Source organism: Streptomyces avicenniae, from assembly GCF_000719135.1.
Taxonomy (GTDB): Bacteria; Actinomycetota; Actinomycetes; order Streptomycetales; family Streptomycetaceae; genus Streptomyces; species Streptomyces avicenniae.
Genome location: NZ_JOEK01000001.1, coordinates 224532 through 282202, shown reverse-complemented (window position 1 = coordinate 282202; position 57671 = coordinate 224532). Strand labels below are relative to the sequence as shown.

Here is a 57671-nt window from a genome sequence, read left to right as displayed (position 1 = left end):
TATGCACGCCCGGCACGCCCTTGAGGAGTCGCTCATCACCCCTGAAGGGTTCGCAACACGGCCTCGGCCGCCTGGGCCTGCCGGTCGATGGGTCGCTCATCACCCCTGAAGGGTTCGCAACCCCGGCGTGACCAGGGTCAGCCAGGAGGAGACGCCCCGTCGCTCATCACCCCTTGAGGGTTCGCAACATGGTGGAGAGCAGGAAGTTCGCGTAGGTCTTCCAGGTCGTGTCGCTCGTCACCTCTTGAGGGTTCGCAACCTCCACGCGACATCTTCCGCGCGGACCAGCTCGGGGTCGCTCATCACCCCATGAGGGTTCGCAGCCGGGCCGGGAGATGTGACTTGCTGGGGGTGCTGGCCGCAGGGGGCTTGTCGGCGTGGGTGGGTTCGGGCTGGGGGTGATGAGGGGCGGCGTGGCGGTGGTGTGGGGCGTGGTCGGGGGTGGGTGCGGGGGTAGCTTTCCCGGCATGTATGCGATCTCGATTACCGAGCCAGGGGACGCCGACGTCCTGGTGTGGACGCAGGTGCCCGATCCCGAGGTGGGCGAGGGGGAGGTCCTGGTCGATGTGGTCTCGGCCGGGGTGAACCGTGCCGACGTGCTCCAGCGCCAGGGCCGGTACGCCCCGCCGCCCGGCACCTCGCCGTACCCGGGCCTTGAGTGCGCGGGCCGCGTGGCGGCGGTCGGGGCCGGGGTGAGCGGGTTCCACGTCGGCGACGAGGTGTGCGCGCTGCTGGGGGGCGGGGGCTACGCGGAGCTGGTCGCCGTGCCCGCCGGGCAGTTGCTGCCCGTCCCCGAGGGCATCGACCTCGTGACGGCCGGGGCGTTGCCCGAAGTGCTGTGCACGGTCTGGTCGAACGTGTTCGCGGGCGCCCGGCTCGCCGCCGGGCAGACGCTGCTCGTGCACGGCGGCGGCAGCGGCATCGGGACGGTCGCGATCCAGCTGGCCAAGGCGTTCGGCGCCCGCGTCGCCGTGACGGCCGGGAGCGCCGAGAAGCTGGCCCGCTGCGCCGAGCTGGGCGCCGACGTCCTCGTCAACTACCGCGAGCAGGACTTCGTCCAGGAGATCCAGGCGGCCACCGAGGGCCGGGGCGCCGACGTGATCCTCGACATCATCGGCGCGAAGTATCTGGCGCGTAACATCGAGGCCCTGGCCCCCAACGGCCGGATCTCCGTCATCGGGTTCCAGGGCGGCGTCACGGCGGAGCTGAACCTCCAGGCGCTCATGGCCAAGCGCGGCTCGATCACCTCGGCCTCGCTGCGGGCCCGCCCGGTGGCGGAGAAGTCGGCGATCGTCGCCGAGGTGCGCGAGCACGTGTGGCCGCTGCTGGCGGACGGGCGCGTGCGGCCGGTGGTGGACCGCACCCTGCCCATGGACGAGGCGGCGCAGGCGCATCGCGCGCTGGAGGGCGACCACACCGGGAAGATCATCCTGACGCGCTGACGCCCTCGCGCGCCCGGAGTGTTCCGGCGCCGGTACACGGCGGGCAACCCGGCTCCCCCCGTACGTCTGCCGCCGCCGTCGATCATGGCGGTCGCGCGGGTCGGGCGCGTGGCGTGCGAGGGGGTGACCGGGGGAGACGCGCCGCGCATCGATTGCCTGACATGCGGCTTTTCATCAGTTGTGTGACGCTGGTGACAGCATCGGATGGAGTGTGAAGGGGCGGGCCTGTGAGGGTGAGCGCGGGCAGCGCGACGGCCGTTTTCCTGGCCGCGCTGATGACGGTTCTGCTGGTGCCGATGGCCGCCTCGGCGGGCGCGGAGGAACGCGTGCCGGGCGAGGAACGGGAGTCCGCCGCGCCGGAGCGGCGCCACGCCGACCGGCCCGTCTCCCGCTGGGGGCAGCCGCTGTCACCCCCGGCCCTGCCGGGGCCCGTCCGTGAGGAACCGGCGGAGCCTTCCGGCGGCCAGGCCGTCGCGGCGCGCCAGGGCGGCGGCGAGATGCCGCCCGTCCTCCCGCTGGGCACGGGGCTCGCCTGTCTGGGGCTCGGGCTCGGCATCCTGGGTCTGCGGCTGCGCCAGGAGTGACGGAACGGGACGCACGCTCCGTCTGCCACTCAGAGGCGAACGCCTCTTGTGGCCAAAGCCGCTCGGTGGCGGCTACCTGTCGGTAGGCTTTTCCCATGCCCGTTTCACCGGAGAACGCGTTACCTCTGCGCGAACGCAAGAAACGCCGCACCCGCCGCGAGTTGGCCGACACGGCCCTTCGGCTCTTCCTCGACCAGGGCTTCGAGGCCACCACGCTCGACGACCTGGTGGACACGGTCGAGATCTCGAAGCGGACCTTCTTCCGCACCTACCCGTCCAAGGAGGCCGTCGCCCTGGCGGCCGAGACCGATCTGTGGGACGCCTACCTCGAACGCGTCGCCGCCCTGCGTCCGCGTGGCGAGGTCCTCGCCACGCTGCGCGAGGCGCTCACGGACACCCTCGCCGGGATGGGTCCCGAGTGGACCGGCCGGTTCCTCGCCACCCGTGGTCTCGCCGCCCGCACGCCCACCCTGCGCGACCACAGCGACCTGGCCTCCATCACCGTGCAGCGCCGTCTCGTCGAACTGCTGGAGGACCGGCTCGGGATCGACAGCCGGGGTGACGTCCGCCTGCGACTGCTCGGCGAGATGGCGCTCGCGGCCTGGCGCTGCGCCGCGAAGAACTGGGTCCGCAGCGGTCCTGGAGGGCGCGACGACGACGTCCGGCTGGCCACGCTGATCGTCGCGGTGGACGAGGCGTTCGCCGCGCTGCCCGCCGCCGTCACCCTCGGCGCCGACTGACTCCCGCCCAGGTCCGGCCGCTTCAGGCCCCCGCGCTCCCGCCCCCACTCCCGTCGCCCACCGCCAGCCACGCCCACCCCGGCCACCCGCCGCCACCGTCCACCGCCCCCCGACCCCCACAGCCGACGTGCCGCGCCGGAGCCCTTCTCCCCGCCCATGGGACGGAGGGCTCCCCACCCCCAACCGCCCGACGCGTGCTCACCTTTCCGGGCGCCCCCATCCCTTTCGAACACGCCGTGGCCTGCCGTGCGGCCGGACGTGAATTGCGGAACCCGCAACATACCCGGTATACATACGCGGTATGTCGATCCGCTACGGGCTACTCGCCCTGCTGGACCACGGCCCGCGCTACGGTTCCCAGCTCCGCACCGAGTTCGAGGCCAGAACCGGTGCCACCTGGCCCCTCAACATCGGGCAGGTCTACACGACCCTCGGCCGCCTCGAACGCGACGGCCTGATCGCCCCCGAGCCGGGCGGTGACGCCAAGCAGCAGCTCTACGCCATCACCGAGACCGGGCGCCGCGAACTCGTGGAGTGGTACGAGCGCCCCGTGGACCGCACCCAGCCCGCCCGCGACGAACTGGCCATCAAGCTCGCCATGGCCATCAGCACCCCTGGCGTGGACATCCGCACCGTCATCCAGAACCAGCGCCGCCACTCCCTGGCCGCGCTCCAGGACTACACGCGCCTCAAGAGCCGGGCCCTGTCCGGGGGCCCCGACAACAGCGACGACATCGCCTGGCTCCTCGTCCTCGAACAGCTCATCTTCGCCGCCGAGGCCGAGACCCGCTGGCTGGACCACTGCGAGGCGCGCCTCGTACGCCTCGCCCACGCGCTCGCCGAGCGCCCCCCGTCAGCCCCCGCCCCGCCCCCCGACGACGCCGACACCCCGGACCGCGCGGGCCGCGCCGCCCGCCAGGAGATCTCATGACCACCGCACCCCGCCCGCCCGTCCTGCGCCTGCGGGAGCTGACCCGCGTCCACGGCACGGGCGCCGCCACCGTCCACGCGCTGCGCGGCATCGACCTGACCGTGGACGCGGGCGAGTTCGTCGCCGTCATGGGCCCCTCCGGCTCCGGCAAGTCCACCCTGCTGACGCTCGCCGGGGGCCTGGACACCGCCAGCTCGGGCGAGGTGCTGGTCGAGGGCGTCTCCCTCGGCGAGCTGAAGCGCCCCGCCCTGGCCAAGGTCCGCCGCACGAGCATCGGGTACGTCTTCCAGGACTACAACCTCGTCCCCGCCCTCACCGCCGCCGAGAACATCGCGCTGCCCCGCGAACTCGACGGCGTCCGCAGCCGCGCCGCCCGCCGCGAGGCGCTCGCCGCGCTGGAGGAGATAGGTCTCGCCGAGGTCGCCGACCGCTTCCCCGACGAGATGTCGGGCGGCCAGCAGCAGCGCGTCGCGATCGCCCGCGCCCTCATCGGCGAACGCCGCCTGCTCCTGGCCGACGAGCCCACCGGCGCCCTCGACTCCGAGACCGGCGAGAGCGTCCTCGTCCTCCTGCGCAAGCGCTGCGACCAGGGCGCCGCGACCGTCATGGTCACGCACGAGCCCCGCTACGCCGCCTGGGCCGACCGCGTCGTCTTCCTGCGGGACGGCACGGTCGTGGACGAGACGACCGCCGGTACCGCCGATTCGCTGCTCGTCGGCGGCGGTGAGCGGTGAGCGCCCTGTCCACCTGGCGGCTCGCCCTGCGCATCGCCCGCCGTGACGCCCTCCGCGCCAAGGGCCGCAGCGCCCTGGTCGTCGCCATGATCGCCCTGCCCATCCTCGGCGTCTCCGCCGCCGACGTGGTCTTCCGCTCCGGCGAGCTGTCCCCGCGGGAGGAGCTGACCCGCTCCATGGGCGCGGCGGACGCCCGCTACCGCCTGGAGAGCGACGGCCAGGTCGAGCAGTCGTTCGACGGCGAGAGCGTGAGCTGGACGGACCCGGAGGGCGACGTCCCGCCGCCACCGGACCTCGACGGGCGCCCCCCGGTGTCCCTCACCCCCCTGCTGCCCGACGACGCCACGGTCCTGAGCGATCTCAGCACCTACCTGCGCATCGATGTCGGCGACGGGATCGTCCGCGCGGCCCTGCGCGAGATCGACATCTCCGACCCGCTGACCGAAGGGATGCTCACCCCGCTCGACGGCCGCCTCCCCGAGGGGCCGGGCGAGGTCGTCGTCACCGAGAACTTCCTCGACAGGTCGGGACTGTCCCTCGGCGACGACCTCACCCTCGCGGGCACGGACGTGTCCGCCGAGGTCGTCGGCACCTACGAGATCCCCTCCGAACTCAACACGGACGAGATCATCGCCCGCCCCGGCGCCCTCATCGCCCGCCTCGCCGGCACGGACGCGGAGGACTCGCTCACCGCCTCCTACCTGGTCGCCGTCCCCGGCGACGTGGACTGGTCCGCCGTCAAGGAGGCGAACGCGGAGGGCTACACGGTCGTCTCCCGCGCCGTCCGCCTCGACCCGCCGCCCGCCGAGGAGGGCTACGGCCTCGACTGGGGCTCCAGCGCCGACCTCACCGCGGAGGCGTTCGTCGGCGTCGGCACCGTCGTCTCCCTCGTCGTCCTGGAGATCTGCCTGCTGGCCGGGCCCGCGTTCGCCGTCGGCGTGCGCCGCTCGCGCCGTCAGCTCGGTCTGATCGGCGCCAACGGCGGCGACCGCCGCCACCTGCGGGCCATCACCCTGGCCAGCGGCATCGTGCTCGGCGCCGTGGCCGCCGTGGTCGGCGTCGTCCTCGGCATCCTCGGCACGATGGCCGCCAGGCCGTTCATCGAGGAGGCCGTCGGCCAGCGCTTCGGCGCCTGGGACCTGCGCGTCCTGGAACTGGGCGCCATCGCGGCACTCGCCGTCCTCGTCGGCACGTGCGCCGCGCTCGTCCCGGCCGTCACCGCCTCGCGCGGCGACGTGCTGGAGTCCCTCACGGGGCGCCGCGGCGTGCGGCGCGGGAGCCGTGTCCTGCCGGTCGTCGGGGGTGTCGCCCTGGTGCTCGGCGCGGTCGTCGCCCTGGCGGGCGCGGTCATGATGGACGACGCGACCTTCGTGGCCGCCGGGGCGATCGTCGCCGAACTCGGCGTCGTCGCCCTCACCCCCGCGCTGGTCGGCGCCTTCGGCCGCCTCGGCAGGAGGCTGCCGCTGTCCGGCCGGCTCGCCCTGCGGGACGCGGCGCGCAACCGGGGCCGCAGCGCCCCCGCCGTGGCCGCGATCCTCGCGGCGGTCGCCGGGCTCGTCACCGTCAGCACCGTCCTGGTCAGCGAGGACGCGCGGAACCGGGCCGACTACGCCGCGGCCGTGCCCGAGGGCACCGTCTCCATGAACCTGTGGGAGTACGACGACTCGTCCGCCTCCGCTCTCGCCAGGAGCCGCCAGGCGGCCGAACGGGAACTCCCGGTCGCCGAACGCGCGGACGTCTCCGCCGTCGTCCTCGACGAGGACGAGTGCGACTCCTCGGGGACCTGCTCCTACCAGGCGATCGCCGTGCCCGAGGCCAACCGCTGCCCGATGTCCGGCGGGGACGACGCCCAGCGGCTGACCCACGAGGAACGCCTGCGCCTCGCCGACGACCCGCGCTGCCTCAACAGCGTCAGCAACGGCAGCATGGCCATGATTTCGGTCGCCGTGGCCGGTCCTGAACTGCTGCGCGTGCTCGGCGTGGACACCCCGGAGACCCTGCGGACGCTGGACGAGGGCGGCGCGGTCGTCTTCAACGACCTCTACCGTTCGGCGGAGGGCGAGACCACCTTCGAGTACTGGGAGAGCCCGGGCGAGGACGAGTGGGACGAGAACGGCAACCTGGTCGCCGCCCCTGACAGCTCCTGGACGTTCCCCTCCGTCACCGCCCCGGGCGACGGGCCCGTGGACATGCTGATCTCCCCGGAGACCGCCGAGGCCGCCGGGCTGCGTGCCGTGGACACCGCGAGCTTCTGGTCCACCTCGGCCGCCCCCGACGACGCGGAGCGCCGGGCGTTCGACGGGGCCATGGACGGGTTCGGCGACGCGATGTCCTGGGACGTCGAGCGCGGCTACGAGAGCTCCACGTCGCTGCCGCTGCTCGTCCTCACGCTGGTCGCCCTCGTCCTCACCATCGGCGCGGCGGGCATCGCGACCGGCCTCGCCCAGGCCGACTCCGCCGCCGACCTCGCGACGCTCGCCGCCGTGGGCGCCGCACCCCGCGTGCGGCGCACCCTCTCCGGACTCCAGTGCGGCGTCATCGCCCTGATGGGTGTGGTGCTGGGCGCCGTGTCGGGCCTCGTCCCCGGCATCGCCATGGTGCTGGCCGACCACCGGACGCAGAACCGGTGGTGGGAGGAGAGCCTCGAAAGCGGCTGGGTGGACGGCGGGCGCCCCGAGCTGTTCCTCGAACTGCCCTGGGCGACGTTCGGCGAGCTGCTGATCGGCGTGCCGCTGGTCGCGTGCCTGCTCGCGGCGCTGCTCACGCGCTCGCGGATCACCCTCGCGCGGCGGGCGGGGTGAGCGCCGTTGCATGATGGACCCATGACTCAGCCGAGGAACGAACCACCGCAGGAGAACGCCCAGATCCTGGTCGTGGGTCCGGACGGGATGGCGCTGAGCGGCGCTCCCGGCCGGGGCGACGGCGACGAGGGCCGCACCGAGACCCCCGTGACCGAGATGGTGGAACAGCCGGCGAAGGTCATGCGGATCGGCAGCATGATCAAGCAGTTGCTGGAAGAGGTGAAGGCGGCGCCGCTCGACGAGGCCAGCCGCGCCCGCCTGGCGGAGATCCACGCCAGCTCCGTCAAGGAACTGGAGGAAGGGCTCGCGCCCGAGCTGGTGCAGGAGCTGAGCCGCCTGTCCCTGCCCTTCGGGGAGGACAGCGTGCCGACGGAGGCCGAGCTGCGCATCGCGCAGGCCCAGCTCGTCGGCTGGCTCGAAGGGCTCTTCCACGGCATCCAGACGGCGCTGTTCGCGCAGCAGATGGCGGCGCGGGCGCAGCTGGAGCAGATGCGGCGGGCCCTGCCGCCCGGCTCGCTCCCGGACGACCTGGGCGAGGCCGGGCACGGCACGACCGGCTCCGGGCCGTACCTCTGAGGGAACGGGGGCCGGGGCCGACCCCGGCGCGGCGACGGCCCGGGAGCGCGTGTGGCGCTCCCGGGCCGTCGGTGTTCCGCGGTCAGCCCCAGGTCAGGAGCTTGCGGGGGTGTTCGAGGACCGCCGCCACGTCGGCGAGGACGCGTGAGCCCAGCTCGCCGTCCACCAACCGGTGGTCGAACGAGAGGGCGAGCGTCGTCACGTGGCGCGGCTTGACCTTCCCCTTGTGCACCCACGGCTTCTCCCGCACCGCGCCGAGCGCGAGGATCGCGGACTCGCCCGGGTTCAGGATCGGCGTGCCGGTGTCGATGCCGAAGACGCCGATGTTGGTGATCGTCACCGTCCCGCCGCGCATGTCGGCGGGCTGGGTGCGCCCCTCCTTGGCCGTCGCGACCAGGTCGCCGAGGGCGCGGGCCAGCTCCGGCAGGGTCTTGCCGCCCGCGTCCTTGATGTTCGGCACCATCAGGCCGCGCGGGGTGGCGGCGGCGATGCCCAGGTTGACGTAGTCCTTGTGGACGATCTCCTGGTTGGCCTCGTCCCACGCGGCGTTCACCTCGGGGTGGCGGCGGATCGCGAGCAGGAGCGCACGGGCCGTGATCAACAAGAAGTTCACCCGCAGCCCGGCCAGGTCCTCGTCCCGCCGCAGCCGTTCGACCAGCCGGACCGTGCGCGTCACGTCCACCGTCACGAACTCGCTGACATGCGGCGCGGTGAACGCGCTGTTCACCATGGCCTGTGCTGTCGCCCGCCGTACGCCCTTCACCGGCACGCGGCGCTCGCGCGCGGCGTCGGACACCGTCGCCGGGAGGGTGTCGGCAGCCGTGGGCTGCGCCGGTACGGCCGGGGCCGCCGCCGCGTGCACGTCCGCGCGGGTGACGACGCCGTCGGGGCCCGTCGGCGTCACCGTCGCCAGATCGACGCCGAGGTCCTTCGCCAGCTTGCGCACCGGCGGTTTGGCCAGCGGCCTGGCCGCGAGCGGTTCGGGCGCGGGAGGCTCCGGCGCGACGGGCTCGGGCGCGGCCGGTTCCGTCGCGACAGGTTCAGGCGGCGCCTGCTCCCCGGCGCCGGCCCCCGCCGTCTTCCGCGGTCTGCGCTTCGTCGCGCCGGGCGCGACGCCGTACCCGACGAGCACGGGCTGCCGCCCACCGGCGGCGCCACCGCCCTCGTCCGTCTCCTCGCCGTCACCCGCCGACGGATCGGTGTCCACGGTGATGATCGGCGTGCCGACATCCACCGTCGCACCCTCGGCGAAGTGCACCTCGCGCACCCGCCCGTCATAGGGGATCGGCAGCTCCACCGCCGCCTTGGCGGTCTCCACCTCGACCACGACCTGGCCGTCGCTCACCGTGTCACCCGGCTGGACGAGCCACTTCAGGATCTCGGCCTCCGTCAGCCCCTCGCCCACGTCGGGCATCCGGAACTCCCGGAAGCGCTGTGCCGCAGCAGCCATCGTCACGACTCTCCTCAGCTCTTTCCTCAGTACGCCAAGGCGCGGTCAACGCCGTCCAGCACCCGGTCGAGCCCGGGGAGGTAGTCCTCCTCTATCCGGGCCGGGGGATAGGGCGAGTGGAAACCGCCCACCCGCAGCACGGGGGCCTCAAGATGGTAGAAGCAGCGTTCGGTGATGCGCGCCGCGATCTCGGCGCCCGCGCCGAAGAACACCGGCGCCTCGTGCGCGACGACCAGGCGGCCCGTCTTCTCCACCGACCGCTGGATCGTGTCGAAGTCGATCGGCGACACCGACCGCATGTCCACGACTTCGAGCGACGTGCCCTCCTCGGCCGCCGCGTCCGCCGCCTGGAGCGCCGTGCGGACCGTCGGCCCGTACGCCAGCAGCGTCAGGTCGGTGCCCTCGCGGACGACGCGCGCCGCGTGCAGCGGCCCCGGGATGCCGGACGGGTCCACGTCCGCCTTGTCCCAGTAGCGTGCCTTCGGCTCGAAGAAGATCACCGGGTCGTCGCACTCGATGGCCTGCCGCAGCATCCAGTAGGCGTCCGACGCGTTCGAGGGCGTGACGATCTTCAGGCCCGCGACGTGCGCGAACAGCGCCTCGGGCGACTCGCTGTGGTGCTCCACCGCGCCGATGCCGCCGCCGAAGGGGATGCGGATCACGACCGGCAGCTTGATCGTGCCGAGCGCGCGGGCGTGCATCTTCGCGAGCTGCGTGACGATCTGGTCGTACGCGGGGAAGACGAAGCCGTCGAACTGGATCTCCGCCACCGGCCGGTAGCCGCGCAGCGCGAGGCCGATGGCCGTGCCGATGATCCCCGACTCGGCGAGCGGCGTGTCGATGACGCGGTCCTCGCCGAAGTCCTTCTGGAGCCCGTCCGTGACGCGGAAGACGCCGCCGAGCTTGCCGACGTCCTCGCCCATCACCAGGACCTTCGGGTCGGCGTCGAGCGCGGTGCGCAGCGCGGCGTTGACCGCCTTGGCGAGGGGGAGCCGCACGGGCGACGCGGGAGACGTACCGGCGGCCATGTCAGTTCTCCTCACGGTCGGCGAAGGACGCGACGTAGGCCGCGTACTGGGCGCGCTCCTCGTCCACCAGGCTGTGCCCGTCGGCGTACACGTGCTCGAACGCGGACATCGGGTCGGGGTCGGGCATCGTCCTGATGGCCTCCCTGACGCGCCGCGCGAGCGTGTCGCTCTCCTCGTCCAGCGCGGCGAAGTACGCCTCGTCCGCCGCGTCGAGCCGCTCCAGGTGGCGCCGCAGCCGCAGCAGCGGGTCCTTCGCCTCCCAGGACACCAGCTCGTCGTCGCTGCGGTAGCGCGTCGGGTCGTCCGAGGTGGTGTGCGCGCCCATGCGGTACGTGAACGCCTCGACCAGCGTCGGGCCCTGACCCGAACGGGCCTGCTCGGCCGCCGCGCGCGTCACGGCGAGCACGGCCAGCACGTCGTTGCCGTCCACCCGTACGCCGGGGAAGCCGTAACCGGCCGCGCGCTGGTAGAGCGGCACGCGGGTCTGCCGCTCGGTGGGCTCGGAGATGGCCCACTGGTTGTTCTGGCAGAAGAAGACGACGGGCGCGTTGTAGACGGCCGCGAACGTGAACGCCTCGGCGACGTCGCCCTGGCTGGACGCGCCGTCGCCGAAGTAGGCGAGGACGGCGGCGTCGGCACCGTCCTTGGCCACCCCCATCGCGTAGCCCGTCGCGTGCAGCACCTGCGAGCCGATGACGATGGTGTACAGGTGGAAGTTGTTGGTGTTCGGGTCCCAGCCGCCGTGGTTGACGCCGCGGAACATGCCCAGCAGCTTCGTCGGATCGACGCCGCGGCACCACGCGACGCCGTGCTCACGGTAGGTGGGGAAGACGTAGTCCTGCGGGCGCAGCGCCCGGCCGGAACCGATCTGCGCGGCCTCCTGGCCGAGCAGCGAGGGCCACAGGCCCAGTTCACCCTGACGCTGGAGCGCGGTCGCCTCCGCGTCGAACCGCCGGGTCAGCGCCATGTCGCGGTACAGGCCCCGCAGCGTGTCGGCGTCGATGTCGAGCGCGTAGTCCGGGTGTTCGACCCGCTCGCCCTCGGGGGTCAGCAGCTGCACCATCCCGTCGCGCGGCTGACGGGGTTTGCGCCGGGTCGTCGTCGTGCTCCGGTTCGTGCTCCGGCGCGGCTTGCCGCGCGCGGCTGTGCTCTCCACGGTCACTCGTGCTCCTCCGTCGGTCCGGCCCCCGGGATCCGCCGGGCGGCCAGTGCGGCTCGCCCGGTCCCGCACGGCGCACGGGGGTGGGTGCGGCGTCCGGAACCGAGCGGGTTCCTGTTGTCCCGTCTCCGTCCCGTCCGACCGCCTCATAAGAGCACGGTATCCATCCGGTCCACAAGCCACGAAAACGGCCCTGACCTGCGGATTTACTGTGATGTCCAAGTACTTTCCCGCCGGTCGCGGCGGTGTGTGGACAGGCGTGCGGATCGGGTCGGGGATCGGCACTGGTCCAAGGCTCGCAGCGCCGCGGGACCCTTGCACGTTAACCCGGCCGACCGTGTCCCGGGAAGGTTCCCGGCACGGTCGCGCGACGCGTACGGCGGGCGTGCCAGGGGGCGCGTCGGGCGAATTGTGTGACACTGGCCACGTGCCGGAAGACGGAAAAATCAGGGTATTCCTCCTGGACGACCATGAGGTCGTCCGGCGCGGTGTGCGGGAGCTGCTGGCGATGGAGGAGGACATCGACGTCGTCGGCGAGGCCGGGACGGCCGCCGAGGCGCTGGCCCGCGTCCCCGCCGCGCGGCCCGACGTCGCGGTCCTCGACGTGCGGCTGCCGGACGGCACGGGCGTCGAGGTCTGCCGCGACATCCGCTCGCGCGACGAGACGATCCGCTGCCTGATGCTCACCTCGTACGCCGACGACGAGGCGCTGTTCGACGCCATCATGGCGGGCGCCTCCGGGTACGTCCTCAAGGCCATCAGGGGCAGCGAGCTGCTGTCGGCGGTCCGCGACGTCGCGGCGGGCAAGTCGCTCCTCGACCCGGACGCCACCCGCCGCGTCCTCGAACGCCTGCGCGGCGGCCAGGGTGTCCCCGGCGCGGCGGGCGGTGACGACCGGCTGGCCCGGCTGACCGAGCAGGAGCGCCGCATCCTCGACCTGATCGGCGACGGGCTCACCAACCGGGCGATCGGCCAGGAGCTACACCTCGCCGAGAAGACGATCAAGAACTACGTCTCCAGCGTCCTCGCGAAACTGGGCATGGAACGCCGCTCCCAGGCCGCCGCCTACGTCGCGCGCCTCCAGGCGGAACGCAAGGACTGACGCCGCGGCCCGCCGCCTACACTTGCCGCCTCGGTGTGCGGGAGGTCGGCGGGGTGGCCATGATGACGGGCGAGGACGTGCGGGAGATCCTGCGCGTGCTGCGGGCCGCGGGCGCGGACGTCTGGATCGGCGGCGGCTGGGGCATCGACGCGCTCGTGGGGAAACGTTCCCGCCCGCACCGCGACCTGGACCTCATGCACCGCGCCGACCAGGAGCCCGCCGTCCTCGCGGCGCTCGCCGCGGCCGGTTTCGCCGAGACGCTGGACCAGCGCCCCGTGCGCTTCGTCGTCGCCGACGGGGCGGGCCGTGAGATCGACCTGCATCCGCTGGTGTTCGCTCCGGACGGAGGCGCCACACAAGCGTCGTTCGATCCCGGGCGCCCGTTTCCGTACCCTCCGGACTGTTTCGTGACGGGCACCCTCGACGGCGACACGGTGCCCTGCCTGTCCGCCGGGCAGCAGGTCTTCTTCCACCAGGGTTACGAGCCCACCGACCGCGACCGCCACGACATGGCGCTGCTCCGCGAGACGTTCGGCATCGCCACCCACTTCTGAGCGGGGCGGCGGGTCAGGAACCGGCGGGCTCGCCGGTCGCCGTGTCGTACCACTCGGTGCCGCCGATCATGTAGGCCCACTCGGTCTGGTCGGTGACGGCGCTCGTGCGGAACGGCTGCCCGCCGTCGTCCACGCGGAGGGTGCCCGTCTCCTCGCCGCTCGACCAGTCGAGCTCCAGGTACCAGCTGACGGCCTGGTCGTCGGTGCGCGCATCGACGTAGAAGACCAGGGGCTCGGTCGCGTCCACCCACAGCGGCAGGTCGTCCTGCCCGTTCGCCGCCGTCAGCCGGGGTGCGTCGGCGTCGAGATCGACGTCGAACGCCGAGGTCCGCACGGGCCCGCCGCCGCAGGCCGCGTAGCCGCTGTAGAGGTGCCACGGCAGCGGGTCGCTGGTCTCCGTGACGCGGACGCGCAGGTCGTGCAGGACGACGGTGGCGGCCTCGTCGGCCGCCTGGACGGTGAGCTCCATCGCCTGCTCCTCCGCGGGCACGGCCCCCAGGGCGCGGGCCCAGTCGGCGGCCTCCGCCTCCATCGGCGGGGGCGGGACCTGGGTCGGCGGCAGGTCGATGAGGTAGCTGCCCGAGCAGGGTTCGAACGTGCGCGAGCTGAGGGCGACGTCGAGCAGTTCCGCGCCGGTGTCGTCGGCCGCCGTGTCCTCGCCGCCGTCCCCGTCGCCGCTGGTCAGGAGGCCGACGAGCAGGGCGGTCGCCACGACGGCGGCGAGGGCCCCCACCGCGGCGAGGGCGAACCGCGGCCGTCCCGGACGGCGGGGGGCGGGCCCGCCCGGCGGCGCGGCGACGGGCGGCGGGGGCCCGAACACGCCCGGCTCCGGGGCGACCTGTGCCTGCGCGACGGGTGCCTGCGCGGCTGGAGCCTGTGCGACGGGTGCCTGTGCGACGGGTTCGGGCGCGGCCGGTGCCGCCCTGGGGCCCTTCCGCTCACGCTCCCGGGCCGTGTCCGCGGAGATCCACCGCCTGTGCAGCTCGGCGCGCTCCTCGGGCGTGGCCTTGCACAGCCGCGCGAACCGTTCCACCGTCGCGAACTCGGGCGGCAGCGCCTCGCCCCGGCAGTACCGGTGCAGCGTGGACGCGCTCATGTGGAGCCTCTTCGCGAGGACCCCGTAGCTCAGACCGGAACGGTCCTTCAGCTCGATGAGCAGCGCGGCGAGGTCCGCCGTCTCCGCACCAGGTCCCACCGTTCCCCCGATCCCGCGTCCCGTCCCGGCATTCGACGCGGGGAACATCCTCGCAGCTCACGCTCGGTGGAACCGTCCCACCCCCCCGAACCGGCCGCCTCCGCTGGCCGGTGGGACGGCGGCGGGCACAGGCTTCGGTCGTCGGGCCACCCGGTCCGGCGGATCAGCCGATCCGATCAGAACCAGCAGAGAGCAGCCCCACGATGAACACCCACGCACCGCACCGCCGCACCCGTCTCCGCGCCGCCGTCGCCGTCCTCGGCGCGACGCTCGCCCTGACGCTCACCGCCTGCCAGGAGGACGAACTGTCCGGCGCGGCCCCGTCGGAGTCGCCCACCGTCGAGTCGCCCCAGGAGGAGGACGGCGGCGGCGACGCCGACACGGCGGGGGACGCGGGCGGTACCGGTGACACCGGGGACACCGGTCAGGACGGCGGCACCGGGCAGGGCGACGACGCCGAGGAGGACACCGGCGTGGACCCGGGCCAGGGCACGCTCGAAGGCGGTGCGGGGGAGTCCGAGGAGGACACCGTGCCGTGCACGGACACCACGACCGAGCTGGTCGCCACACCGGTCGAGCGCCCCATCAACCACATGCTGCTCACGGTGACCAACACCGGTTCCGAGACCTGCTTCGCCTGGTACAGCCCGTTCCTGCGCTTCGACGGCGCCCAAGCGCCCGTGGCCCGGATCGAGTCCAGCGCGCCGCAGTCCGTCGTCGGCCTGGCCCCCGGCGAGACCGCGTACGCCGCGATCATCACCTCGGACGCCTCCGGGGAGGCCCAGGGCGGCTACACCGCGACCGGCCTCGACGTGCAGTTCGCCGGTGCAGACGGCGACGGCGTCGGCGCCCCGGTGGCCGTCGAACTGCCCGGCGGCGAGGTCTACATCGACTCGGCGGCGCAGGTCACGTACTGGCAGACGACCCTGGACCAGGCGCTCCACGGCTGACGCGGGGCCGCCCCGGCGGGACGGCGCCGTCCGGTACGGTCGCCGCATGGCCGACCACCTCGTCGTGTACACGACGACCGACAGCAGGGAAGCCGCCGAGGCGCTGGCCCGCTCCGCCGTGGAGGCGCGGGCCGCCGCCTGCGCGCAGATCGATGGGCCGATCACCAGCGCGTACTGGTGGAACGGCGAACTGCACACCGACCCCGAGTGGCGGGTGACGTACAAGACCCCCGCCGCCAGGTTCGCCGACCTCGAAGCCGTCATCAAGGCGCTCCACGCCTACGACGTCCCCGAGATCGTCGCCACCGACATCACCCACGGCAGCGCCGCGTACCTCGCCTGGCTTGACGAGGAGACCGCGCCCCGCCAGCCGTGACGCGGTCTGGCGCCGGGGCACCGCCCGCGGGTTGAGTGGTCACGGCGTACCGGACGCGCGAGGAGGCGGGCATGGGATATCGCGGGCTGATCCTGGACTTCGTCGGGGTGATGACGCAGGAGGTGCGGGACCCGATCGGGCAGTGGTGCGTCGCGGAGGGGCTCGCGCCCCACGCGTGGCACGAGGCGCTGACCGTGGACCCGAGGGGGCGCGAGCACTATCTCGCCCTGGAGGCGGGCCGGTTGACGCAGGCCGAGTGGAACCGCCGCACGGCCCTGCAACTCGGCCTTGCCGAGTCGGAGAACCTGATGGGCCGCGCCTGGGCGCAGGTGCGGCGCGCCGAGGACATGGTCGCCCTGGCGGTCGCGGCCCGCGAGGCGGGCATGACGGTGGCGATGCTCTCCAACAGCTTCGGCCTCGACCCCTACGACCCGTACGAACACGTCGGTGTCTGGGACCTGTTCGACGTCACGGTGCTCTCGGAACGCGAGGGCGTCGCCAAGCCGGACCCGGCGATCTACCGGCTGACGCTGGACCGGATGGGGCTGCGCGGCGAGGAGTGCGTGTTCGTGGACGACCAGGAGGTCAACCTCCCGCCCGCCGCGGCGCTCGGCATCACCACCGTCCACGCGGACGGCGACCCCGGCTACGTCGGCCGCCTCGCGTCGCTGCTCGGCCTCGCCCCGGCGCCCGGCACGTCGCGCGTCGTGTAGTAGGCGCGCAGCGCGGCCTCCGTGCCCGAGCCGACCGCCGTCATGATCCGCTGGTAGCGGGCGCCGCGCAGGTCCCCGGCGACGAGGACGCGCGGGTGCTGGAGCCCCGGCGGGCAGTAGCCGTCGGGGCCGAGCACCGCCCCGACGGGCGCGGCCGGGGCGCTGCCGATGTTGGCGAACGCGGCGTCGGCGCGCAGCCCGCCGGGCTCGGCGGTGAGCGGGCCGGTCAGGGTCAGGCGCGGCGTGGGGAGCAGCGTGACGCGCGGATCGGCGGCGATCTCCTCCGTCTTGTACGCGTCGGCGGGCGGATGGGGGACCAACAGCCGTACGTCGAGCGCCGGATGGGCCCGCAGGAACGTGCCGAGCGGCCGGTCCGCGCCGACGACGAGCCACGTCCTGCCCTCGGCCCCGGCCGGGTCGGCCTCCCACAGCGGGGTCAGGTGGAGGTCGCCCGGGGCGTCGATCCAGTCGGCGTCGGCAGGGGCGACGGGCCCGACGCCGGTGGCGAGCACGGCGTACGGGGCGCGGACGCGGCTGCCGTCGTCCAGCGTGACGGTCACCGCGTCCTCGGCCGGGGCGAGCGCCGTCACGCCGACGCCCGTGCGGATCTCGCACAGGCCGGTCGCGGCGAGGTCGGCGGCGACGGCGTCGGCGAAGCCGGGGCCCGTGCGGAAGCCGAGGACGTTGTTCAACGCCGGGATGCCGCGCGGCTTCCGGCACAGCGCCGCCTCGCGTTCGACCAGGACGGAGCGCAGGCCGACGCCCGCCGCGCTCAGGGCGGCGGCGCACCCGGCCGGGCCACCCCCGACGATCACCAGGTCAGCGGACATGCGGTGTTCTCCCAACAGGCTGTGGTCGGCTCCCCATTGTCGCCACGCGCCCCGGCGGTACACTCCCCTCGTCCGGCCGCAGGGGCCGGACGACGAGCGAAGCGGACGGAGGGAACGCCGGTGACCGCGACCTCCACCGGGCGCACCTCCGCGCGCCCCCAGTGAGCAACCCCTTCGCCCCGCCTGCCGGTTGACCGGTCACGTCCGCGTGCCCGGCAGGCGCGCCCCGTTCAGGAGACCCCTGCCGTGCGTGACCCCGCCACACCCCTGCCCCCCTCCCCCGCCGACGAACGCTCGACCGTACGTTCCCTCCTGCGCCTGCGTCCTTACGTGCGGCCCGTGCGCCTGCGCCTCCTCCTCGCCACCCTCCTGGCGACCGCCGCCTCGTGCCTCGGGCTCGTCATGCCCCTGGTCCTCAAGTGGATGGCCGACGGCCCGCTCACGGGCGGCGATCCGTCCGGCGTGTGGTGGGGCGGCCTGGCCCTGCTGCTCCTCGGGGCCGCCGAGGCGGCCGTGTTCGGCCTGCGGCGGCGCCTGGTCGCGCGACCGCTGGCCGAGGTCGAGGCGACGATGCGGGAGGCGCTGCACCACCACGTGCAGCGGCTGCCGCTCGCCTTCCACGACCGATGGCCGTCCGGTCAACTCCTCTCCCGCGCCACCTCCGACGTCGGCCTGATCCACGTCTTCCTGGCGCTGCCCCTGACGTTCCTCGTGGTCAACACCGTGACGCTCTTGGTGGGTTGCGTCGTCCTGCTCTCCCAGCAGTGGACGCTCGGCCTGCTGACGCTCGCCCCGGCCGTGCCGCTGCTGGTGGTCGGCTCGCGCTTCGAGGCCCGTTACGCGCTCGCCTCGCGCCGGGCCCAGGACCGGGGCGGCGACCTGACGACGGTCGTCGAGGAGTCGGTCCTCGGCATCCGCGTCCTCAAGGGCCTCGGCCGCCACGAGGCGCGGGAGCGCGTGGTCCTTGAGGCGGCCCGCCGGGTCCGCGCCGCCGAGTTGGGCAAGGCGCGTCTGCTGGCCGGTGCGTCGGCGCTGTTCGTGGCGCTGCCGGAGTCCGCGGTCGGGCTGACGCTCGTGGCGGGGGCGTACCAGGTGGCGGACGGGTCGCTGTCGCCCGGCACGCTGCTCGCGTTCCTGGCGACGGCCCTGGTCCTGCGGCCCGTGGTGGAGTCGATGGGCTCGTCGCTCGCGCTGAGCCACGAGGCGGCGACCGCCGTGGACCGCTACCTCGACGTCATGGCGCTCCCGGTCCCGCAGGACCGCGCGCCCGTGCCCGCGCCCACCCGGCGGGCGGCGAGCGAGGCGGGGCCCGTCGAACTCGCCTTCGAGAACGTCGAGTTCCAGTACCCGGACGCCCCGCCCGACGCGCCCGCCGTCCTGCGCGGCGTCACCCTGTGCCTCGCCCCGGGGGAGACCCTGGCCCTGGTCGGCGCGACCGGCAGCGGCAAGACGACCCTCACCGCCCTCGTGCCGCGGCTCTACGAGCCGACCGCAGGACGCCTCACGATGGACGGCCGGGACATCGCCGCCATGACGCGCGCCGACCTGCGCGGCCGGGTCGCCGTCGCCTTCGAGGACCCGGCGCTCTTCTCCGCGACGGTCACCGAGAACGTGGCCATGGGCGCGCGGAACGCCACCGACGCGGACATCGCGCGGGCCCTCCGGGTGGCGCGGGCCGACGAGTTCGTCCGCCACCTCCCCGACGGGACCGCCACGACGCTCGGCGAGCGGGGGCTGACGCTCTCCGGCGGCCAGCGCCAGCGCCTCGCCCTGGCCCGCGCCGTCGTCGGACGGCCGCGCCTGCTCGTCCTGGACGACCCCCTGTCCGCCCTCGACCTCCACACCGAGGCCGCGGTCGAGGCCGCGCTGCGCGAGGTGCTCGGCACGACGACGGCGCTGCTCGTCGCCCATCGCCCCTCGACCGTGCTCCTCGCCGACCGGGTCGCGCTGCTGTCGCAGGGCCGGATCGCCGCCGTCGGCACGCACCGCGAACTGCTGCGGACGAACGCCGAGTACGCCCGGCTCATGTCCGCGCCCGCACCCCTCACCGTGCCGACGGGCGAGCGCGCGGACGGCGGGCGGACGTCATGACCCCCTCCACGACCGCCGCCGCCGGGGCGTCCGTTGCGGGCGACGCCTTCGCGCAGGACGCGCTGCCCGCGCCCCCCGGCGCCTCACGGGCCCTGCTCGCGTCCCTCCTGCGCCCGCACCGGCGCCGCCTCACCGCGACCTGCCTCGTGCTGACGCTCCAACGGGCGCTCTCGCAGGTCGGCCCGCTGCTCGTCGCGTACACGATCGACCGGGCGGTCCCGGCCCTGCGGGACGGGGACCACGGCCCGCTGCTGGGCGTCTGCCTCGTCTACGCGCTGGTCGTGGCGGGCTCGGCGGCGTCGCAGTACGGATACGTCCGCCTCTCGGCACGCGCCGGGCAGGACGTGCTCCTCGACCTCCTCACGCGCGTCTTCCGCCACTCGCAGGCGCTGGGCCTCGACTTCCACGAGCGGTACGGCTCCGGGCGGCTCACCGCCAGGGCCACCGGCGACATCGGGGCGCTCCGCGGCCTGCTCGCCAAGGGGCTTGAGGACATCGTCGGCGCCGCGCTGACCACCGTCTGCATCACCGGCCTCCTGCTCCACCTGGACCGTCAACTCGGCCTCGCCGCCGTGACCGTGGGCGCGCCGCTGTACCTGACCGTGCGGTCGTTCCGGCGCCGCGCCACGCGCGTCCACCGCGACCGGTCGAGCGCGGCGGCGGCGGTCACCGGCGCGCTCGCCGAGACCCTGCACCACATCCGTGTGGTGCAGGCTTTCCGGCTGGAGGCGGCGGGCGACGCGTCCTTCCGGGAGATCGACCGCCGTCACGCGCGCCTGAGCGGCGACGCGACCTTGGAGATGGGCCGGTACGTGACCTCGTCCCGGCTCGTCGCCAACACCGGTATCGCCGTCCTCGCCCTGTGGGGCGCCCACCGCGTCGCCTCCGGCAGCCTGGAACTCGGCGCCTTCACCGCCGCCGTCCTCTACCTGCGCCGCCTGTACGACGACCCGCTCAAGCTCGGCGGCGTCCTGGACGCCTACCAGTCGGCCGTCGCGTCCCTGGAGAAGATCGCGGCGCTCCTGGCCCAGCGTCCCTCCGTCTCCGAACCCGCCGCCCCGGCGCGGCTACCGGCCAACTCGCCTGCCGGGCGCGGCCGTCGGGCCGTGCTCGACGGCGTGACCTTCGCGTACGGCACCGGTGGCGAGGTCCTGCCGCGTCTCGACCTGTCCCTCGCCGCCGGGGAGACCGTGGCCGTCGTCGGGGCGACCGGCGCCGGGAAATCGACGCTGGCCGGGCTGCTCGCCCGGTTCCACGACCCGACGCACGGCCGCGTCCTCCTCGACGGTGTGGACCTCCGTCACCTGGCCACGGCCGAACTGCGGCGCGCCGTGGTGATGGTGACGCAGGACGCCTTCGTCTTCTCGGGGACGGTCGCCGAGAACATCGCCGTCGGCCGCCCGGGTGCCGACCGCGCGGACATCGAACGGGTGGCCAGGGCGGTCGGCGCGCACGCCTTCGTCAGCGCGCTGCCGGAGGAGTACGACACGGACGTCCGCGCCCGTGGCACCCGCATCTCCGCCGGGCAGCGGCAACTCCTCGCGCTCGCTCGGGCCTTGCTCGCCGATCCCGACGTGGTGATTCTTGACGAGGCCACGTCGTCGCTGGACATCCCGGGTGAGCGGCTCGTCCAGCGGGCCATGAGGACGGTGCTCGAAGGGCGCACGGCTCTGGTCGTCGCCCATCGCCTCTCGACGCTCCGGATCGCCGACCGAGTCGTGGTGATGGACGGCGGGCGCGTCGTCGAGGACGGCACTCCCGCCGAACTCATCGAGCGGCGAGGCAGGTTCGCCGACCTGCACACCGCGTGGCGGAACAGCCTGACGTGAATACCCGCGACGGCGCGCGGCCACCGTGGAACGCTGGGGGCCGCGCGCCGCGCGCTGTTCGCCGGGGAGGACGATCGATGGGTTTCGTGCTGGAGGGGCCTGAGTTGGCGGGCTCGCTCGTACGCCTTGAGCCGCTGGGCCACCACCACGCGGCGGACCTGGCCGTGGCGGCGGAGGCGGACCGTGCCTCCTACCGCTTCACCTGGGTGCCGACCGCCGACGAGGTCGAGAGCTACATCGACGCCCAACTCGCCCGCGCCGCGAGCGGGAAGCTCGCCCCGTACGCGCAGGTGGACCGCGCGACGGGCCGCGCGGTCGGTGCCACGGCGTACTGGGAACCGCGACTGTGGCCCGACGAGGAAAGGCTGTGCGCGATCGAGGTCGGCTTCACCTGGCTCGCGGGATCGGCGCAGGGCACCGGCGTGAACACGGAGGCCAAGTACCTCCTGTTCAGGCACGCGTTCGAGAACTGGGGCGTCGCACGCCTGGACCTGAAGACGGACGCGCGCAACGCCCGTTCGCGGGCGGCGATCGAGGGGGTGGGCGCGCGGTTCGAGGGCGTGCTGCGGAACTGGTCGCGCTCCTGGGCACCGGGCGAGGACGGCATGCTCCGCGACTCCGCCGTCTTCTCGATCACGGCCGACGAGTGGCCGGACCGCAGGACCCACCTGGAACACCGCCTGGCCCGGCGGCGACGGCGACGGCCTTCCCCTGTCCGGTGAGCACCTTCGGCACGGCGGCTCGCCGGAGGGGTACCGGAGTACCGTTTCGAGCGTCGGGATCGAGACGAAGGTGGATTCTCCATGCCGCACCGCACTGATGAGCACACCGGCGCACGCGTCCGGCGTGCGAGGAAGGCCCGCCGACTGACGCGGCGGGAACTCGCCGATCGTGCTCCGGTCAGCTACTCGACCCTCACCAAGATCGAACAAGGTGCCTTGTCCGCGTCCCCCGCAGTGATCGGCGCCCTGGCCCGCACCCTGTCGGTGCCGGTGTCCGAGCTGACCGGGCAGCCCTACGTCCATGACCTCCGCCGCGACCAACTGGACGGTCTCATCCAGCCGATCCGCGACGCGCTCGACGTGTACGACCTCGGGGACGACCCCGAGATCACCCCCCGCTCGGCGGAGGAACTGGAGGCACACGCGGAGAAGTTGTGTCACCTGGTGCAGGAGACCCGACTCCAGCAGGTGGCGGCCGAGTTGCCCGGTCTCGTCGTCGAGGTGACGACGGCTGCCCACCGGTCTCCGTCGTCGCCTCTGTGGTCCACGCTGGCCAGCACCTACCGGACCGCCTACGACGTGACGACCAAGCTCGGCTTCCACGACCTCTGCATGGTCGCGCTGGACCGCATGGACTGGGCCGCGCACCGGGCCTCGTCCCCCGAGATCAGCTCCATCCGCCAGTACATGCGTGCCCTGGTGTACCTGCGTTCGGCTCAGTACCGCACAGGTCAGCGGCTTCTCGCATCGGGCCTCTCCACGCTCGACCAGGCCGATCCCGGGCGTGAACGCGACGTCGTGCGGGGCCAGCTCCACCTGGGCGCCGCCGTGCTGCGGGCCCGTGCCCAGGACGGCGAGGAGGCCGACGACCACCTCGCCGAGGCCGACCGGCTGGCGCGCGCGACCGGCCCGGCCGAACGCGTGCACTGGCTGGCGTTCGGCCCGACGAACGTCCAGGTCCACCGCGTCGCGACGCTGGCCGAGCGGAACCTCTACGACGACGCGGCCCGGGCGGCGCAGGACCTCGTGATCCCGGACAGCTGGCCGCAGTCGCGCACAGCCCACCACCACGCCGAGGTCGCGCACGCCCACCTGTGGTGCGGTCGGCTGGACAAGGCGTTCACGAGCCTCCAGGCGGCGCGGAAAGCCGGGCCTCAGCAGACGAAGTACCACCCCCTGGTCCGCGAGACCTACGCCGGACTTGACGCGGCCAAGCGCCGTCTCCCCGAGACGTTCGCCAGTTTCGGCAGCTGGCTCGGCGTGTAGCCGACGACCGATCAGGTCACGGCCCCGACTGTCAGTCCTCACTGATAGTTGGGGCTCGATCACGGGCGTTGTATGTGACAGTCACCCCACTGTCACATGGAGCGAACCATGAGGACGTCTCTCCTTCCCGCTTGGCTTCCGTTCGACGGACGGGTGCGTATCCGGCCGTTGGGCGAGGAGTTCGACGCTGTGCGTGTGCCCTTGTCCCAGGGGCTGTACGTGCTCAACCGTCTTCGCCTGACCGGGCTTTCCGGGCCGGTGATCGAGGATCAGGCGCACGGTGTCCTGTACTGGCTGGTGCCGCCCGGGTCGGCGAACGATCGGGGGTGGCCGCCGGGGGTCGTGCCGCTGGGGCGGGGTTACTCGCTGGCCGTCCCGGCCGCCGACCGTGTGGGCGGTCCGTGGGTCGGCGACGGTGAGGTGCGGTGGCTGTCGCTCCGGCCGACCGGGCACTGCCTGACCGATCCGGTGGTCCTGCACGGCGCGCTGGCGCGGGTGTTCGGGGGGCGCTGTGGCTGAGCCGCACGGCCCCCGGTATCTGACTCCGGCGCCGGTGCGGGAGGAGAACCCGCACATCACCGTCATCACCGGCCTCGAAGGACCGCTCCCCCCACGGCCGGAACCGGCGGCCGGGACGGACACGGACGAGGCCGTGGACGGCGGTGAGGACGAGTGAGCCTCGTCCCACGCTGCGCGTACTGCGACACGACCGTCGGCGACCTGATCGCCGTCGCGCTCGTCGCGTCCGGGTCCGGGCCCGGCTGGACGTACCTCGCCTGCCGCCCCTGCCGCATCGACGAACGGCTCGTCCCCCTGGCCGCGCAACCGTCCGCCTCACTGGGCGGCGTGCACCGCTGGCCCGAGGCCGTCCCCCACGAGCTGGTGGCCCGCCTCGCCGACCTCGGCCACGCCCCGCACCTGCGGCCCGTCACCGACCGGCTCTTCCCCGCCACCGCCGCCACGACCGGGCGCCTCACCCCCGACCACCGGCGGGAGTTGGCGAGGACGGTCGTCGCGGCGGCGGTCGCCGACCTGCGGGCCGCCGCCGGGTCCGGACGGGGGGAGGTGACGTGACTCCGCACGCGTCCCGTCTCTTCCCCGGCGGCGGCGGGCGGGACGACACCGTGGCGGCGGGGGAGTGGGCCGGTCTTGAACTGGAGCGGTGGGGGCGGCAGGCCGCCCTGCCCGTCGTGCACGCCCTGATCGCGGCCGCCCGCACCCGCCGCCCGTGGTGGCTCGGCCTCACCGCCCATCCCGACGTCCTGCACGCCCAGATCCTGCGCGCGAAGGCGGCCACGACACCCCGCCTGCCCGACCCGCTGCCCGGCGCCGCGCATCTCACCTGGACCTACGGCACCGCCCCCACCCTCGACGGCGTGTGCATGTGGACCGCCATCACGCCCCGGGGCATCCCGGGCGTGTGACGGGACGCCTGGTGATCCTTGACGAGGCGACGTCGTTGCTGGACTTCCCCAGGCGAGAGGCTCGTCCAGCGGGCCATGAGGACGGCACTCCCGCCGAACTCAGCCAGAGGCGAGGGACGTTCGCCGACCTACACGCCGCGTGGCGGAACAGCCTGACTCGCGCACCGTTCGCCGTTCGCCGGGGAGATCGGGGGCTACATCGACGCCCAACTCGTCTGCGTTGAGCGGTGATCGAGGCGGTGGGCGCGCGTGCTGCGGAACTGGTCGCGCACCCCACCGCGCGGCCGACAGGGAAGCCCCACCTCCCCGGACCGCGCCGAGCCCCGGGCCCCTACTCAACCACGCGCTTGTTCGGCGCAGTTGCCGCACAGCAAGATGGCTCCACCAGACGCTGTCTACCTGCCTGGAGTGGGGATCGTATGACCGAGCTGTTGCGGGTCCCGATCGGTGACGACGACGAGGGGTCCCTCGTCGTCGAGACCACACCGGATCCGCGTGACGTCCAACAGGTCTCGCGGGTCGGGGACCGGGTCATCCAGGCGACGCAGTCCCTGGAGGAGGCCCTGCAACCGATCTCCCGAGCGGCTTCCAAGGCCCTGCAGGCTCTCCGGGCGACCGACTCGACAAGCGTGCAGGTGGAGTTCGGGGTGCGGATTCACGCCAAGACGGGTGTGGTGCTCACGGAGGCGGGAGCCGAGGGGCATCTCAAGGTGACGATCACCTGGGATCGGGCGTCCGCCGAGCCGATGTCGCATGGGTCGAGGAGCGGGAACGCCGAGTGAGCGACCTCGCATCGTGGTCGGTGCGGATCTCCGACAGGCACGGCGCCATCTACGGCGCCGGTATGCATCTCGGCGACGGACGCATCCTCACCTGCGCCCACGTGGTGAGGGATGCCGTCCACGCGACCGACGTCACGGTGCGTCCCACCGATCCCGTCCTCGTTGACTTCCCCGGCCTCTCCGCCGAAGCGTCGGCGGCCGTGGTGGAGCCGGACGGTTGGTGGCCCTACGACGACGCCCTGCGCGGGGACGCCGCCGTGCTCCGGCTGTCCGTTCCGCCCCCACCGGGCGCGGCAGCCGCGCCGCTGACGTCCGCGTGCCCCGAAGGCGCCCTCGTCCGGGCGTTCGGTTATCCCCTGGAACGGAACTTCGGGGTCCACGCGCAGGCGGAGATCATGGGGGAGACCCTTTCGCAGGGCTGGTACCAACTGGACGACAGTCGGCTCAGAGGAGAACAGATCCGGCCCGGCTTCAGCGGGGCGGCCGTCGTCCTCGCCGACACCGGCCAGGTGACCGGCATGGTCTCGCTCGCCACCGTCGATTCCGGCAGCGGGTCGCCGCGCGTCTCCTGGATGCTGCCTGTCCGGCTGCTCGCCGAGCGTCTGCCTCCGATCGCCCGCGCCCTGCGGGCCTCCGCCGCCACGCGGTTGGCGTCCGAGCCGGCGGCCGACGGCCTGGGCAGGTCCTGTCCTCTCCCGTCCGACATCCGCGACTTCACCGGACGCGACGACGAGTTGGTGGACGCCGATGCCGAGATCGAGGCCGCGGACGGCTTTCCCGTGGTCCATGCCGTCTACGGCATGGGGGGCGTCGGCAAGACCACCCTGGCGATACGCCTCGCCCACCGCCACGGGGCCCGCTACCCGGACGGCCAGTACTTCCTCGACCTCCAGGCGCACACCGTTGACGCGGAGCCGCTCACCACGGAGGAAGCGCTCCGCGCCCTGCTGCAGGCCACGCTCGGCCAGCCGCCGAAGGACGGCGTCAGCCTCCGGGAGCTCACCGCCGTGTGGCAGGACGTCGCGCGGCTGCGGCGGATGGTCGTCGTCCTGGACAACGCCGCGTCCTTCGAGCAGATCGAGCCGTTGTTGCCACGGGCAGGGGAGGCGCTCGTCCTCGTCACGAGCCGACGGTGGCTGGAGGAACTGGGAGTGGACAACAGCGCGCCGAGGCAGCTGCCGCCCTTCGCCGAGGGCGCTTCCGTCGAGCTGTTCACCCGCATGGTCGGGAATCAACGGACCGAGGCCGAGCCGGACGCGGTCAGGGAACTGGTCCGCCTGTGCGGGCACCTGCCGCTGGCGATCCGGCTGAAGGCGGCCTACAGCAGGGGGCGGCCCGCGTGGAGCCTCGCCGACATCCGCGACGAGATGGCCGAGGAACAACGCGCCGTCGCGGAGAGCGGCGTGCGGGAGGCGGCGTCCCCGGAGGACGGTCGCCTCCGCTGGCTACGGCTGGGCACCGCACGTCCTGTCTACACCGCCTTCCTCACCTCGTTCCGTCGGCTGACGGGACCGCAGCAGCGGCTGTTCCGGCTCCTCGGCCTGCACCCTCCCGAGAGCATGGACCGCCGTGTCGTGGAGGCCTTGGCCGAGGACGAGTGGTCGGGCCGGGCAGGGCTGGACGTCCTCGTCCGGGAGAGCCTGGTCAACGAGCACGGCCGCTCCCGCATCGGCATGCACGATCTGCTCAGGGAGTTCGCGCGCGAGGAACTCGCCGCCGCGGAGCCGTGGGAGGTACGGCGGCAGGCGTCCGGCCGACTGATCGACTTCTACCTGGCGACCGCGCTGGCCGCCCGCCGGGTACAGCTGCCCGCCCGCCCGGTGCCGGACGCGGCGGACACACCGCACCGCCGGTTGCCGGACGTGTCCAGCCCGGCCCTGTCGTCGGAATGGTTCGAGGCCGAGCACCGGAACCTGCTCGGTTGCATGGATCTCGCCGCCCGGTACGGGCACGCCTCCCACCTCTGGCGCCTCCCACGCGCCATGGGCCTGTACCTGTCCCTGTCGGCCCACTCGAAGGATGCCATCCCCCGCTACGAGACGGCGATCGAAGCCGCGAAGACCTCCGATCGGCGTGCCGAGGCGGATCTGCGCGGCCTGCTCGGCGACGCACTCCGCACCGAGGGGAAGCAGGAGAGAGCCCTGGCCGAGTTCCGCGCGGCCCGTTCGCTCTACATCGAGCTGGGGGACACCGTTCTCGCCGCCGACATGCTCGCCCGGGGGAGCGCCCCGCAGCGCGACGTCGAGGGTGCTGAGCAGTCCGTGGCCAGCTGCGCGCGGGCGGCCGAGGAGTACGCGGCGGCGGGGGACAGCTTCGGCTCCGCCGAGGCGGAGTACCTGCTGGCCATGGCGGCGCGCCTGAGCGGCGACCGGACGCGGGCACTCGGCCATCTGGGCCGAGCGCTCCACCTCTACGAGGAGGCCGCCTTCACCGCCGGTCAGGCGCGCTGCCTGAACCTCATGGGGGTGATCCAGCGCCTCGGCGGTGACCACGCCACCGCGATCGGCACCCTTCGGGAAGCCGTACGCCTGTACCGCACGGCGCATGACAACCGCGGCATCGCGCACGCCCTGAACAACCTGGCGTCCGCCCTGGCCCTGGCCGGGAAGGTGGAGGAGGCCGTCGGCCTCCACGGCGAGGCCTTGGAACGCTTCCGCAGATACAGCCCGCACGGCTACCCCGACGCCCTGCTGGTGGCGAGCGGTCTCCTGAGCAGGCAAGGCGACCACGTCACGGCGGAGTCACGTCTGCGCGAGGCGGTACGGCTGTACCGTCCCATGCGGGCCGGTTTCGGCGAGGCCCGTGCCCACCTTCTGCTCGCGGCGTCCCTGCGCGCGCAGGGACGCCATGCCGAGGGCGCCGACGCCGCCGAGCAGGCCCTCGGCCTCTACCTGGCCACCGGCAGCGAGAGCGGGACGGCCGCCGCCCGGACCGAACTGGACCTGTGCCGGGCAGCCTTGGCGCAGAGGGGCACCGACGGTTGAGCCGACGTTACAGCGCGGCGACGAGTTGCCGCATGGCGCGGACGGCGGAGCGCACCTCAAGCAGATACTTCGTGGCGCTGAAGCTCGACGCGGGGGCGCCCGTGACGACACCCGGTTCATTGCCCACCGTGTCCACCTCCACGCCGAACGGCAGCGCCAGCATGCGGAGTGCGGCCGTGTGCTGGGCGGGCACGTAGATCGGCGTGGTGACCATCAGCAGCCGTTGACCAGGCCGCAGTTCGGCGAGCCGCCGCGCGAAGAAGTCGTAGGAGTCGGGCGTGTTGGCCCTGCGGACACCTGGCTCAGAGGAGGGGGCGGCGACCACGTGGACCGTCACACCCTCGGCCGTGCGGTAGTGCCGCACGCCCCACGTACCACCGGGCAGATCGGACACCTCGCCCTCCACCCGTTCCGGCTCCGCGAGGCCGAACGCCCGGCGCGTGCCGAAGTCCATGGCCTCGTACTCCTCCGTCAGCTCCGGGGCGCCCGCCTCCGCCGCCAGCCGGAACTCGTCGCCGACGAAGGGCCGGTGCCCGCCGAGCGCCGTGATCGACCCGGCCCGGATCTGCCCTGTGCCGATCAGATGCGCCGCATAGGCGGGCCGGGCCAGACACGCTCGGATCAGGCCGCCGAGGATCAGCACGTGGTCGTAGTGGTGGAAGCGGAGACGTGCGCCACCGCGCAGGCCGAGCGCCGTGGCCGCGGCGAGGGCCAGTTCCTCCTGCTCGCCGGTCAGCGGCAGCTCCGTCGCCTGATTGCGCTCCAACCCCTGCCGGGTGTCCCAGCGTTCGGTGAAAGTGTCGAGCCCGGCGAGACGGTCGCCCGTCGTTCCCTTGGCCGCAGTCAGTGCTTCCAGAAGGTCCCGGTCACCAGGTGCCGCGGCGAACGCATCGACGAGGGCGTGCACGGGCGGCGAGGCCAGCCAGGCGTCCACGTCACCGACCAGGTCGGCGCCCGTCCCGACAAGGGGAACCCGCTCGAACCGCACGCTCATTGACCGCCCATCCCCACCGCGCTGGTGTCTGCCCATGGCTTGTCCAGTGTCCCACGGTCCCCGTGCGACTTCGGTGTGTCCAGGGGGCTGGCCGAGGGGGCGTGGCGTCCGTCAGGTGTCGCGGGCGGTGGGGTGTCCGGGGCGGGGTGGGCAGCGGAAGAACAGTTCAGGGTCGCCGTCGTCCAGGCCGTGGAGCAGGCCGGCCGGGGTCCAGCCCGCGCGGTGCAGCAGGCGTTGCACCGGCTGGTTGGAGACGTTGGCCGACGTGAACAACTTCGGTGTCACGCAGGCGTTCTCCGCCGCCCGCAGGAGGCTCGCACCGATGCCGCGCCGCCGCGCGCCCGGCGCGACCATCAGCATCGTGACGAAGCCCTGCTCGAAGAACGTGTACTCCAGCACGCAGTAGCCCAGCGGCTCCGACGCGTCCGTGGCGACGAAGGCCGAGCCGTCCCCGCACCAGCGGCGAATGGCCGCGCGGCGGGCCGGGTCGTCGGCCGCGACGGGGTCGAGCGCGACCAGCCCCGGCACGTCCGCCGCCGTCGCGGGCCGTACGACGGGCCCGGCCGCGCGTTCCACCTCCTCCGCGAACCGGTCCACGGCCTCCAGGTCACGGCGCCTGCCCGCGCTGCTCAGGACGACGGTCTTCGCCTCGGCGAGCGCGCCGGGCCCGGCTCCCAGCAGTTCGCACGTGACCACCACCGCGTCGATCACGCCGACCCGCCGGTCGCTCAACATCCGCTGCACGGCGGCCATCCCGCCCTCGCCTGCCAGCAGCGGACGACACTCCTCGACCAAGGGGCCGAGCCGCGCGGCCCGTTCCGGGTCCAGCCCTCGGCTCCTCGTCATCCCGGTCCCCCGCCGCTCCTCTTCGGATCGCCGCCCCCGATCGTCCCGGCCACGAGGCCGCCGGGGAAGCGTGCGCGCTCAGGCGCTGAACGCGTCGCTGACCGCCGCGTGGTGGCGCGTCCACCACACCACCAGGGCCGCGGCGGCCGGGAATTGAGGGTCGGCGCGGTGGTCGTGGCGCTCGTAGTGCCAGCGCAGCATCCAGAAGTCGTTCAGCCGCTCCCACCACACCCGGTGCGCGGCGGCGGCGAGTTCACCGGCGGACGCGCCGGTCGCGGCGCGGTAGGCACGGGCGTACGCGCGGACCTTCGGCAGGTCGAGGCCGCCGTCCGGGCGCACGAAGAAGATGGCGGCGGCCCGTACCGCCTCCTCGGCGCGCGGCTGCACGTCGAGACGGTCCCAGTCCACGATCGCCACCGGCTCGACCGGGCCTTCGGCGCGGTACAGCAGGTTCAGCGGGTGGAAGTCGCCGTGCACCCAGCCCTCGGCGGGCACCTCGGCCTCGCCCGGACGGCGGTGCGCGTGCGCGCGCAGCAGGACGCGGCGCTCCAGCAGCCGGTGTTCGGCGAGTTCGTCGAAGCCCGTACGGCGCGGCCGGGCGCGGACACGGGACAGCAGGCCGTCGATGACCTGCTCCGTGTCGGCCGGTAACGCGGCGGTGGCGCGGTGCGGGACGTTCAGGTCGGGCGGCGCGTAGGGCAGCGGCGTACGCCTTATGACCTGGTCGAGGGCGCCGTGCACCCGGCCGAGCAGCGCGCCGAGGCGGCGGCTCTGGCCCCGGTCGAGCTGGCCGCCGTCGCGGTGCCTGCCCTCGACCCACGGGTGCAGCGCGTAGCAGCGGTCGCCGTGCACGACGACGGTGTGGCCGTCGCGGTCGGCCACCGGCGGCGCGACGGGCAGGCCGAGGGCGGCCAGCGCGGCGGTCGCGCGGTGTTGCCTGACCAGCGGGGCGGTGTCCGCCGGGTCGCCGTCGAGGTGGTGCTTCAGGAAGTAGCGGCCCGTCGTCGTCGCCAGCCGGTAGCCGCGGTTCAGCAGCCCGGCGGTCAGCGGACGGCACTCCAGGGCGGTCCCGGCGCCGTAGCGGCGCAGCAGCGCGGCGAGGGTGTGCTCGGGGAGCGGCATCACCGGGTCAGGTGGTGGCGCCTGCGGCGTCGCCCGTGGTGGCGCCCTCGGACACCCCCGCGTCGCCGCCCGGGGTGGTCGTGCCGTCGCCCTCGGTGGTGCCGCCGTCGTCGGCGCCCGGCGGGGGTTCCTCGTCGGTCGGGGGGTCGGTGGGGGTCGGCGGCGGCGGTTCCTCGGTGTCCTCGGTCGGGGGCGGCGTGGTCGGGTCGTCCGACTCGTCCTCCGTGGGCGACGGCTGCTCCTCGCCGTCGTCGGTCGGGGTGTCGTCGTTCCAGCCCGGGTCGTTCCAGCCCTCGGACGGGTCGTACCCGTCGTCCGAGCCCTGGTCGCCCTCTTCCTCGCCGTCGTCCTCCGTGCGGGTCGCCTCGGTCGGCTGCTCGTCGTCGGTCTGCGTCGTGCCCGTCGGGTCCGACTCCGACGGGGTGCCGCCGCCGTCGTCGCCGCCGAAGTTGCTGGCGAACAGGACGCCGGTGCCGATGGCGACGACCGCCAGTATCGCGACGATCAGGATGCGCGCACGGCTGCCACGGGAGGCGGACCCGCGCGGGTCGCCGCCGTCAGGGCCGCCGATGAGCAGCGGGACGCCGCCCGCCGGGGTGCGCGCGGAGGTGGTGGCGCGGGTGGACGCCGGGGTGCCGAGCGGCGGGGTGGAGCCGCCGGTGACGGAGCCGGTGTTCCACAGCCCGGCCGTGTGGCTGCCGTGCTCCTCCAGCCGCCGCAGGGCGTACTGCACCATGCCGCGCATCTCTTCGGCGGTCTGGTAGCGGTCCTCCGGCTCCTTGGTGAGCGCGCGCATCACCAGCCCGTCCAGCTCGGGCGGGCAGTCCGGCGCGACCTCGGACGGCAGGCGCGGCGTGTCCTGGACGTGCTGGTAGACGACGGACAGCGGCGTCTCGCCGACGAACGGCGGCCGGTTCGTCAGCAGCTCGTACAGCAGGCAGCCGACCGCGTACAGGTCGGAGCGCGTGTCCACGGTCTTGCCGAGCGCCTGCTCGGGCGAGAGGTACTGGGGCGTGCCCATGACCATGCCGGTCTGCGTCATCGTCTGCGCGGCGCCGTGCAGCGCCCGCGCGATGCCGAAGTCCATGACCTTGACCGTGCCGGTCTCGGTGATGATCACGTTGGCGGGCTTGATGTCCCGGTGCACGATGCCGTGCTGGTGGCTGTAGGCGAGGGCCTCCAGCACGCCGGAGACGATGGTCAGCGCCTGCTCGGGGGGCGGCGGCGCCGCCGAGTCGATCAGCAGCTCGCGGATCGTCCGGCCGCTGACCAGCTCCATGACGATGTAGGACGTGACCCGGCCGCCCGACGCCTCCTCGCCCGAGTCGTAGACGGCGACGACGGCGTGGTGGTTCAGCCCGGCCACCGACTGCGCCTCACGCGTGAAGCGCGCCTTGGAGACGGGGTCCTCGGCGAGGTCGGAACGCAGCAGCTTCACCGCGACCGTCCGCCCGAGCCGCACGTCCTCCGCGGCGAAGACCTCCGCCATGCCGCCCCGGCCGAGGCGGTGGGTCAGCCGGTACCTGCCGTCGCCGACATATCCGCCCGTACCCCACAATTCCGGCGCGTCGGGACCGTCGTTGCCGAACGCTCCGGGCTCGTTGTCGCCGGAGCCCGCAGCGCCTTGGTCCTGTGCCATCAGTCCTCGCCGTGTTCACTGGGTAGCCTGGCCATCAAACCCGTTCCGGGGCCGCGCTGACAAGTTGAGACTTGACGTGACCGGGCGCTCGGGCAGACTTGGCCCGGAAAACAGCTCCGTAACACGCGCGCCGACGGGCTCAGCTGTGGCTGACCATGCGTGCCGACTGGGGGGACAGTCGCATGAGTGACCAGGCGAGCGTCGGGAACGGACGCTACCTGCTGCGTGATCTGCTGGGCCGCGGCGGGATGGCGTCGGTCCATCTCGCCTGGGACACGGTCCTGGAACGGCCGGTCGCCGTCAAGACCATGCGCTCCGAGGTCAGCGGCGAGCAGGCGTTCCGGGAGCGGTTCCGCTTCGAGGCGCAGGCCGTGGCCAAGCTCACGCACCCCAACATCGTGTCCGTCTTCGACACGGGCGAGGAGTGGGCGGCGGGCGGCGCCGTGCCGTACATCGTCATGGAGTACGTCGAGGGCCAGCCGCTGCGCGACGTGCTGGCCGCCGACGTCGCGGCGTACGGGGCGATGCCCGCCGACAAGGCGCTGCGCGTCACGGCGGGTGTGCTGGCCGCGCTCGACCTGAGCCACGAGATGGGCCTCGTCCACCGCGACATCAAGCCGGGCAACGTGATGCTCACCCGGCGCGGCGCCGTCAAGGTCATGGACTTCGGCATCGCGCGCGCCATGCAGTCGGGCGTCACGGCGATGACGCAGACCGGCATGGTCGTCGGCACCCCGCAGTACCTGTCCCCCGAGCAGGCGCTCGGGCGGGCCGTGGACGCGCGCTCCGACCTGTACTCGGTGGGCGTGCTGCTGTTCGAGCTGATCACCGGCCGGGTGCCGTTCGACGCCGACTCGGGGCTCGCCATCGCGTACGCGCACGTCACGGAGGCGCCGCCGTCCGCGTCGTCGCTGAACCGGGCGGTGACGCCCGAGCTGGACGCCCTGATCGGGCGGGCCCTGCGCAAGAACCCCGACGAGCGGTTCGGCTCGGCGGGCGAGCTGCTGGACGCGTGCCGCCGCGCCGCCGACGGGCTCACCGGTGCGCCGCCGTCCATCGACCCGGCCGCCGCGGAGCGCCCGCAGAGCGGCTCGGGCATCTCGCAGGCCGTCTTCCCCGAGTACGGCCTCGGCGACCTCGGCCGTGTCGGGCCCGGCGGCTCCGAGCCGCGGACGCCGTCGCCCGCGACGCAGCCGCAGCCGCGGCAGGGACCTGCCACGCCGTCCCCGTACGCGCCCGCCTACGGGCCGCCCGCCGGTGGTGGCGGCTACGGCTACCCGCGCGGCGGCCCCGGCGACACGGCGCCCTCCGCGTACGGCCCCGCCCCGGCCGCGCAGCCGCCCGCCACCGCGCCGGGCCCCGACCGTCCCGCCGCTCCCTGGCAGCTGGTCGTCGCGGCGGTCGTCGCGATCACGCTGGTCGCCTCCCTGGCGATCGTGGCCGTCGTGATGAGCAGGGGCGGCGACGACGACCCGCAGGCGGGCGGTACCGGGGAAGCCACGACGGAGACGGTCACGCCCGGGGACGACGGCGCGCCGGAACCGGGCGACGACGACGAGCCGCGCTTCCAGCCGGGCGACCCGGAGCGGACGATCGAGGCCTCGGCCTGCGTCGGCGCGTCCGACCACTACGACCAGGAGGCCAACTCCGGCGCGATCAGCATGCCGGACTTCTACGACCGCCACATCGACTCCGTGAAGGAGTGCATACGCGCGGCGGGTTGGACCTACGACGACAACCTGCGCTACCGCGACGAGGTGCTGAAGGGCGAGGGCATGGTCCTCGACCAGGAGCCCACCGTGGGGCAGCCCTACAACCCGGAGGAGGACGGCCCCATCGTCCTCACCGTGTCCACCGGCAGGGAGCCGACCCCGTAGGGCGGCACGGGCGCCGGACGGCCCGGGGCCCTCAGTAGGCCAGGGGGAAGCTCGTCAGGATGCGGTCCGCCAGTTCGGCGTCCCCCTCGACCTTCAGCCGGTCGGCGACGCGCTTCGCCCGCACCCGTCCGCTCGCCACGCGCGACCAGGTCTCCCAGTCCGACGTGAACGTGACGACCGGCCCGAGCGACGGGCTGCTGTCCACGCTGCCCTGCCCGTTCTCGTCCACGCGCACCGTGCGCAGGAACTCCACCGGCCCGCTCACGTCGAAGACCACCGCCGACTTCTTCGGCGCCTCCGCGTCCTCCGCGACGGTCTTCGGCAGCCGCTGCAACAGCACGTCCCGCGCCACGAGCGCGGCGGGCGACGCGAGATCGCCCGGCTGCCGCAGGGCGCGCCGCAGGTCCTGCTCGTGCGTCCACACGTTGAAGACGCGCTGCGCCATGAACGCGGTCAGCGTCAGCTTGCCGTAGAGCGGGTGCGAGACGATGTCGTCGGGGCCGCGCCGCTCGTTCCGCATCTGCCGCATGCGGCGGATGATCGTGTACTCCAGCTCGCCCGTCATCTCGGGCCCCGTGTGGTGACGCCGCACGTCCACCTGGACCTCCAGGTAGCGCGTCGTCTCGTCCACCACGTGGTACAGGTCGCGCGGGAGCGAGTGGATCGGCCGCGGGTCGCCCAGCGCCTCGCACTCGCCGCCGATCACGTGGGAGACGACGTCGCGCACGGACCAGCCGGTGCGTTCCGTCGGCCGGTTCCACTCGCCCTCCACGAGGGACGACACCAGCTCCGATATCGCCTCGATCGACTGGGTCCACGCAGCGATGTACGGCTGGAGGCTAGGGTGTTCGGTCACGGGACCCCTCGTGGCGGTTTCGGCGCTGGCTTGGGTGTTCACACGGTACGCTGCGCTGCCGCAGCCGGTGAATGGCTTTCCGGGTACGAATCCTAGGGGCCCCGCGCGGCTCGGAGCCACCGCCGGGACCCGCGGGAAACCCCCCGCACACGGTCCGCCCGGCGCCGTCACACCCATGGGCCGACACCGGTGTTACAGCCGCGTTTCCCCCGCCCGCGACAGCCCGCCGGACGCCCCGCCGACCGCCCGGCCGGGCACCCCGTTCAGGCCGCCGGACGCAGGAACGCGGCCATCGCGCTCGCCAGCAGATACGGGTCGGCGGCGGCGCACAACTCCCGCGCGGAGTGCATCGACAGGATGGCCGCGCCGACGTCCACGGTCGCGATGCCGTGCCGCGCCGACGTGATCGGGCCGATCGTCGTGCCGCACGGGATGTCGTTGCGCGAGACGAACGGCTGCCACGGCACGCCCGCCTGCTCGCAGGCCGCCGTGAACACCGCGCGGCCCACGCCGTCCGTGGCGTACCGCTGGTTCACGTTGACCTTCAGCAGCGGCCCGCCGCCCGCGACGGGACGGTGGTCGGGGTCGTGCCGCTCCGGGTAGTTGGGGTGCACCGCGTGCCCGGTGTCGGACGACAGGCAGAACGATCCTGCGACCGCGCGCGCCCGGTCCTCCGGGCCGCCGCCGCGCACGTACACGTCCCGCTCAAGCGCCACGCCCAGCAGCGGCCCGCCCGCGCCCGTGTCGGACTCGCTGCCGTTCTCCTCGTGGTCGAACGCGGCCAGCACCGGGATGTGCCGCAACTCCGCGCCCGCCCCCGCCGCGTCGAGCAGCGCCGCCGTCGCCGCGTGCACCGACAGCAGGTTGTCCAGGCGCGGCGCCGCCAGGAGTTCGCGGTCCTTGCCGAGATACGCGGGCGGCTCGACGCTGTGCGCCATCAGGTCCCAGCCGACGATCTCCCCCGCCGAGCCGAGCCCCGCCTCCTGCGCCAGGAACTCGATCAACTCGTGCTCGCGCGGCGCCCCGAGGCCCCACAGCGGCATCGTGTGCTCCTGACGGTTGAGCGCCAGGGAGTCGTTGACCGACCGGTCGAGGTGGATCGCCAGCTGCGGCACGCGCAGCAGCGGCCGGTCCACGTGCACCAGCGCCGTACCGCCGCCCCGCAGGGCCAGACGGCCCGAGAGCCCCAGGTCGCGGTCCAGCCAGCTGTTGACCAGCGGCCCGCCGTACAGCTCCACGGCCAGCTGCTTCCAGCCCGCCCGGCCCGTCTCCGGCACGGGCTTCAGGCGCAGGTTCGGCGAGTCGGTGTGCGCGCCGATGACACGGAACGGTGTCGCCGGTCCCGCGCCCTCCGGCACGAACCACGCGACCAGCGCCCCACCACGCTCCACGTACCGGCCCCCGGGCGCGCCGTCCCACGCGTCGGTCTCCGCGAGGCGCGTGAACCCGGCGTCCGCCAGGCGTGCGGCGGCGCTCGCGACGGCGTGGAAGGGGGAGGGGGACTGGGCCAGGAAGGCCATGAGGTCGTCGGTGTGGCGACGGTCGAAGGCTGCGGTCATGGCGAACAGCATACGAATCCGGCCAGCGACAGGTGACTCTTTGGGCTCTCAAGTCCCGATATGGCGCGTGGAGTCGGCAGGTGCCCGCAGCGCGAGCAGCGCCAGGTCGTCGTGGCCGTCGCTCGGCCGCAGGTCGGCCAGGGTGTGGCAGAGCACGTCCAGCGGGCCGCCGATGTGCTCCGCCGCGTGGGCCGCCAGCTCGGCGAGGCCGGAATCGATCGAACGCCTGTGGTCCTCCACGAGCCCGTCCGTGAACAGCAGCAGCGTCGCCCCGGGCGGCAGCCGCACCGTGTGCTCGGGCCGCGGCAGCCCCGCGTCCACGCCCAGCGGCACGCCCGGCTCGCCCTCCAGCCAGCGGTACGCGCCGTCGGGCGCGACCAGCAGCGGCGGCGGATGCCCGGCCGACGTCCACGTGAGCCGCCAGGCGCCGTCCGGCGCCGGATCGACGCGGGCGAGGCAGGCCGTCGTGATCGGCTGGTCGGTGATCGCCGTCAGCACGCGGTCCAGCTCGCCCAGCACGGCGCCCGGCGAGCCGTGCCCGGTGTAGAGGAGCGCGCGCAGCATGTGCCGCGCCTGCGCCATGGCGGCTGCGGCCGTCAGGTCGTGCCCGACGACGTCACCGATGACGACGCCGAGCGCCCCGTCAGGCAGCCGCAGCGCGTCGTACCAGTCGCCGCCGACCTGCCCGGCCCGCAGCGCCGGGTCCGTGGACGTCCGGTAGACCGCCGCCGCCTCGAACGGCGCCAGGTCGGGCAGCCGCGGCAGCAGCATCCGCTGGAAGTGCTCCGCGCTGTCACGCACCTGCGCGAACAGCCGTGCGTTCTCCACCGCGACGCCCGCGGCGGCTGCCAGCGCGACGACGACCGCCTCGTCCTCCGTGTCGAACGGCCGCCCGTCCCGGCGCTCGCTGAGGTAGAGGTTCCCGTACACCCGGCCGCGCACGCCGATGGCCACCCCGAGCATCGTCCGCATCGTCGGATGCCCCGGCGGGAAACCGACCGACGCCGGATGCTCCCCGATGCACGGCACGCGCACCGGCTCCGGGTGGTCGATGAGGTAACCGAGCAGCCCCCGCCCGCGCGGGAACGGCACCCCCGCCAGCCGGTCGAACTCCGCCGCGCTCAGCCCCACGGGGATGAACTCCGCCAGCCCCTCGCCCTCCTCGTCCAGCACCCCCATCGCCCCGTAGCGCGCCCCGACCAGCTCCATCGCCGTCGCGACGATGCGGCGCAGCACGGCGGGCAAGTCCAGCTCACCGCTGATGCCCGTCAGGGCCCCGAGCAGCGCGCGCATCCGGTCGTGCGCCTGCGACAGGCGGCGGATGTGTTCGGACGTCAGGTCCACGAGCCCGCCGTGCGGCTCCTGCGGCTGTTCCTCCACGGCTCCCACGTGCCCATCCTCCGTCCTCCGCCGTCCGCGCCGCGCGGCGGTACGGCGCTGCGGCGGCCAGGTGACCACACCTACCAGACGGGCACGGGCGCCCGGGCGTGCCCGCGCGGACGTTCGCGCGTTGGACCGTACGCCGCGCGTTCCCCGGAGGTGTTGCCCATGCGCACGCGAGACGCCCGACCGACGCTCGTCCTCACATCCGTCGCCCTCGCCCAGCTCACGGCCACCCTCGACATGACGGTCGTCAACGTCGCGCTCCCCGCGATGGACGCCGGGCTCGGCCTCGGCCGCTCCCTGGCGTGGGTCGTCAACGGCTACGCGCTCTCCTTCGGCGGCCTGCTGCTGCTCGGCGGGCGGGCCGCCGACCTGTTCGGCCGCAGGCGGCTGCTCCTGGCCGGGACCGTGCTGTTCGCGCTGGCCTCGCTCGGCGGCGGGCTGGCGCGGGAGCCGTGGCAGCTGATCGCCGCGCGCGTCGTCCAGGGCGCCGGGGCCGCCGCGCTCGTCCCGGCCGCGCTCGCGCTGCTCACCGTCACGTTCGCGGCAGGACCGGCGCGCAACCGCGCGCTCGGCGTCTACTCGGCGGTCTCCGCCGTGGGCGGCAGCGTGGGCGTCCTCCTCGGCGGGCTGCTCGCGGAGTACGCGGGGTGGCGGTCCGTCATGCTGGTCAACCTGCCGCTGGCGCTGGCCGTCGTCGTCACCGCGCTGCTCGGCGCGCCGGGCGACCGGGGGCACCGCGCGCGGCTCGACGTACCGGGCGCCGTCCTCGCCACGGCGGGGGCGTCGCTCCTCATCCTCGGCGTGGCGCGGACCGAGGCGACGGGCTGGACGGCGCCCGGCACGCTCGCGGCGCTCGGCGGGGCGGCCGTGCTGCTCGTGGCGTTCTGCGTGTGGGAGGCGCGGGCGGCGGAGCCGCTGGTGCGGCCCGGGCTGCTGGCGCGACGTCCGGTGGCGGGGGCGAACCTCTTCATGCTGCTGCTGAGCGCGGGGCAGTTCGGGGCGTTCTACTTCGTGTCCCTCTACCTCCAGGACGTGCTGCGGCTCGGCCCGGCGGAGGCGGGGCTCGCGTTCCTGCCGATGTGCGTGCTGGTGTTCGCCGGGATCCGGGTGTCCACGCGGCTGCTGGCGGTGGTCGGCGCGCGGGCGCTGCTCGTGCCGAGCGGGCTGCTGACGGCCGCCGGGCTCGGCTGGATGGCGTTCCTCGACGCGCCGGGCAGCTTCACGGGGGACGTGCTCGGGCCGTCGCTGGTCCTGGGCGCCGGGCTCGGCATCGGCTTCGTCCCCCTCACCGCCGCCGCGACCGGCGGCCTCCCGCCGCACGAGGCGGGCATGGCGTCCGCCGTCCTCAGCAGCTCGCGCCAGATCGGCGGCGCGCTGGGGCTGGCCGTCCTCGTCAACATCCAGGCGGCGCGGGCGAACGCGCTCCTCGCCGACGGCGAGGCACCGCTCGCGGCGGCCACCGCGGGACACGCCCTCGGCCTGACGGTCGCGGCGGCACTGCCGCTCGCGGCGGTGGCCGTGACCCTCCCCCTACTCCCACCCCGCCACCGCCCCACGTCCCCGCACCCCGCACCACGGGACAGACAGCCCACCTGACACCCGGGCCGGAAGCCCGGCACCGGTCGCCACCTACGCGACCGACACACAGCCGATCACGACGGCCACAACGTCACGGCCGAACTTCGTCACGACGTACTCAGCGCACCAGCTCGATCCGCCCGCCGTGGCCTCCGCCTCCATCGCGACCAGGAAATCGGTCAGCAGGACGGCCCCTCATCAGTCCCGTGGCTCGCCAACGGTCTGCCTCTGCGGTCGGCTGACTCCGAGCTTGAGATTTGGGGGCTTATCGGACACGCTGGCGGAAGCAGCGTCGGCAGCCCGAAGGAGCGATTCCATGACGACCGCGTCGGATTCCTCCGCTGGGGCGTCTCGGATCCCACAGCCTGGGGGCACTCCTGAGGAACTGCGGGCCGCGCTCGCGCTCGTCGCTCCTGGTGCGCTTCCCGTGTTCGACGCCGAACGTGCCGCCGCCCTGAGGCAAGCCCGCGAACAGGTGAGCGCCGCGCCCATGCGCCGTTTCGTCGGTCAGTGGGCCGTGTACGTGGCGATCGAGCGCGCCCCGGACCGCGCGGCCCGGCTGCGCGCGCTGGAGGCCCGTGCCGCCGAGACCGACGACCTGGACGAGGCCCGTGTCCTCGCCGCCGAGATCGGCGGCATCCTCGACACAGCCGTTGCCGAGGCGGGCGTTCAGCGCGGACACCACCTTCCGTGAACTACAAGGAACAGTGGCGGTGGGAGTACGACCCGGACGCCGAGCACGTCATCGCGGGACTCCCCCTCACCTCGTCACCGAGGTCGAGCGACTGGCCGACGAACTGGTAGCTCTCGCCGACGTCGGCGTCGATGTCACCGATATCGGTGACGGCCCGAGCCACGGCGGCCCTGGCGGACTACGCCGCATCCCTCTCCTCGCCGACGGCTGGTTCTTCGCGCTACCCGTGCCGCGCATCGAACTCATCGCCATCGTCCGCATCATCCCGCCCTTCGCAGACCTCCGACCGTCGGCGACGGACTGCGGGGAACGTTCCAGCGCTCCGCTGAGGCATCAGTCGTACAGGCCACGGGCTTGTCGAGGCGGTCTTACACCGTGAATCCCCAGAGCAGAGCACGAGTTTGATGCTCGTCACCCGCTCCTCAAGGGCAGGCCATTGGGCTCGCACCATTGCCTTCCTGCACGCGGCTCTGCTCCGCGTATTGAGGGCATGTCCGACGTGACGTAGCTCGTAGAACCGGGGACCCTGCGGCGTCCCTACGCTCTTCTCGGCCTCTGCTTTCACTCGGCAGGACTGGGGGACCTTCGCCGGCCAGCCCGAAGAAGTCAGTCACGCCCGTCGCTGGACCCGAGACATTCTCGGTACCCACCCGTGCGCGGACGACGCCGCTCTGATCATCACCGAGTTGGGCGCGAACGCGATCACGCACACCGCGAGCGGTGACGGCGGGTTCCTCCTGGCCGTGACGCTGGGGGAGGCGGCCGTCACCATCACCGTGACCGACGCGGGCGGCGCCCTCACCCGCCCGCACGTCGAGCACCCCGACAACCACGCCACCGGCGGCCGGGGCCTGGCGCTCGTCGTCACGTACGCGGACGAGGTGCGGGTCAGCGGCGACCAGCAGGGCCACAGCGTCACGGCCGAACTCCGCACGGCATGAGACGCAGGACCCGCGAGGGTTTCCGCTGCGAGGCCACCGCACACGACGCCCACGGCCCGCCTGGCACTGCGGGGACTCGGTGGTTCTCCACTGCCACGACGTCGTTGACCGCCACAGCCACCGCCGCCTATGGACACCCAAAGGCAGGGCTCCTCCCCGCCCGATCTGCTGGGGAAGCGCCCATGCCCGACCCCAACAGGACACCGCCCAAACCCGCTCCACCGACCGCGTGGGGGCACAAGCCCACCGTGGCCATTCCGTTCTTCCCGCTTGCCCGGTGATGGCGTGCGGTGCGTGCGAACATGGGTTGTTTCAGCATGGGTTGACGCCGTCGATGAGGGCGGGGATGCGGGGGCAGGCTGTGGTGCGGTGGCTGGTGGCGGTGGGCGGCTCGGTTGTGGCGTTCTTCGCCGTGGCGGTTCCCTGGGCAGTGCTGTCGAACGGGGGGAACGATCCGTGGGACGTGATCGGTCCGGTGTCGGGTGTGGTCGCGGCGGGAGTGCTGGCCGGGCTCGGCTGGTGGGCCCAGGCTGGCGCCTCCCGAGCGGGTAGTGCGGAGGGGCGCCGGGTACGGCAGTCGGCACGCGGGGGCGGCAACATCACGCAGACGGGTGGCGATCACGGTTCGGGGGGCGGACGTCGGGCGCGTCCGGCACGGGAGGACGTACGGCAGAAGGCGCACGGTACTGGTAACGGTGACATCGACCAGGTCGGCGGGAACCGCGCCTGAGACGAGCGGGAGGGGCAGTGGCGGAGCGTTCGGGGCAGCGCCGTATGCGGCAAAGTGCGCGTACGGGGGGCAACGTGACTCAGGTCGGCCGGGACGTGAACGTGCATATTCGACCGGTGCTGGGGCCGGAATCGGGGGCCGAGGTTGTATGGCCGGTGTGGGTGGGGACAGTGCCGCCGCTGGCAGCGGCTTTCCAGCCCCGCACCGCCGTCCGTAAGAAGATCGCGCGCGTCCGTGACAGAGGCGGTAATGCGGCCCTTTGCCAGGTGCTGGTCGGAGATGGTGGGGTCGGCAAGAGCCAGCTTGCTGCCTCTCTCGCACGAGAAACACGCGACGAGGAGCCTTCCGGTGAGGGCGGCTTGGATGTGTTGGTTTGGGCGAAGGCGACCGAGCCCGACCAGATCATCACTGCTTACGCGGAGGCGGCCGAACGGCTGCATCTTCCGGGAGGCGCGTCAGACGACAGCCCGGCCGCCGCCAAGGTGTTCCTGGCCTGGTTGGCGGCGACCGAGCGGCGGTGGCTGGTCGTGCTTGACGACATCAGCGACCCAGAAGCGGTGGACGAGTGGTGGCCCGACGGCAACGCACGCAACGGCTGGGTCCTGGCCACCACCCGTCGCGATGACGCCCGCCTCAGTGGCAAGAGCCGCACACCGGTCCGCTTGGACATCTTCAGCCCGGAAGAAGCCCGTGCCTTCCTCCGCCGCCGCCTTACGGACGCCGGTCACCCCAACCTATTCAACCCCGACGACGCCGACTCGCTCAGCCGGGAACTGGGTCACCTTCCCCTCGCCCTGGGCCATGCCGCCGCCTACATGATCAATAAACGGCGCACGACTGGTGACTACCTGAGGCTTTTCCGCGATACCGACAACCGGTTGGGCGACCTGCTTCCGCCGGACGCCGACACCGAAGGGTACGGAGGTTCCGTCACCGCCTCCCTCCTCATCTCTCTCACAGGGGTAGAGGCCGCCGACACCACTCGCCTCGCCCGTCCTCTGCTCCAGCTCATCTCCCTCGTAGACCCTCTCGGTCACCCCGCCGCCCTGTGGACCACACACCCAGCGCTTCAGTACCTGCGCACCGCGCGCCCAGGACATAGGCGCTGGTTCCGCCGACACCATCCAGCGGTCACGGAGAAGGAAATCCGCGACGCGCTGTACTGCCTGCGCACCTACGCCCTCATCACCCAGGACACGCATGAGGCGCCCATCCGTGTGCATGCGCTGACCGCCCGCGCCATACGCGAGACCATCCCATCCCGGATCCGAGCCATGATGGCCCGCATCACGGCCGACGCAATCCAGGGTCTCTGGCCGGACCGTGACCACCTCGACGGGGAGCTTGCTTCATCCCTGCGCGCCAACGCCATGCAACTCGACCAGCACACACACCCTGCCCTGTGGCAACCTGAAACTCACGGCCTCATCTACCGGGTCAGCAGCAGTCTCACCGAAGCAGTCCTCTACGACCAGGCAGTCGCATACGACCAAAGAACCGTCCAGCAAAGCATCGCGATGCACGGACCGGACCACCCTGAAACCCTCATGGTCCGCAGCAACCTCGCCAATTCCTATAGCGATGCTGGGCGTACTCGGGACGCCCTCGAACTTTGCGAGCGGGTCCTCGCCGACTGCGAACGTGTCCTTGGGGCCGATCATCCCGACACTCTCAGCGCGCGTAATAACCTCGCCAATTCCTACAGCGATGCTGGGCGTACTCGGGACGCCCTCGAACTTTGCGAGCGGGTCCTCGCCGACTACGAGCGCGTCCTTGGGGCCGATCATCCCGACACTCTCAGCGCGCGTAATAACCTCGCCAACTCGGGACGCCCTCAACCTGCGGGAGCGGGTCCTCACCGACTACGAGCGCGTCCTTGGGTCCGATCACCCCGCCACTCTCAGCGCGCGTAATAACCTCGCCGTTTCCTACAGACTCGGGACGCCCTCAACCTGCGGGAGCGGGTCCTCACCGACTACGAGCGCGTCCTTGGGTCCGATCACCCCGCCACTCTCAGCGCGCGTAATAACCTCACCGTTTCCTACAGCGATGCTGGGCGTACTCGGGACGCCCTCGAACTTTGCGAGCGGGTCCTCGCCGACTACGAGCGCATTCTTGGGTCCGATCACCCCGACACCCTCGGCGCGCGTAATAACCTCGCCGTTTCCTATCGCGATGCTGGGCGTACTCGGGACGCCCTCAACCTGTGGGAGCGGGTCCTCGCCGACTACGAGCGCATTCTTGGGTCCGATCACCCCGCCACTCTCGGCGCGCGTAATAACCTCGCCAGTTCCTACAGTAACGCTGGGCGTACTCGGGACGCCCTCGAACTTTGCGAGCGGGTCCTCGCCGACTACGAGCGCATTCTTGGGTCCGATCACCCCGACACCCTCACCGCCCGCAACAACCTGGCCGTTTCTTACAGTGCTTTGGGGCGGGTCCAAGACGCCCTCGAACTTTGCGAGCGGGTCCTCACCGACCGCGAGCGCATTCTTGGGTCCGATCACCCCGACACCCTCATGGCCCGCAGCAATCTCGCCGTTTCTTACAGTGCTTTGGGGCGGGTCCAAGACGCCCTCGACCTGCGGGAGCAGGTCCTCGCCGACTACGAGCGCATTCTTGGGTCCGATCACCCCAACACCGTCATGGGCCGCAGCAAGCTCGCCCTTTCCTACAGCGCTTTGGGGCGGGTCCAAGACGCCCTCAACCTGCGGGAACGGGTCCTCACCGACTACGAGCGCATTCTTGGACCGGATCACCCCGAAACCCTCACCGCCCGCAACAACCTTCGTCATGCCCGCGATGCCGCAGGTGCCATACAGCAACCCAGTACAGCAACGTCAGCAGCTGCTCCCGATCTCGAACCCCTCTCAGCCCCTCCCGAGCAACAGCAATGACCTTACTGACCGTTCCGTTAGAGCTACGGATCAAAAGGTGTGCCCGGCGCCCCGCGAGCGCGTGTGTGTTTGATGAGGTCGTCAGCCGGGGGATTGGCCGCCCTGCGCAATGGTCCGGCGATCGGCGTTGGGGCAGGGCGGAGGACCGTAAGGGGGCGATGGGATAGACCGGGGCTGGTGTGGTGATGGGGGGGGCGGGGGTCATGGGTGGGGTTTTTGGGCGAAGATCCAGCGGTTGCCCTCCAGTGCGTCGTTCGGTTCGGGGAGGGGGCCGCGGCCGTGGTGGTGGGTGAAGTCGAAGGGGGTGTGTACCTGCTTGGTCCAGCCCTTGGCCGTCAGGGTGCCGATGGAGTCGGGGCGGGGCTCGCGTGCGAAGAGGTGGAGCAGGTCGATGCCGAGCCGCTGTCGTGTGGCCGTGTAGATCGTGCTGTCGCGGTACTGGAGGAGGTCCTTCTCCAGCTTGGCCTCGAAGGCGAAGGCGCTGCCCGGGGTGGTCAGGTGGTCCACGGTGTCGATGAGGCGGGTCTCGGCGGGGCCTGGCAGGTAGAAGAGGAGCCCTTCGGCCAGCCAGACGCTCGGCGCGGTCGGGTCGAAGCCGGCGGTGGTCAGCGCGGTGATCCAGTCGTCGCGCAGGTCGGCCGGTACGGGGACGCGTTTCGAACGTGGGGTGGCCGAGAGGTCGGTGAGCACCTCGTGCTTGAACGCGAGCACGCCCGGCCTGTCGATCTCGAAGACCACGCAGTCGGACGGCCAGTCGAGACGGTAGGCGCGGGTGTCCAACCCGGCACCCAGCAGCACCACTTGGCGGGCGCTCGTGCGGACGGAGCGGAGGAGGAAGTCGTCGAGGACCCTGGTCCGCAGGCCGAAGTAGCGGGCGAACCGCCCCCACAGCGGGTCGCCGTCCCCGTCAGGGACCTGCTCGATGCGCACCGGCCAGTCCGCGCACGCAGGCGCGGTACGCACGAAGTGTTCCGCGTAGGGGTCCTGGGCCAGGCTGTCGTGGCGGTGGGTCTCGATCGCCCGCGCCGCGGCGACCAGGAGGGCGGTCAGGCCCACGCCTCCGTCCACGCCTCCACCGTCGGTGGGAGGGGGGATTGCGCTCATCGGCTTCCTCTGTTCGGGAGCAGGACGGGTTTGACCACGCGGCCCGCTCGGCAGTCGCGCTCGGCCTCGTTGACGTCGGCCAGCGGGTAGGTGCGGATCAGTTGGTCGAAGGGGAAGCGCCCGGCCTGCCACAGCCGGGTCAGCAGGGGGATCAACAGGGCGGGGACGGCGTCGCCTTCGCTGATGTGGCGGATGCTGCGGCCCCGGTCCAGCGTGCCCGGTTCGAGCGACAGCGCGGTGTGGAGCCGCGCCACCAGGCCGAGGCTGCCGGTGGGACGCAGCGCCAGGAGCGCGTCGTTGACGAGCGCGGGCGAGGCCGTGGTGTCGAGCGCGTATCGCGCGCCGCCGTCGGTGAGCCGCCGGATGCGTTCCGGCAGCCCTGCCGTGTCGGAGTGCAGCGGGATCGCGCCGAACCGTTCGGCCAGGGCGAGCCGCACGGGATGCCGGTCGATCGCCACGGTCGGCGCCCCGGCGGCGGTGGCCGCCATCACCGCGGCCAGCCCCACGGCCCCCGCGCCGAGGACCACGAACGTGTCGCCTGGCCCGAGGCCGAAGGTGTTCAGCACGGCCCCGGCGCCGGTGAGGAAGCCGCAGCCGAGCGGCCCGAGCAGTTCGACGGGCAGCGCCGGGTCCACCCGGACGGCGTTGCGTGCCGGGACGAGCGCGTACTCGGCGAACGACGACTGGCCGAACCACCGCGGCGCCAGCGCTCCTCCCGTCACGTCGGTGAGCCGCGGCGCGTCCTCGTGGCGTCCGCCGAAGAGGTTGAGGGCGGCGAACGAGTCGCAGTAGGCGGGCGCCGCGCCCCGGCACGTGCGGCAGTTCCCGCAGGAGTCGAAGCTCAGCACGACGTGGTCGCCGACGTCGATCGTCGTGTCGGGGCCGCCGCCCGTCCGCACCACGACCCCCGCGCCCTCGTGGCCGAGCACCGCGGGCAACGGGCTGCGGCCCGCGGAACGCCTGACCGCGAGATCGGTCCCACACATCCCGCAGCCCGCGATCTCGACCAGGATCTCGCCGACGGCGGGCTCCGCCGACAGCGTCACCTCCTCGACCGCGAACGGGCCCTCGTACGACCGCAGTACGGCCGCCCGCATCCTCATCGTCACGCCTCCCGCGGGCGGTGGACGACGAACGGCCTGAGGTTGCCGTACAGGCCCCACGGCCCGCCCGCGACGCCGACGCCGCTGTTCTTGTCGCCAGCGAAGGGCTGGGCGAGGGAGAGTTCGGCGTGGTGGTTGATCCAGGCGGTGCCGCATTCGAGCCGGTCGGCGACCGCCGCGGCGCGGTCGGTATCGGTTCCCCACACGGAGCCGCCGAGGCCGAAACCGGTGCCGTTGGCCGCGCGGACGGCCTCGTCGAGACTCCGGTAGGGCAGCACGGGCAGGACGGGCCCGAACTGTTCCTCCGTCACCACCCGGCTGTCCGGCGGGACGTCGGTGAGGATCGTGGGCGCGAAGAAGTGGCCAGGCCCGTCGAGCCGTTGGCCGCCCGCCGCCGCTCGGGCGCCGCCCGCCAGCGCCTCCCGCGTGATCCGCTCGACGCGGGCCAGCTGCGGGGCGTTGTTGACCGGGCCGAGCCGCGTCGCGGGGTCGAGCCCCGGCCCGACGGTCACGGTCCTCGCGCGCTGGGCGAGGGCTTCGACGACCTCGGCGTGGAGCCTGGCCGGGACGTAGACGCGCTTCACCGCCATGCAGACCTGCCCGCAGTTGCGGAACGCGGCCCAGAACAGCCGGTCGGCGATCCGGTCCACCTCGACGTCGTCCAGCAGGACGGCAGCGTCGTTGCCGCCCAGTTCGAGGGTGACGCGGGCGAGCGAGGCCCCCGCCGCCTCGGCGACGGCCCGCCCGGTGGCCACCGAGCCGGTGAACGTCACGTGGCGGATGCCCGGGTGGGAGGCGAGGCGCGCGCCGAGGGGTTCGCGGCCGGTGACGACGGTCAGGACGCCTTCCGGCAGGACGTCGGCGAGCAGGGAGCAGAGCTGCCGGGTGGCGAGCGGGGTGAACGGGGACGGTTTGAGGACGACGGGGTTGCCCGCCGCGAGCGCGGGCGCGAACTTCGCGGCGGCCAGCTGGAGCGGGAAGTTCCACGGCACGATCGCGGCGACGGGGCCGACGGGCCGCCACCGGATCTCGCTGTCCACGGCCCGGCCGTCGGCGATCCGGCGGGTTCTGGGGGTCAGGTCCGCGAAGTAGCGCAGACGGGCGGCCGTCCGGGCGATCTCCGCGTGCGACTCGGCCAGGGGCTTGCCCTGTTCGCGGGTGAGCAGCCGGGCGAGCGCGTCGGCCGCCGTCTCGACGGTGTCGGCCGCCCCACGCAGCGCGGCGGTACGGGCGTCGGCGTCCGCGCGCCAGCCGGGCCAGGCCAGGTGGGCCCGGTCGATGACGGCGTCCAGCTCGTCGGGCCGCTGGTCGGGGGCGTCGTCGAAGGGCTCCCCGGTGGCCGGATCGACGACGGCGAGCCGCGCGACCCCGGACGTCGGTGTGGCGAGGGCCGGTTCAGGCAAGGGCACCGGCCGCGTGCTCCCTCGCCTGCCGGTCCATCTCCGCCCGGAAGGCCGCCACCAGGTGCGGCTGAATCCTTCCTGCGTCCCGGTCGCCGCCCTCGCAGACCGCGCCGCGCACACCCACGATGTCCGTGCCGATGCGGGTCAGCGGGCCGAGGTCGGCCTGGGTGACGCTGCCCGCGAGGGCGGCGAGCAGACCGGACGCGTGGGCCAGCCGGACGAACTCGGCGCAGACGTCGGGCGGGACGTGGTCGAACAGCCGGGTCCCGTCCTTGATCGCGGTGTCGAGCATGGCCGCGTCCGCGCCGGAGCGGGCGGCGATGTCGGGCAGGGCGAGCGGGTTGACGCAGCCGATGCGGTGGGCGTCGGCGTACCCGGAGGCGACGACGAGGGCTTCGGGCCGGTGGTCCTTCACCGCCCGGACGACCGCGCGCATGACCTCGACGCCCTGGGCGGGCGTCGTGCATCCGTAGAGGCCGACCTTGATGTACGTCGCGCCGGAGACGACCGCGCCGAGCGCGGCCTGGGCCACCGTGCCGGGCTTGTACGGGACGTCCCCGACGGTGGCGGACACCGGTTTGGCCGCCGGGATCGCGTCGCGGATCTCCCGGATGACCCAGGGGAAGTTGGCGCCGAGCGAGCCCTCGTCGGGCTTCTTGACATCGACGATGTCGAGGTGGTCCGCCGCCTTCGCGCAGTCGAGGGCCTCCTCGACGCTGTCGGGGGAGATGAGAAGCAGCACCATGGGCTCCTTCCACCGCAGGTCCGCCTGCACGAGGCGCAGGTGGTGCGGATGGCCTGGTTGATGTGCGGTGTGCTCATCCTTTCCGCCGCCCGTGGGCACCGGTAGAGCGTGCGGTGTTCCTGGGGGGCGCCCGGGAGAGGGACGTGCGCCGCGCGCGCCGGCGTCCTCGGCGACGCGGACGACCACGGTCCATGCGCGGGCGGGAGCGGGGAGTGAGGAGACAACTCTCGCTTGACGCACGGGTGTTCCGCGGCGGCGCCCATCGGCTGTCTGGCGTGGTGGCCCCGGCGTAGACTCGCGGCTGCTGGACGAGCGGTATGACGAACCCAGGGGGACACGGGCCGTGCACGACTTCGAGGATCCGGCCTGGGGGCCGCTGCCCGTCCGGTCGGCCGCACTGCGCTGGCTGCTGCTGCTCCCGCTGACCGTGCTGGTGCTGCCGCTGTGGTGGGTGGTGTGGATCCTCTTCGCGCTCTGCATGTACGGCATGGCGTCGGTGGTCCAGCTGGTCGTCTACATGCTGCCGCGTACCGAGAACGGCGCGATCCGGATGCTGGACGCCACGCTGGGCCGGGTGCCGTTCATCCCGCGCTGGTGCGTGACCCCGGTGGCGCTGGTGCGGGAGGGCGACACGGCCTACTACCGGGCGCGCATCGACCGTCTCGTCAGCAGGAAGACGCGGTTGGTGGAGACGTCGCACGGCCTCCAGCGCGACCTCGAACTCGGCGTGCACCGCTACCGTGGCGCGGGCGCCGGTTACGTCATGCACGTCGCCTCCGCGCAGGGCTGGAACCTCCACCCGGTGCTGCGCTCGCATCCCCGGCGCCGACTCCGGCTGCGCCACAGCGGGCGCCCGTAGACGGCGGCACCCCCGGGCGCCGCCGTGCGGAAAGCCCGCCCGCATTCCGTACGAGCGCCGCTTTCGCTTCCGAAAGGAAGCCGCTTTTCCGCGGTGATACCTGAGGTACCTGCGGCCCCCTTTCCGGGGTGAACTATTCGGAGTGTGACGGGATTTGCGCCGCGTGCGAGGGCGCGCGTGACCGCAACTGGCCTTCTCCTCCCGTGGTAGAGTTTCGACGGACTCGCAGGACGCCAAGAAAAAGGGGAATGGCGTGAACACCGAGAAGGTCACGGCTCGACGTCTTACGGCCGAGGAAGCCTCGCAGTTGAGCCTCCGGGACGGCATCTTCGTCTCCGCGGAACTGGATGCCCTTTCTCTCGACTGCTACGCCCCGGCTTTCCTCACCAGGCCGGGTGAGAAATTCGAGGGAGGCTCCTTCACCGCCAGGACGGTCTTCGGCCAGGAGGTCACCACCCTGCCGGACGACGCCGAGGGGCGCGGGATCTGGGTCGCCGACGAGAAGGGGGAGGAGATCGAGGTCCTCAAGAGCGCCGGTGTCCTGCTGAACCTCGCCCTCTTCGTCCCCGAAGGGGACCTGGGCTCCCTGGAGTCGCTCTACTCCGCCGCACGGGACGCCTTCGGCGTGGGGATCGTGCAGCGCTGGAGCGAGGAGGTCGTCGCGGTGCCCGACGTCAAGGTGGACCTGTTCGAGGAGCCGATCCGCGGGCGGAAGAGCGCGGGCGCCCAGAACCGGGACCGGCGCGCCCTGGACATCTATCCGACCCGCGTGCGGTTCCTTGAGCCCAGCGACGGCTGGAAGTTCATCGTCGAACCGCACAAGGAAGTCGTCGATGACACGCCGACCATCTGACGCGTCGCCGCCCCGCGTATAGCGAAAACGCTCGACCGGATTCTTCCGGTCGAGCGTTTTGCGTGAAGCGGCCGAAATGATGGCGCGGTGCGGTCAGGGAATGCCGGGGGAATTACTGCCGGGTCGGCGGTCGCATTTCCCTATTCCTCGGGCGGGCCATGTCCCGCGCTCAGCAGATGGTGACGACACGCGCCCAGGACGGCGCGGGTTTCGGGACGTATGCGGGATTCTCCTCGTTCACGGGGCGGGCGGAACGGCTGAAGAGGCCGACGACCGTGCGGCAGGGCGGTGGCGCGGAGGGCCACGGGGTCTGCCCGTCCGTCAGCGCGACGATCACGTCGGGGCGCGGCCGGGAGCGGAGCGCGCGGGCGAATCCCGCGCGCAGGTCCGTTCCCCCGCCGCCGATGAGTTCGATGTTCTCGGCGCGGCAGAGCGGGACCGCGACCCCGGCCGCCGCGTCGCAGGAGAGCACGGAGACCAGGTCGCGCCGCCCGCCAACCGCCCGGGAGATCGCCGCCACCTCCAGCAGCGCGCTGCCCAGTTCCGCGTCGCTCACCGACCCCGAGGTGTCGATCACGACGCAGACGCGGGGCGGCGTACGGCGCAGGCTCGGGAGCACGACGCCGGGGACGGCGGCGGACCGCCGGGACGGGCGCCGGTAGCTGTGGTCGTCGCCACCGCCCGCCCCACCCGCCGCCGAACGGACCGCCGCCCCCAACAACTGCCGCCAGGGCTGCGGCGGATGGAACGCCTGGTCGGCCCAGCGGCGCCAGCCCTCGGGGGCGTCCCCCGGGCGGCCCCTGATCCCCTCGGCGACCCGGAAGCGGATCGCGTCGCGCTGCTGTCGGCTCAGCCCGTGGGCGCCGTCCGGGCCCAGCTCCCACGGCCGCTCGTGCCCGTCGGCGCCGCTGCCGCAGTCCAGCCAGGCGAGGTCGGCGGCGAGCCCCGACATCGGCGCCCGCCGCAGGTACTCCTCCATGAGCAGCGCGTCGGGCAGCCCCAGCAGCGACGGGACCACGGCGCCGGTGGGCAGGGGAAGGCCGTCGCCGTAGATGTCGTCGTTGATCTCGAAGTCGGCGGCGATGTTGCGCCGCAGCCGCTCGCCCGGCCCGAACTCCCCGTGCTCGCGCGCGTACCGCTCGCCTCGGCCGTGGTGGTCCCTGAGCAGGTGGGAGACCTCGTGCACCCAGACGCCCGCCAGTTCGTCCAGCGGCGTGCGGGCGACGAAGCCGGGCGAGACGTAGCACCGCCAGTGCATGTCCACCGCCATCGTCGGCACCGACCTGTCCTCCACGACGTGCAGCGCGAACAGCGCCCCCGCCAGGTAGGGGCGTACCTTCACCGCGTGCAGCCGGGCGGCCAGCAACTTCTCCGTGTCGAGGTGGAGTTCTCGCGTGCCAAGGCGTGACGGCGGGCGCCGCGTCGTCCCCGTCATCGCCGCGCCGTCTCGGCCGTGACCCGCTCGACCGACCGGTCGGCCCGCCGGGCGAGACCGATGACCCCGGCCAGCCGTTCCACCGCCTCGGGCACCTCCCAGTCGTCGCGGCGCAGGGCGGCCAGCGCCGTGGCCGGGGCGACCAGGAGGTCGGGTGCGCCGGTCTCCAGCGCGCGGACCAGCACCGCCCAGCCCGCCTCCCAGCGCGCCCGCGCCGGGCGGGCCCCGACCGCGGCGACCACCGCCTCAAGCGCCGCCTGCCGCAGGTCGCCCCGTACGGGCAGGTCGGCGGCGGCCGGGTCGGCGAGGAGGGACTCCGGGTCGGGCAGCTCCAAGCGGTCGAGGTGGGCGAGGAGTTCGAGCCCCGGGCCGTCCCCCACCGCGCCCCTGACGAGCAGCGCCAGCACCTCACGGGAGACGGAGGCCGCCGTGCCGAAGGCCAGCAGCGTCAGCGCGGCCTCCCAGCTGCGGGGCGAGGGCCAGGCGCCCCCGCGCCGCGTCTCTGTGGTCGGCAGCCGGTGGATCAGCGTGGGCCTGGCGTCCAGGAAGCCGCAGACCGCGTGGCGGGCGTAGGCCACGGCGTCCGGCAGCCGCTCGCTCACGAGCCTGGGCAGCTCGGCCCGGGGCCAGGTGCCGCCGAGGCCGCGCACCACGACGTCGCGGTCGTGCACCCAGTGGAGGTGCACGAAGCGGTTCGCCAGCGGTGGGCTCAGCTCCCAGCCGTCCGCCGCCGACGCGCGGGGGTTCGCGGCGGCCACGATCCGTACGGCCGGGGGAAGTTGCAGCGCGCCGACCCGCCGTTCCAGCACGACCCTGAGCAGCGCGGCCTGGACGGCGGGGGTGGCGGTGGACAGCTCGTCGAGGAAGAGCAACCCCCGCCCGGCGCGGACGAGTTCCACGGCCCACCGGGGCGGCGCCATCGCGACCCCGCGCTCGGCCGGGTCGTCGCCGACGAGGGGGAGGCCCGAGAAGTCGGTCGGCTCGTGGACGCTGGCGATCACGGTCGTCAGCGGGAGGTCGAGCGAGGCGGCGAGTTGGGTGAGGGCCGCCGTCTTGCCGATGCCGGGCTCGCCCCACAGGAGGACGGGCAGGTCGGCGGCGACGGCGAGGGTGAGGGCTTCGAGCTGCTCGTCGGGGCGCGGTTCGGTGGTGGTCGTCCGCAGCCGGGCCAGGAGGTCGTCGGCGAGGGCGAGTTGGGTCACGGGCGCGGGCAGGGGGGCATTGGGCGTCATGGCATCACCTGGGGGAACGGCGGAACGGGGCGGCCCGTCCCGGAAGTTGAGGAGAGAGAGGCGTCAGGCCAGGGCGGTACGGGGCCGGGCGCGGTTGGTGCGTTTGCCGCGCGTCGCGGGCGGCGTACGGCGGTCGAGCCGCTGCCGGTGGTCCTGATCCGGGCGCCGAGTGGCGGGGTCGGCGGCGGGGTGCCCGGGGACCAGCCCCGAGCGGAAGAGCCCGTGGTCGATGCGGCGGGCCACGGCCGTCTCCAGCGCGTCCCTGAGCGGTCCTTCACGCAGGACCGCGCCGGGGCCGAGCAGCCCCTCGACCACGGCCAGCGCCCCGGCGACGTCGCCGTGGGCGAGCCGTTCACGGACCGCGGGCAGCGCCTCCGGGTCGCGGTGCGCCGCGTCGATCGCCCGCAGGCACGGCAGGGCGGGCCCGCCGAGCGCCACGAGCAGTTCCTCGCGGCGCAGTTGGGCCGGGTCGTGGTCGATCGCCGTCAGCCGCCCGTCCCGCAGCGCGATCCTGTGGATCTCGCCGCGGCACTCCACCCGGTGCGGATCGCCCGGCCGGACGGCGGGGGCCGCCTCAGGTGCGGTGCCGCCCGGCGGGTGGGCCGTGGCCAGGGCCGCGGCGACGAGCGGGTGCAGCAGGTCGGTCGTGATCAACCCGGCCCGCAGCAGCCCTAGATCGGGGAGGACGCGTGCCGCGGCCTCGGGCAGCGTCGGGAGCGCCGCGACCACCTGGGGTGGCAGCGCCTCGGGCAGCGGCCGGAGCGTCGGGGCGTGGCTGTCGTCCGGGGCGACGAGTTCGAGCACGGTGCGGTCGCGCGCGCCGAGCCGTACGGCGAAGGCGCCCCGGTGAAGTCCCTCGGCGCGCAGCAGGAGTTCGGCCTCGGCGGCCCATCGTTCACGGGCCCACGCCGGGTCGTCTGCGGGGGCCGACACGCCGCATCGCGTGGCCAGTTCGCCGCTGCGCGTGGCGTCCCAGAGGTGCGGGTGCAGATCGAGCCGGAAACGCCGGTCGGGGTGCGGGTGGGGATGGTGGCGCGGGGTGCCGTCCCCCTGCCCTTCCCACAGGGCAAGGGAGATGCGCTGGCCCCCGTCCGCCCACGTCGGCGGTGTCCGCACGACCAGGTGCAGCGGGGTGGCGCCTGGGCGGTGGTAGCGCGCGAGGGAGAGGGTCAGGCCCGGCCTGAGCCGTCCGTCGGGGGCGATCCTCGGCATGTGCCAGCGGAGCAGGTCGGGTGCCAGCCGACGCAGGTCGGCCCGCAGGCGGGCGGCGAGTTCGGTGCCGTGGCGGTCGCGCACGGCGCGCGGATCGAGAGCGACATCGACGCGGGCGGCGGCGCAGGCCCCCGCCCAGTCGCCGACCGCACGCCGTGCGGTCGCGGTGTCGATCATGGACGGTGGCACGGCGTACATGCGCACGCGCTGCCACATCGAGAGGTGGGACGGAATCGGGTCCACGAGGCGGTGTGCCATCAGCACTCACCTTGCGCGGACGATTCCCCCGATCTGTACGAGGAGTTGTCGTTCATCGCGGGCATCTTAGGCACGACGGCACGGATCTGTCAGGCCCCCTCCCGTGCCCGCGTGTGACGGCGGTCGGAGCACAACGGTCACCGTCCGGTCGCATTCGCCGCGTGGAGCGGTCATGGACCGCTGTGAGCATCCTCGGCGTCGCCAGGAGACCCGGGCGTTCCCCGCAGAGAGGCTCACACCGTGTCAGCGCAGCCCGTCACGGCCGTCCGAGGCCAGGAATCACCGCTGGAACCGATCACCGCCGCCGCGTACCGCCGGTTCCTGGCGACCCGCGAGGGCGCGGCGCTGAACGCCGCGTTCCTCCAACTGCCCTCCTGGGCCGAGGTCAAGGACGGCTGGCGGGGGCAGTGCGTCGGCTGGGGGCCAGACCCGGCGTCCGGGCGGCTGTCGGGGGTGGCGCTGGTGCTGCTGCGGCAGGTGCCCGGCACGCGCAAGTACTTCGCGTACCTGCCGGAGGGGCCGGTCGCCGACTGGGCCGACCCGCACATCGACGGCTGGCTCGCCCCGCTGCTGCGGTATCTGCGCGAGGCGGGCGCGTTCGCGGTACGGATCGGTCCCTCGCCCGACTACCGCCGCTGGAGCGCCGCGCGGGTCAAGGGGGCGACCGGCCCCGGGCGGCGGCTCGCGGACGTCCTCGCGAGCGAGGTGGACCCGCTGGGCACGGCCGTCGCCGAGCGGCTGCGGGCGCGCGGCTGGCAGCGCTGCGGCGGCGAGGAGGACGGCGACGCGCAGCCGCGGCACGTCTTCCGCATACCCCTCACCGGCCGCACGCCGGACGACCTGTGGTCGGGGCTGAACCAGGAGTGGCGGCGCAACGTGCGGCGTGCGGAGAAGTCGGGCGTCGAGGTGGTGGTCGGCGGCGCGGCCGATCTGCCGGACTTCTACCGGCTGTTGAGGATCACGGAGATGCGTGACGGGTTCCGCCTCGGGCGGTCGCTTGCCTACTACGAGCGCCAGTTCGCCGCCTTCAACGCCGAGGAGCCCGGCAGGATGCGGCTCTACCTCGCGCGTCACGGCGGGGAGACGCTCGCCGCCCACACCATGATCCGGGTGGGCGGCCGGGTCTGGTACCAGACGGGCGCCTCGGCCGACCACCGCCGCGAGGTCCGCCCGTCCAACCTGTTGCAGTGGCGGATGCTGCTCGACGCCCAGGCGCTCGGCGCCGAGGTCTACGACATGCGCGGCATCCCCCCGACCCTCGACCCCGACGACCGCGCGTACGGGCTGCTGCGCTGGAAGCTCGGGACCGGCGGCGACGTCGTGGAGACCCTGGGCGAGTGGGAGAGGCCGCTGGGCGGCACGGCCAACCACGCGCTGTACCGCATGTTCCAGACGTACCTGGCGCGCCGGTGACGGCCGCGCGCGCCGAGGCGGTCGCCCCCGGCCGGGCGTCGCGGCGACGGGCGCCGTCCGTGCTGCGCAGCGGCGCCGTGATGGCCGCCGGGTCGGTCGTGTCGCGGGCGACCGGGTTCGCGCGGTCGGCCGTCGTCGCCGCCGCGATCGGCGTCGGGACGGTCGCCGACGGGTACGCCGTCGGCAACTCGCTGCCGACGATCGTCTACATGCTGCTGATCGGCGGGGCGCTGAACGCCGTCTTCGTGCCGGAGCTGGTCAGGGCGGCCAAGGAGCACGCGGACGGCGGCGCCGCGTACACGGACCGGCTGCTCACCGTCTGCGTGCTCGCCCTGCTGGCGCTGACCGCGTGCGCGGTGTGGGCGGCGCCCGCGATCGTCGATGCGTACACCGACTACCCGCCGGGCCGGACGGCGATGACGGTCGCCTTCGCCCGCTACTGCCTGCCGCAGATCCTGTTCCTCGGGCTGTTCACGCTGCTCGGCCAAGTCCTCAACGCGCGCGGGTGCTTCGGCGCGATGATGTGGACGCCCGTCCTCAACAACGTCGTCGTCATAGCCGTCTTCTGCCTCTACCTGGCGGCCTTCGGCGCGAGTGACGGGGGCACGCTCGACGCCGCAGGGACCGCGCTGCTCGGCTGGGGGACCACGGCGGGCATCGTCGTCCAGACCC

Annotated in this window: 50 protein-coding genes, 1 pseudogene and 1 CRISPR repeat array (2 of these 52 cut by a window edge); of the genes and pseudogenes, 32 read left to right on the top strand and 19 right to left on the bottom strand. The window is 73.4% G+C overall.

The features are described from left to right. A CRISPR array of direct repeats spans positions 1-324; the repeat unit is 30 nt; unit sequence GTCGCTCATCACCCCTGAAGGGTTCGCAAC; it reaches 242 nt to the left of the window's first position. Between the two features lie 143 nt (positions 325-467). The 7 genes from IF27_RS01280 to IF27_RS01250 all read left to right on the top strand — a co-directional run bounded on the left by IF27_RS01280 (position 468) and on the right by IF27_RS01250 (position 7808). Beyond that, entirely contained in the window at positions 468-1442 is a 975-nt protein-coding gene (locus IF27_RS01280) for an NAD(P)H-quinone oxidoreductase (protein WP_052847349.1), read from the top strand. A gap of 233 nt (positions 1443-1675) precedes the next feature. Next, positions 1676-2026, top strand: coding sequence for a hypothetical protein (locus IF27_RS01275; protein WP_052847348.1), 351 nt, complete (start codon positions 1676-1678; stop codon positions 2024-2026). A 95-nt stretch (positions 2027-2121) separates the two neighbouring features. Further along, the gene (locus tag IF27_RS01270; RefSeq protein WP_052847347.1) at positions 2122-2766 is read left to right on the top strand and encodes a TetR/AcrR family transcriptional regulator; all 645 of its coding nucleotides are present in this window, start codon (positions 2122-2124) and stop codon (positions 2764-2766) included. 301 nt (positions 2767-3067) lie between these two features. Then, entirely contained in the window at positions 3068-3697 is a 630-nt protein-coding gene (locus tag IF27_RS01265) for a PadR family transcriptional regulator (RefSeq protein ID WP_052847346.1), read from the top strand. Further along, on the top strand, positions 3694-4431 hold the full coding sequence (locus IF27_RS01260) for an ABC transporter ATP-binding protein (RefSeq protein ID WP_052847345.1): 738 nt from the start codon (positions 3694-3696) through the stop codon (positions 4429-4431). Before IF27_RS01265 ends, IF27_RS01260 begins: the two co-directional genes overlap by 4 nt. Then, positions 4428-7232, top strand: a complete 2805-nt coding sequence (locus tag IF27_RS01255; protein WP_052847344.1) for an ABC transporter permease family protein — start codon at positions 4428-4430, stop codon at positions 7230-7232. Before IF27_RS01260 ends, IF27_RS01255 begins: the two co-directional genes overlap by 4 nt. A gap of 21 nt (positions 7233-7253) precedes the next feature. Then, entirely contained in the window at positions 7254-7808 is a 555-nt protein-coding gene (locus IF27_RS01250; protein ID WP_052847343.1) for a bacterial proteasome activator family protein, read from the top strand. An 82-nt stretch (positions 7809-7890) separates the two neighbouring features. On the opposite strand, the gene IF27_RS01245 is transcribed toward IF27_RS01250, so the two are convergent. From IF27_RS01245 to pdhA, 3 genes are read right to left on the bottom strand one after another with little or no spacing between them, the layout of a single operon-like run. Beyond that, positions 7891-9258, bottom strand: a complete 1368-nt coding sequence (locus tag IF27_RS01245; RefSeq protein WP_052847877.1) for a dihydrolipoamide acetyltransferase family protein — start codon at positions 9256-9258, stop codon at positions 7891-7893. A gap of 26 nt (positions 9259-9284) precedes the next feature. Beyond that, a complete protein-coding gene (locus tag IF27_RS01240; RefSeq protein WP_052847342.1) occupies positions 9285-10286 on the bottom strand; it encodes an alpha-ketoacid dehydrogenase subunit beta in 1002 nt (333 codons plus the stop codon). A gap of 1 nt (position 10287) precedes the next feature. Then, positions 10288-11448, bottom strand: a complete 1161-nt coding sequence (pdhA, locus tag IF27_RS01235; RefSeq protein ID WP_052847341.1) for a pyruvate dehydrogenase (acetyl-transferring) E1 component subunit alpha — start codon at positions 11446-11448, stop codon at positions 10288-10290. Between the two features lie 424 nt (positions 11449-11872). Between pdhA and IF27_RS01230 the strand changes: the two genes are divergently transcribed. Together IF27_RS01230 and IF27_RS01225 are read left to right on the top strand one after the other, a co-directional pair. Then, positions 11873-12547 carry a response regulator gene (locus IF27_RS01230; protein ID WP_052847340.1) on the top strand — a complete coding sequence of 225 codons (675 nt, stop codon included), beginning with the start codon at positions 11873-11875 and terminating at the stop codon, positions 12545-12547. 62 nt (positions 12548-12609) lie between these two features. Next, positions 12610-13101 carry a nucleotidyltransferase domain-containing protein gene (locus IF27_RS01225; RefSeq protein WP_190232789.1) on the top strand — a complete coding sequence of 164 codons (492 nt, stop codon included), beginning with the start codon at positions 12610-12612 and terminating at the stop codon, positions 13099-13101. A 13-nt stretch (positions 13102-13114) separates the two neighbouring features. Here IF27_RS01225 and IF27_RS01220 read toward each other — a convergent pair whose 3' ends face one another. Continuing rightward, entirely contained in the window at positions 13115-14296 is a 1182-nt protein-coding gene (locus IF27_RS01220) for a helix-turn-helix domain-containing protein (protein WP_052847339.1), read from the bottom strand. Positions 14297-14499: 203 nt separating this feature from the next. Between IF27_RS01220 and IF27_RS01215 the strand changes: the two genes are divergently transcribed. The 3 genes from IF27_RS01215 to IF27_RS01205 all read left to right on the top strand — a co-directional run bounded on the left by IF27_RS01215 (position 14500) and on the right by IF27_RS01205 (position 16335). Next, positions 14500-15246, top strand: coding sequence for a DUF4232 domain-containing protein (locus IF27_RS01215; RefSeq protein WP_052847338.1), 747 nt, complete (start codon positions 14500-14502; stop codon positions 15244-15246). A 46-nt stretch (positions 15247-15292) separates the two neighbouring features. Then, the gene (gene cutA, locus IF27_RS01210) at positions 15293-15622 is read left to right on the top strand and encodes a divalent-cation tolerance protein CutA (RefSeq protein WP_052847337.1); all 330 of its coding nucleotides are present in this window, start codon (positions 15293-15295) and stop codon (positions 15620-15622) included. Between the two features lie 71 nt (positions 15623-15693). Continuing rightward, entirely contained in the window at positions 15694-16335 is a 642-nt protein-coding gene (locus IF27_RS01205; protein WP_052847875.1) for an HAD family hydrolase, read from the top strand. On the opposite strand, the gene IF27_RS01200 is transcribed toward IF27_RS01205, so the two are convergent. Continuing rightward, entirely contained in the window at positions 16269-17180 is a 912-nt protein-coding gene (locus IF27_RS01200) for an FAD-dependent oxidoreductase (protein WP_420821966.1), read from the bottom strand. The genes IF27_RS01205 and IF27_RS01200 overlap by 67 nt on opposite strands. A gap of 231 nt (positions 17181-17411) precedes the next feature. On the opposite strand from IF27_RS01200, the gene IF27_RS01195 reads away from it, so the two are divergent. The 10 genes from IF27_RS01195 to IF27_RS01155 all read left to right on the top strand — a co-directional run bounded on the left by IF27_RS01195 (position 17412) and on the right by IF27_RS01155 (position 28263). Next, entirely contained in the window at positions 17412-19256 is a 1845-nt protein-coding gene (locus IF27_RS01195; RefSeq protein ID WP_052847335.1) for an ABC transporter ATP-binding protein, read from the top strand. Next, positions 19253-21085 carry an ABC transporter ATP-binding protein gene (locus tag IF27_RS01190; RefSeq protein WP_052847334.1) on the top strand — a complete coding sequence of 611 codons (1833 nt, stop codon included), beginning with the start codon at positions 19253-19255 and terminating at the stop codon, positions 21083-21085. Before IF27_RS01195 ends, IF27_RS01190 begins: the two co-directional genes overlap by 4 nt. Before the next feature lie 77 nt (positions 21086-21162). Further along, a complete protein-coding gene (locus IF27_RS01185) occupies positions 21163-21807 on the top strand; it encodes a GNAT family N-acetyltransferase (RefSeq protein ID WP_052847333.1) in 645 nt (214 codons plus the stop codon). 81 nt (positions 21808-21888) lie between these two features. Further along, a complete protein-coding gene (locus tag IF27_RS01180) occupies positions 21889-23073 on the top strand; it encodes a helix-turn-helix domain-containing protein (RefSeq protein ID WP_052847332.1) in 1185 nt (394 codons plus the stop codon). Between the two features lie 195 nt (positions 23074-23268). Continuing rightward, positions 23269-23592, top strand: a complete 324-nt coding sequence (locus IF27_RS01175; protein WP_190232755.1) for a hypothetical protein — start codon at positions 23269-23271, stop codon at positions 23590-23592. Then, complete coding sequence (locus tag IF27_RS30755) at positions 23585-23749, top strand: hypothetical protein (protein ID WP_190232754.1); 165 nt, start codon at positions 23585-23587, stop codon at positions 23747-23749. Before IF27_RS01175 ends, IF27_RS30755 begins: the two co-directional genes overlap by 8 nt. Further along, the gene (locus IF27_RS01170; RefSeq protein ID WP_052847330.1) at positions 23746-24147 is read left to right on the top strand and encodes a hypothetical protein; all 402 of its coding nucleotides are present in this window, start codon (positions 23746-23748) and stop codon (positions 24145-24147) included. Before IF27_RS30755 ends, IF27_RS01170 begins: the two co-directional genes overlap by 4 nt. After that, on the top strand, positions 24144-24497 hold the full coding sequence (locus tag IF27_RS01165) for a hypothetical protein (RefSeq protein ID WP_052847329.1): 354 nt from the start codon (positions 24144-24146) through the stop codon (positions 24495-24497). The genes IF27_RS01170 and IF27_RS01165 overlap by 4 nt, the downstream gene beginning before the upstream one ends. A gap of 419 nt (positions 24498-24916) precedes the next feature. Next, complete coding sequence (locus tag IF27_RS01160) at positions 24917-25279, top strand: CU044_2847 family protein (RefSeq protein ID WP_052847328.1); 363 nt, start codon at positions 24917-24919, stop codon at positions 25277-25279. Then, positions 25276-28263: a tetratricopeptide repeat protein gene (locus IF27_RS01155; RefSeq protein ID WP_052847327.1), complete on the top strand. Its 2988-nt coding sequence runs from the start codon at positions 25276-25278 to the stop codon at positions 28261-28263. The genes IF27_RS01160 and IF27_RS01155 overlap by 4 nt, the downstream gene beginning before the upstream one ends. A 7-nt stretch (positions 28264-28270) precedes the next feature. Here the strand turns inward: IF27_RS01155 and IF27_RS01150 are convergent, their stop codons facing one another. The 4 genes from IF27_RS01150 to IF27_RS01135 form a co-directional block, all read right to left on the bottom strand. Further along, the gene (locus tag IF27_RS01150) at positions 28271-29257 is read right to left on the bottom strand and encodes a hypothetical protein (RefSeq protein WP_052847326.1); all 987 of its coding nucleotides are present in this window, start codon (positions 29255-29257) and stop codon (positions 28271-28273) included. 111 nt (positions 29258-29368) lie between these two features. After that, a complete protein-coding gene (locus IF27_RS01145; protein WP_223290862.1) occupies positions 29369-30103 on the bottom strand; it encodes a GNAT family N-acetyltransferase in 735 nt (244 codons plus the stop codon). A 78-nt stretch (positions 30104-30181) separates the two neighbouring features. Next, positions 30182-31225, bottom strand: a complete 1044-nt coding sequence (locus tag IF27_RS01140) for a phosphotransferase (RefSeq protein ID WP_052847325.1) — start codon at positions 31223-31225, stop codon at positions 30182-30184. A gap of 7 nt (positions 31226-31232) precedes the next feature. Next, entirely contained in the window at positions 31233-32864 is a 1632-nt protein-coding gene (locus IF27_RS01135; protein WP_052847324.1) for a protein kinase domain-containing protein, read from the bottom strand. A gap of 155 nt (positions 32865-33019) precedes the next feature. Here IF27_RS01135 and IF27_RS01130 point away from each other — a divergent pair, with 155 nt between their 5' ends. Beyond that, positions 33020-34741, top strand: coding sequence for a protein kinase domain-containing protein (locus tag IF27_RS01130; RefSeq protein WP_052847323.1), 1722 nt, complete (start codon positions 33020-33022; stop codon positions 34739-34741). Between the two features lie 31 nt (positions 34742-34772). Here the strand turns inward: IF27_RS01130 and IF27_RS01125 are convergent, their stop codons facing one another. The 3 genes from IF27_RS01125 to IF27_RS01115 form a co-directional block, all read right to left on the bottom strand. After that, entirely contained in the window at positions 34773-35597 is an 825-nt protein-coding gene (locus IF27_RS01125; protein ID WP_052847322.1) for a maleylpyruvate isomerase family mycothiol-dependent enzyme, read from the bottom strand. Between the two features lie 263 nt (positions 35598-35860). Further along, a complete protein-coding gene (locus tag IF27_RS01120; RefSeq protein WP_110945499.1) occupies positions 35861-37156 on the bottom strand; it encodes a M18 family aminopeptidase in 1296 nt (431 codons plus the stop codon). A 48-nt stretch (positions 37157-37204) separates the two neighbouring features. Beyond that, entirely contained in the window at positions 37205-38536 is a 1332-nt protein-coding gene (locus tag IF27_RS01115; RefSeq protein ID WP_420821973.1) for a PP2C family protein-serine/threonine phosphatase, read from the bottom strand. Positions 38537-38704: 168 nt separating this feature from the next. Here IF27_RS01115 and IF27_RS01110 point away from each other — a divergent pair, with 168 nt between their 5' ends. From IF27_RS01110 to IF27_RS31360, 5 genes and pseudogenes are all read left to right on the top strand, one after another. After that, positions 38705-40138: an MFS transporter gene (locus IF27_RS01110; protein WP_052847319.1), complete on the top strand. Its 1434-nt coding sequence runs from the start codon at positions 38705-38707 to the stop codon at positions 40136-40138. Between the two features lie 298 nt (positions 40139-40436). Further along, positions 40437-40814, top strand: coding sequence for a DUF6247 family protein (locus IF27_RS01105; protein ID WP_052847318.1), 378 nt, complete (start codon positions 40437-40439; stop codon positions 40812-40814). Between the two features lie 602 nt (positions 40815-41416). Continuing rightward, positions 41417-41755: pseudogene (locus tag IF27_RS01100) on the top strand (ATP-binding protein); the annotation flags it as partial. A gap of 804 nt (positions 41756-42559) precedes the next feature. Then, the gene (locus tag IF27_RS01095; protein ID WP_190232753.1) at positions 42560-44398 is read left to right on the top strand and encodes a tetratricopeptide repeat protein; all 1839 of its coding nucleotides are present in this window, start codon (positions 42560-42562) and stop codon (positions 44396-44398) included. 39 nt (positions 44399-44437) lie between these two features. Then, positions 44438-45382 carry a tetratricopeptide repeat protein gene (locus IF27_RS31360; protein ID WP_110945417.1) on the top strand — a complete coding sequence of 315 codons (945 nt, stop codon included), beginning with the start codon at positions 44438-44440 and terminating at the stop codon, positions 45380-45382. 201 nt (positions 45383-45583) lie between these two features. Here IF27_RS31360 and IF27_RS01085 read toward each other — a convergent pair whose 3' ends face one another. Genes IF27_RS01085 through IF27_RS01070 form a run of 4 tightly spaced genes read right to left on the bottom strand, consistent with a single transcriptional unit; the run spans position 45584 to position 49734 of the window. Further along, positions 45584-46486 carry a class I SAM-dependent methyltransferase gene (locus IF27_RS01085; protein ID WP_052847314.1) on the bottom strand — a complete coding sequence of 301 codons (903 nt, stop codon included), beginning with the start codon at positions 46484-46486 and terminating at the stop codon, positions 45584-45586. Further along, positions 46483-47589 (bottom strand): NAD(P)-dependent alcohol dehydrogenase, encoded by a 1107-nt coding sequence (locus IF27_RS01080; protein WP_052847313.1) that lies wholly within the window; start codon positions 47587-47589, stop codon positions 46483-46485. The genes IF27_RS01085 and IF27_RS01080 overlap by 4 nt, the downstream gene beginning before the upstream one ends. A gap of 2 nt (positions 47590-47591) precedes the next feature. Continuing rightward, positions 47592-48998, bottom strand: a complete 1407-nt coding sequence (locus IF27_RS01075) for an aldehyde dehydrogenase family protein (RefSeq protein ID WP_052847312.1) — start codon at positions 48996-48998, stop codon at positions 47592-47594. Then, positions 48985-49734, bottom strand: coding sequence for a (5-formylfuran-3-yl)methyl phosphate synthase (locus tag IF27_RS01070; RefSeq protein WP_052847873.1), 750 nt, complete (start codon positions 49732-49734; stop codon positions 48985-48987). The genes IF27_RS01075 and IF27_RS01070 overlap by 14 nt, the downstream gene beginning before the upstream one ends. Before the next feature lie 346 nt (positions 49735-50080). On the opposite strand from IF27_RS01070, the gene IF27_RS01065 reads away from it, so the two are divergent. Together IF27_RS01065 and IF27_RS01060 are read left to right on the top strand one after the other, a co-directional pair. Next, positions 50081-50596 (top strand): hypothetical protein, encoded by a 516-nt coding sequence (locus IF27_RS01065; protein ID WP_052847311.1) that lies wholly within the window; start codon positions 50081-50083, stop codon positions 50594-50596. 253 nt (positions 50597-50849) lie between these two features. Further along, entirely contained in the window at positions 50850-51449 is a 600-nt protein-coding gene (locus IF27_RS01060) for a hypothetical protein (protein WP_052847310.1), read from the top strand. Positions 51450-51618: 169 nt separating this feature from the next. Here IF27_RS01060 and IF27_RS01055 read toward each other — a convergent pair whose 3' ends face one another. The 3 genes from IF27_RS01055 to IF27_RS01045 form a co-directional block, all read right to left on the bottom strand. Then, positions 51619-52884 (bottom strand): vWA domain-containing protein, encoded by a 1266-nt coding sequence (locus tag IF27_RS01055; RefSeq protein WP_052847309.1) that lies wholly within the window; start codon positions 52882-52884, stop codon positions 51619-51621. Next, entirely contained in the window at positions 52881-54116 is a 1236-nt protein-coding gene (locus tag IF27_RS01050; RefSeq protein ID WP_052847308.1) for an AAA family ATPase, read from the bottom strand. Before IF27_RS01050 ends, IF27_RS01055 begins: the two co-directional genes overlap by 4 nt. Positions 54117-54179: 63 nt before the next feature. After that, entirely contained in the window at positions 54180-55586 is a 1407-nt protein-coding gene (locus IF27_RS01045) for a hypothetical protein (RefSeq protein WP_052847307.1), read from the bottom strand. A gap of 240 nt (positions 55587-55826) precedes the next feature. Here IF27_RS01045 and IF27_RS01040 point away from each other — a divergent pair, with 240 nt between their 5' ends. Then, positions 55827-56999 (top strand): lipid II:glycine glycyltransferase FemX, encoded by a 1173-nt coding sequence (locus IF27_RS01040; protein WP_052847306.1) that lies wholly within the window; start codon positions 55827-55829, stop codon positions 56997-56999. After that, positions 56996-57671 carry the beginning of a murein biosynthesis integral membrane protein MurJ gene (gene murJ, locus IF27_RS01035; protein WP_052847305.1) on the top strand. Its footprint extends 1001 nt past the window's final position, so only the first 676 of its 1677 coding nucleotides appear in the window; its start codon is at positions 56996-56998; the stop codon falls past the right edge of the window. The genes IF27_RS01040 and murJ overlap by 4 nt, the downstream gene beginning before the upstream one ends.

Coding starts and splice junctions, on each gene's coding strand:
- IF27_RS01280 (WP_052847349.1), top strand. CDS start 468: ATGTATGCGATCTCGATTACCGAGCCAGGGGACGCCGACGTCCTGGTG.
- IF27_RS01270 (WP_052847347.1), top strand. CDS start 2,122: ATGCCCGTTTCACCGGAGAACGCGTTACCTCTGCGCGAACGCAAGAAA.
- IF27_RS01265 (WP_052847346.1), top strand. CDS start 3,068: ATGTCGATCCGCTACGGGCTACTCGCCCTGCTGGACCACGGCCCGCGC.
- IF27_RS01260 (WP_052847345.1), top strand. CDS start 3,694: ATGACCACCGCACCCCGCCCGCCCGTCCTGCGCCTGCGGGAGCTGACC.
- IF27_RS01250 (WP_052847343.1), top strand. CDS start 7,254: ATGACTCAGCCGAGGAACGAACCACCGCAGGAGAACGCCCAGATCCTG.
- IF27_RS01245 (WP_052847877.1), bottom strand. CDS start 9,258: ATGGCTGCTGCGGCACAGCGCTTCCGGGAGTTCCGGATGCCCGACGTG.
- IF27_RS01240 (WP_052847342.1), bottom strand. CDS start 10,286: ATGGCCGCCGGTACGTCTCCCGCGTCGCCCGTGCGGCTCCCCCTCGCC.
- IF27_RS01225 (WP_190232789.1), top strand. CDS start 12,610: ATGACGGGCGAGGACGTGCGGGAGATCCTGCGCGTGCTGCGGGCCGCG.
- IF27_RS01215 (WP_052847338.1), top strand. CDS start 14,500: ATGAACACCCACGCACCGCACCGCCGCACCCGTCTCCGCGCCGCCGTC.
- cutA (WP_052847337.1), top strand. CDS start 15,293: ATGGCCGACCACCTCGTCGTGTACACGACGACCGACAGCAGGGAAGCC.
- IF27_RS01205 (WP_052847875.1), top strand. CDS start 15,694: ATGGGATATCGCGGGCTGATCCTGGACTTCGTCGGGGTGATGACGCAG.
- IF27_RS01190 (WP_052847334.1), top strand. CDS start 19,253: ATGACCCCCTCCACGACCGCCGCCGCCGGGGCGTCCGTTGCGGGCGAC.
- IF27_RS01185 (WP_052847333.1), top strand. CDS start 21,163: ATGGGTTTCGTGCTGGAGGGGCCTGAGTTGGCGGGCTCGCTCGTACGC.
- IF27_RS01180 (WP_052847332.1), top strand. CDS start 21,889: ATGCCGCACCGCACTGATGAGCACACCGGCGCACGCGTCCGGCGTGCG.
- IF27_RS01160 (WP_052847328.1), top strand. CDS start 24,917: ATGACCGAGCTGTTGCGGGTCCCGATCGGTGACGACGACGAGGGGTCC.
- IF27_RS01150 (WP_052847326.1), bottom strand. CDS start 29,257: ATGAGCGTGCGGTTCGAGCGGGTTCCCCTTGTCGGGACGGGCGCCGAC.
- IF27_RS01145 (WP_223290862.1), bottom strand. CDS start 30,103: ATGACGAGGAGCCGAGGGCTGGACCCGGAACGGGCCGCGCGGCTCGGC.
- IF27_RS01140 (WP_052847325.1), bottom strand. CDS start 31,225: ATGCCGCTCCCCGAGCACACCCTCGCCGCGCTGCTGCGCCGCTACGGC.
- IF27_RS01135 (WP_052847324.1), bottom strand. CDS start 32,864: ATGGCACAGGACCAAGGCGCTGCGGGCTCCGGCGACAACGAGCCCGGA.
- IF27_RS01130 (WP_052847323.1), top strand. CDS start 33,020: ATGCGTGCCGACTGGGGGGACAGTCGCATGAGTGACCAGGCGAGCGTC.
- IF27_RS01120 (WP_110945499.1), bottom strand. CDS start 37,156: ATGACCGCAGCCTTCGACCGTCGCCACACCGACGACCTCATGGCCTTC.
- IF27_RS01110 (WP_052847319.1), top strand. CDS start 38,705: ATGCGCACGCGAGACGCCCGACCGACGCTCGTCCTCACATCCGTCGCC.
- IF27_RS01105 (WP_052847318.1), top strand. CDS start 40,437: ATGACGACCGCGTCGGATTCCTCCGCTGGGGCGTCTCGGATCCCACAG.
- IF27_RS01085 (WP_052847314.1), bottom strand. CDS start 46,486: ATGAGCGCAATCCCCCCTCCCACCGACGGTGGAGGCGTGGACGGAGGC.
- IF27_RS01080 (WP_052847313.1), bottom strand. CDS start 47,589: ATGAGGATGCGGGCGGCCGTACTGCGGTCGTACGAGGGCCCGTTCGCG.
- IF27_RS01055 (WP_052847309.1), bottom strand. CDS start 52,884: ATGACGGGGACGACGCGGCGCCCGCCGTCACGCCTTGGCACGCGAGAA.
- IF27_RS01050 (WP_052847308.1), bottom strand. CDS start 54,116: ATGACGCCCAATGCCCCCCTGCCCGCGCCCGTGACCCAACTCGCCCTC.
- IF27_RS01045 (WP_052847307.1), bottom strand. CDS start 55,586: ATGGCACACCGCCTCGTGGACCCGATTCCGTCCCACCTCTCGATGTGG.